We start from the raw sequence: 57,671 nt of genomic DNA on the forward strand, positions 1-57,671 counted from the left end.
TTGTTTTTAACAATACCTAATAATTTAACACTCATCAGTTCACTTTAACCAACAACAAGGACATAACCATGCTTACCCCAAAACGCCCCTACTTCGTTCGTGCCATGCATGAATGGCTAACAGACAACGGCTTTACCCCATATCTCATGACGGACGCCACCCACCCCCAGCTACTCGCTCCCACCGAATACGCCCAAGACGGCAAATTGGTGCTTGCCATATCTTACCAAGCCACGAATAATCTCTTGATTGACAATGACGGCTTATCATTTCAAGGGCGATTTGGCGGTGTCTCAAAAGACATCTGGATACCCATGCAGGCAGTGGTTGGTATTTATGCCAAAGAAGACCCCAGTGAAGGCTTTTTCTTTGATCCTAGCGAATATGACGGCTACACCCCACCCGATGACCCTGATGATATAGACGACACTGACGATGACGGCGATGACGAACCACCCAAAAAAGGCGGACATTTAAAATTTGTATAAATTCATTTAACAAATTAAAGATGACTTAAAAATAAAGGCGATTTGAAAAACAAGGGCGATATAATCACCGCCCTTGTTTTATTCTAAATTAATTTATTTTAATTTATTCGAGCACCCAATCTCTCATATTTTTTGCCCTTTTGATAATCGCATAAAGTATACCCACCAATAATAACACAAAAATTCCCACAATTATCGCCACATTAATATCACCGCTCTTGATATATTCAAAAACAAAAACCAATAAAAATAACGCAATCGGAGAAAATACATACAGCCCAAACCAGCCAATCACACTAATATAATGATAAATACCTGTTAAATCATATTCTTCCAAATCTGCCAATTCTTCATATTCACTCATTTCATAATAATCGTCCACTTCTGCTTTGGCGTGCCTGCTGGGTAATTTTGTTAAATAAGCAAAACCCACCACCAATAATAGATAGATAACCACGCCCACATAAGAATCCATAACAAGCATCACAAAAGCCAATAAAAATGTTACCACCGCCAATAAAATACATAACATCGACCAAGCAATACCACCCCCACCAATGCGTGCCTTGATTTGCTGTTGTTTTAATCTTTGAGCGGATAATTTGTCATGTAATCGCTGTTTATAATCGGCATTCTTTTTATTAAATCTATTATAACCCAAATCGTGTTGCCTTGTGTCATCTGCTGATTTTTCGGTATTATTGGCATTTTTAAATTTAATATTTAAAGGTTTTTTGGTTTTTTCTTTTTTATCATCTTCGATGATTTCAATATCTCGAATAACCCGTTTATTTAAAAAGAAAAACACCAAAGACGGAATACCGAATAATACCAATGACGTGATAAATTCATAGATTTTCTTTTGTCTGTCATGTTGGAATTTGGCAAGTTGTTCATTAAATTCATATATCTTTTTTCCGTCCACTTCCATATCATATAATAGCCCATCAGCATATAATACCGTTGCTGTTTGGTCTTTGTAGGCATACGCTTTTTCACATTCATCATAATTATCATCAGAGCAGTGTAATTTAACATCGCCAATGACAAAATAATGATGCGTGCGAGAGTATTTACCACCACCTATTCGCACATATTCATATTCGGCAGGTACGGTGGCAGTAACGCTGGATAATTGTGATTTGTCTGTAATAAAGTCATCTTGGAATAATATGCCTGAATTAATGACAAAGCCATATGTCAAAGCAAAAATGGGCGTGGTAAAGATAAATTGATTATTTCTAATAGCAAATACCCACAAATCAGCAGTAACGACCACACCACTGCATTTAACCAAAAGAACATGATTGGCGTGATACTATCGATAATATCCAGTAATTCTTGTTTTAGTGAAATAATCTTTTGCATAGGACTGCTCCCAAAATTTGCCCTATTATACCCTATTTTGTCATGGTTTTATCACGGCTTTTACGCTATAATAATCGCCATTTTATCATTTTCAAAACAGGTACATCATGACAGCCAAACGCCAAATTCTTGTTACCAACGCCCTGCCCTACGCCAACGGCTCTATTCACATGGGACACCTTTTGGGCTATATCCAAGCCGATATTTGGGTGCGTGCCATGCGGTCTATGGGGCATGACGTGATTTATGTCTGTGCCGATGACGCTCACGGAACGGCGATTATGCTCCGTGCCGAAGCGAACGGTATCACGCCCGAAGAGCAAATCAAAGGCGTGCAAGTAGAGCATGAACGAGATTTCGCTGGCTTTGGCGTGTCCTTTGAGCATTATGACAGCACGCATAGCGAGACCAACCGCAAGCACAGCGAAGCCATTTACCTTGCCAATCATAAGGCAGGCAACATCGCCGTCAAGCCCGTAACTCAGCTGTTTGACCCCGAAAAAGAGATGTTCCTATCCGACCGCTTTATCAAAGGCACCTGCCCCAAATGCAAAGCGGACGACCAATATGGCGACTCGTGCGAAGTGTGTGGCACAACCTACAACGCCACCGAACTCATCAACCCACGTTCCACCCTAAGCGGTGCAACCCCTGTGGAAAAAACGTCCGACCATTACTTTTTTAAACTGCCAAACTTCACCGAATTTTTGCAAAAATGGACACGGGATGAAGGGCGACTGCCTGTCTCTATCGCCAACAAATTGGACGAATGGTTTGAGGCTGGGCTTGCCGACTGGGACATCAGCCGAGACGCTCCGTATTTTGGCTTTAAAATCCCTGACACGGACGACAAATATTTTTATGTGTGGGTGGACGCACCGATTGGCTATATGGCAAGTTTTGAAAACTACTTGACCGCCCACCGCCCTGATGTGTCATTTGATGATTATTGGAGTCCCGACAGCACCGCCGAAGTGTATCATTTTATTGGCAAAGACATTGTTTATTTCCACGCCTTATTTTGGCCTGCCATGCTCACAGGGGCGAATTATCGCACGCCCACGAGCCTATTTGTCAATGGCTTTTTGACTGTCAATGGCGAAAAAATGAGCAAATCTCGTGGCACATTCATCAAAGCCGAAACGTATTTGAACCACCTAAATCCTGAATATTTGCGTTATTATTTTGCCTCCAAATTGTCTGATAAAGTAGAAGACAGTGATTTAAATCTTGATGATTTTATCGCCAAAGTCAACTCAGACCTTGTCGGTAAAGTCGTAAACATCGCCAGTCGTTGTGCTAAATTTATCAATACCCAATTTGATAATAAACTCTCCGCTACCTGTGCCGAGCCTGAATTGGCAAACAAATTTATCCAAGCTGGCGACAGTATCATCAAGCACTACGAAAGCCGTGAATTTAGCACCGCCATTCGTGAGATTATGGCACTTGCCGACCTTGCCAATCAGTACATTGACGACAAAAAACCGTGGGCGGTTGCCAAAGAAAACCCGAACAGTAAGGACGTCCAAGACATCTGCTCTGTGGGGCTAAACCTATTTCACAAAATCATGGTTTATCTGTCGCCTGTGCTACCGAAACTTGCCGAACAGTCCAAAGAATTTTTGAATGTGGATAGCATGAATTTTGATGAACGCTTTCACGTCCTAACGCATTCTATCAATGAGTTTAAGCCTCTTTTGCAACGCATTGACCCCAAAAAGGTGCAAGCCATGGTTGATGACTCAAAAGAAAACCTGCAACCCACCAACACCAAAAAAGCCCAAAAATCCAAAAAAGAGAGTAAGCCTGTGGAAGCCACCGACCAAACCGCCTTTATCGGCATTGATGATTTTGCCAAAGTTGAAATGAAAGTCGCCAAAGTGCTTAAATGCAATGCCGTTGAAGGGGCGGATAAACTATTGCAATTTACCCTTGATGTAGGCGATACTGATGAACAAGGCGAAAAGCAAACTCGCAAAGTATTTAGCGGTATTGCTAAGTTTTACAAACCAGAAAAGTTACAAGGTAAAACGGTGATTTGCGTTACCAACCTTGCTCCACGCAAGATGAAATTTGGCGTAAGTGAGGGCATGATTTTATCGGCAGAAAAAGACGGACAATTAACCGTTGTGCTATTGCCTGATAGCATGGTGGCAGGGGCGGTTTTGGCGTAATGTCTTGACTTTCACATCCTTGGCTAAGTTTCACTTAGCCTTTTTATCATGAGCTCTATTCGTAAAATCATCCACCTAGACATGGACGCTTTTTTTGCCAGCGTTGAGCAGAGGGATAACCCTGCCTATCGTGGCAAGCCTCTTGTGGTGGGCGGTGACCCCAATGGACGTGGTGTGGTCGCGGCGACAAGTTATGAGATTCGCTCCTTTGGCGTACATTCGGCGATGAGCTGTTATGAAGCCAAAAAACGCTGTCCCCACGCCATTTTTGTCCGTCCCCGTTTTGATGTCTATCGTGGCATCAGTACCCAGATTCGAGACATCATGGGACGACTAACCGACCTTGTCGAGCCATTATCGCTCGATGAAGCCTATCTGGACGTTACAGGTCAGCCCCATTGTGGTGGGTCAGCCACACTCATGGCAAACTGGCTCCGCCAAGCGATTTTTGATGAAACGGGGCTGACAGCCTCGGCAGGGGTGTCTTTTAACAAAATGCTTGCCAAAATCGCAAGCGACGTCAACAAACCCAATGGCATTGCCGTCATCACGCCTGACATGGCGGATGAGTTTTTGTCAGAGTTACCCATTGAGCGGTTTTTTGGTATCGGCAAAGCAAGTACCAAACGCCTGCACGAGATGGGAGTCAGTACAGGGGGGCAAGCTTCGTAAACTCCCCCTTGATGAGCTGGTTCAACTGTTTGGCAACAAGCGGGGGCAGTTTTATCACGACATCGCCCACGGCAAAGATGAGCGAGCGGTCAAACCCGAACGTGTGCGTAAATCCATCGGCACAGAGATTACCTTTTTGCACAATTCTAATGATGATGATTTTATCCTAGCTCAGATTTTCGGAGAAAATGAGAGTGCCTTTGCCGACCTCGGTAAGCGAGAATTGACCGCCCATACTGTTACCTTAAAAATCAAATACAGCGATTTTAGCCAAATTACACGCTCGGTTTCTGTCAAGTCCCCTTTTAAGCACAGCAGCGACAGCGTCAAGCCTTATCTGATTGATTTATTTCACCACATCCCCAGAGAGCTTCCCATTAGCTTGGTCGGGGTTACGTTCTCAAATCTAACTCATCTTGATGACATGGTAGAACAGCTTGATTTGTTTGACGGGTAATTTATCAAGTCAAAATAAAACCCCCAAACTAGGCAGCTCGGAGGTTATCTTATAAATGATGATTAATTATTCATCATCTTCATCAGTTTTGTTTTCACCGTCTTCTGACAAAATGGTAACCAAAATGTCAGCAGTGATGTCATGGTGTAGCTGAATGGTAACTTTGTATTCGCCCACTTGACGTAGCGTACCTTCTGGCAACTTCACCTCTGCACGGTCAACTGGCAAGCCAGAAGCGGTCAGTGCGTCAGCGATGTCACGAGTACCGATAGAACCAAATAGCTTGCCTTCATCGCCTGCTTTGGCACGCATGATGACATTCACGTCTGATAGAGCATCAGCACGTTTTTGGGCTTCTTGTAGTTCTTTGGCTTCTTGTGCTTCTAGCTCGGCACGGCGTGCTTCAAACTTAGCAATATTTGCTTCGTTGGCAGGCAGTGCTTTACCTTGCGGGATTAGGAAGTTACGACCGTAACCTGCTTTTACATCAACAGTCTCGCCAAGTTTACCAAGATTAACGACACGCTGTAATAGAATAACTTGCATGATGATCTCCTAATTACTTGTGGTTGTCGGTATATGGCAATAAAGCCAAATAACGAGCTTGTTTGATGGCAACAGCAAGCTGACGTTGATACTTGGTAGAAGTACCAGTGATACGGCTTGGGGTGATTTTACCATTTTCGCTGATGTATTGTTTTAGAAGTTCTACATCTTTATAATCGATGTGGGTAATGCCTTCTGCAGTGAAACGGCAGAATTTACGACGACGATAGAAACGTGCCATGAGTTATCTCCTTAATTATTCGCTTGCATTGTCTTCGCTCTCAGTCTCCTGAGTGCGGACATCATTACGGCGGTTGGCTTTGCGAGTACGCTTGTCTTCGGCTTCTTTTGCCAAAGGCGATTGCTCGGTAATCGCTTCATCACGGCGAATAACTAGGCTACGCAAAATAGCGTCATTGTAACGGAACAATTCTTCTAGTTGAGCCAAAGTCTCATCGTTACATTCGATGTTTAAAAGAACATAATGAGCTTTGTGGATTTTGTTGATTGGGTATGCCAATTGACGACGACCCCAGTCTTCTAGACGGTGGTTGTTACCGCCATTTTCTTCGACGATAGAACGATATTTAGTTACCATGTCGGCAACTTGGTTGCTTTGGTCTGGGTGTACCAGTAGCACCACTTCATAATGTCTCATAAGGACTCCCTACGGATTAAAACAGCCATTATCACAGATAACAGCAAGGAGATTGAAAATTGATTGATATAAACCAATCATTTAACAAAGTCCGCTATTATACACGAACTTTTTTATAAATAAAAGGGGAATTTAAGACTTTTGGGCGTTTTTCTCAGCTTCTTCAAGCAGTCGCTTTTGTTCTTGAATGCGTGCTTTTTCTTTGGCTTTGGCAATATTCACTTCAATCACACCACGCAAAACCTGCCAAATCGCCCCGACAAAGAGCAGAACAATAAACACCGCCAAAATCGGCAAAAAGGCACTGACCGCCCCCGACATGTCGCCCATCAAGGCACTGTGAGCCACGCCCGCCACCGCAGGAGCAATCTGTCCTGCGCCTGTCAGTGTATCACCAGGGGTCAAAAGTACCGCCACCGCCAATGCCCACAACATACCACCAATGGGGCGTGGAATAACACGCACCACAAAGATAAGCAAAAGTAGCACTAAAATAGACGCACCGACATACGCCAAAAACGGCAAATCATTATCTGGCACGTCCTTGACGAGATGTGACCACCAAATTACAAGCTCGGCAATGTACTCGCTAATGGTATCCAGTGGCAGACTTTTGACAAGATTTTTTAGCCAATCCATAATTTATCAATCACAAAAATAATCGCCCTATTTTAGCATATTTTTTGCCAAACTTCACAAATTTTCACTCAAATGCCGTCATTATCGTCATCAGTCATATTTTTTATCTTGCAAGGCTTTGGCACGGGCTAAGGCTTGCTGTGCTAGCACATCGCTTGGCGGAGCTTGCACATAATAGCCCTGTTCGGCAAGGCGGGCTTTGACTGTCTCAATATCCGCTTGGGCAAGTTTGGTGCGTTCTGCCAAATCCAAGTGCATGACAAATTGCCCCAAACCCAATTTAGCTCGTATGTCGGACGGCAACACCCCAAGCCAATCACGAATCTCATCGGTGTCGTCAGGATAATTCGGGCGGGCGATATAGACATACCAATCAGGGCTTTTTGGGAATTTATAAACATCACAGTGCATTTTTGTGCCTTAACATTACTATTTGATTGAAAAACTCAATTAGACTTCTTGCGATACTAGGTTTTCCGTTCGCCCTGAGCTATGCCTGCGGGTGGCGGAAAACCGTTATGGTTCGACTTAGCTCACCACGAACGGTTTTCTTTAATTCGGGGTTTCGCAAGAAGTCTATTGGGAAAACTCAATTTTACAAATTATTTTATAAAATTTGCAAATTTTGCTTGTAAATTGTAGCATTTTTTTTCATAATAAGAGACGTAAATTTTCAGGAGAGATTTTTTTGCAAGGTTGGTTTTTATTAAAACCGAGCGATGATAATTTAAAATATTAAGCGAAAAAACACCGAAGGCGTAAATTACCCTACAATCGCTCAGGTAAAAGGACTGAAAAATTTAGATAATTCAAAAGGTTGTAGAGTTATCACAAAATCTGGAGAAGGCAGGTCATGCCTACCGAAGGGAAGAAAATGCTTAATTTTCAATAATTTAGCATTGAAAATCTCAGGTAACAGGACAGATGGGGTGCTTAAAAATTGTTAAGTTTTGGTTTAATAGGCGAATTGCAATTCGCCCCTACACTATCGCCAAATTTTAACAAAACGATTTTAATTTATTGTTTTATAAGCACTTTTTAAAGGAAATCCAGATGTCTCTACAACGCACCCCCCTATTTGATGCCCACACAGCCACAGGTGGCAAACTTGTGGATTTTGGTGGCTGGGAATTGCCTGTCAATTACGGCTCACAAATCGCCGAACACGAAGCCGTCCGCACGGACGCAGGTATGTTTGATGTCTCACATATGCTCGTTACCGATGTGGCGGGCGACAACGCCAAAGCCTTTTTACAAAAACTGCTCGCCAACGATGTTGCTAAATTGTCCTTTGTCGGCAAGGCTTTATATTCTGGAATGCTCAATGACAAAGGCGGCGTCATCGATGACCTAATCGTCTATCGCATGAACGAAGACGAGACCGCTTATCGCATCGTCTCAAACGGGGCAACCCGTGAAAAAGACTCTGCTCACTTTGCCAAAATTGGTAATGACTTTGGCGTAACGCTCGCCCCTCGCTATGATGTCGCCATGCTTGCCGTACAAGGGCGAAACGCCATTGCCAAGCTCCTTACCGTCAAGCCTGAATGGGCGGAGAAAGTAAACGCTCTAAAGTCCTTTGTCGGTGTGGACTTGGGCGGTGACTGGTTTGTCGCTCGCACAGGCTACACAGGCGAAGACGGTGTGGAAGTGGTCATGCCAGCAGATGAAGCGGTTGGATTTTTTGATGAGCTTGTCAAAGCAGGTGTCGCCCCATGTGGACTTGGGGCAAGAGACACCCTAAGAATGGAAGCGGGTATGAACCTATACGGCAACGATATGACGGACGATGTCAGCCCACTAGAAGCAGGTATGGGCTGGACGGTGGATTTAAAAGACGAAAACCGTGATTTTATCGGCAAATCGGCTCTGGTGGCATTAAAAACCGCAGGGGTCAAAGCCAAACAAGTCGGACTGCTTTTAGAAGAAAAAGGCGTGATGCGTGCAGGAATGGAAGTCGTTACCGAAAGTGGCAATGGCATTACCACAAGTGGTGTATTTAGCCCAAGTCTAAACCAGTCAATCGCCATTGCCCGTGTGCCAGCTGGCTTTAATGGCGATGCCGCCAAAGTGATTATGCGTGGCAAAGAAGTGGAAGTGCGAGTGCTTAAATTGCCATTTGTCAGAAATGGTAAGAAGCAGTTTGAGTAACAAAAGGGTGTAGATACACCTTATTACGTGAGAGAAAAAATGCGTTATTTATCATTTGTCATCGTATGTGTATTTGCCCTAAGTGGCTGTGATGCCAAAGACCACTGTTTGGACTATGGCGGTTCTTATAACGAGACCACCAAACAATGCGAAAAGTAATTTTAACCCACTCACTAGGAGAGACCCATGAGTAATATCCCAAGCGATTTAAAATACGTTGCCAGCCACGAATGGCTAAAACTAGAAGATGACGGTATCATCACCGTTGGCATTACCGACCACGCCCAAGATTTGCTTGGCGATGTGGTATTTGTGGAATTGCCAGAAGTGGGTGCAGTCGTTGAAGCCGACCAAGAAATCGCCGTGGTTGAATCGGTCAAAGCGGCAAGCGATGTCTATGCTCCAATCGCAGGCGAAATCGTGGAGATTAACGAAGAGCTTGTAGATGCACCAGAGCTTGCCAACGAAGACCCATACGGCAAAGCGTGGTTCTTTAAAGTCAAACCCGCCAATCCTGCCGACTATGACAGCCTAATGAGTGCAGACGAATACGAAGAAAGTCTGTAATTAAATAAAAACAAGCGTAAGTTTTAATAAATTTACGCTTGTTTTGGTTATTCTGACCACATATTCAATTAAACTTGACAAACTTGAACTGTTATTATGTTTGGAGGTAAAATGAACTTTCACGACATTGGAGATAAACTAGAAAGTATTTGCAGACAGGTTTTGTTAAACCGCTGGCAAAATAGTCAAATTATTGAGACAAAGAGAAATTCAATTCACGGAATTGATTTTGCTGTAGAAATAATAGGTAATGGCATAATGATTGTTGAAGTCAAAAGTGCCACTGGCTCGGTCAGAAACGGTCAAATGGATATAGAGTGGATTAGAAAAAATTTAACCCCATCTTTCAAAAAGGCTCTACAAGAAGCATACCAAAAAAGATATTATTTGGGTTGTGCCACTTATAGAGTTGTTCAGGTTTATGGCGATAGAGAATACCACTTTCAAGACAATCAAGGTCAAAAATATCTTGTTAAAAACGCACCTCCAACTAGAAAAATTGACTGGAATGATTTACTAAATGATATTTTTCCCATAAAATCCAACTACGATAAATTGGATAGCGAATTATCTAAAATTGAAAGCGAATATTCTACGAGTTTGGTGGAGGCATTCGTTGGCAAAGAGATTGACTTTAATAAAGTTAGAGAGAGTTTAAAATTACTTCAAGGTGATATTCACAAAACAATTCTAACCAAAGAATTCAAAAAGAAATTGATTGATAGAGTACAAAAATCATTTGAAAAGGTAGGGGATTTACAAAATAAAGAGAAAGAAAAGAAACAACAAGATTGGCAAAAGCAACAAGAGGAAAGAAAGTATAATTATAAATTAAAGCACGATATTTGCTTATCTATTGAAAGTATTTCCACTTCTGATTGGAAAATTGCTGGTAATCGTATTAAAGAATTGCAACAAAAGTGGAAATCTATTGGTTCTGTACCAAAGGATAGAGCTGATGAAATCAATGATCGTTATCGTTCAGCTTGCGATAATTTCTTTCAAAAGCGACAAAGATATTTTGATGAACTAAGTAAAGAAAGAGAGAGAAAGCAAAAAGAGTGGGAGGAAAGACAACGAGAAAGACAAAAAGAAAAAGAAAGAAAACAGAGAGAATATGAGGAGAGACGAAGGGAAAGAGAGAGAAAGCAGAGAGAATATGAGGAAAGACAAAGAGAAAGAGAGAGAAAGCAGAGAGAATATGAGGAAAGACAAAGAGAAAGAGAGAGAAGGCAAAAAGAATATGAGGAGAGACGAAGGGAAAGAGAGAGAAAGCAGAGAGAATATGAGGAAAGACAACGCAATAAAAGGCGTTAAAATCTTTTGTGATATAATGTAGGTTGGGTTTTTGTTTTTCAACCCAACCTACAAAACTTACAAACAATTAAGATTTAATTCAAAATCATATTGTTAAAATATCATTTTCAATTAAATTTAACCCAACCCTAAAAGGATAAATTATGTCATTTAACACCTTTTCCGACCTATTTTATGAAAACGCCTTTGTGCATCGTCATTTGGGCAATAGCACCGATGAAGAACAAGCCCTACTGACTGCGGTAGGGGCAAAAACTTTGGACGAATTTGTGGATTCTGTTGTGCCACAATCGGTGCGTTTAAATAAAGCCCTTGATTTGCCCCCTGCAATGAGCGAGCATAACGCCCTAGCCAAACTTCGCACAATGGCAGACAAAATCACCGTTGCCAAAAGCTATATCGGTCAAGGCTATTCGCCTGCCCGTTTGCCTGCGGTCATTCAAAGAAATGTCCTAGAAAACCCCGGTTGGTACACCGCTTACACCCCTTATCAAGCCGAGATTGCCCAAGGGCGTTTGGAAGCCTTGTTAAACTTCCAACAAGTGTGCATTGACTTGACAGGAATGGACTTAGCAAGTGCGTCATTACTTGACGAAGCCACCGCCGCCGCTGAAAGTATGGCAATGGCACAAAGATGTAGCAAATCCAAATCCAACGCCTTTTTTGTGGACAGTCGTACCTACCCACAGACCCTAGATGTGATTCGTACCCGTGCCAAATATTTTGGCTTTGATGTGGTGGTGGGCGATTTTGAAACCGCCAAAAATGGCGACTTCTTTGGGGCGTTTTTCCAATATGTTGGCAAGGACGGCGATGTGGCGGACTTAACCGACATCATCAAAACCGTCAAGGACAACGGAGCGTATGCCATTGTCGCAAGCGACATTATGAGCCTTGTCCTACTTAAATCCCCTGCCCAAATGGGGGCGGACATTGCCCTAGGTAGCACCCAACGCTTTGGTATCCCAATGGGCTTTGGGGGTCCGCACGCAGCTTATTTTTCCTTTAAAGACAAAGACAAACGAAGTGCCCCCGGTCGTATCATCGGCGTATCCAAAGACGCACAAGGTGGCACGGCTCTAAGAATGGCACTGCAGACCCGTGAACAGCACATTCGCCGTGAAAAAGCAAACTCCAACATTTGCACAAGCCAAGTCCTGCTTGCCAACCTTGCAGGTATGTATGCCGTCTATCACGGGGCGACAGGGCTAAAACGTATTGCCAGCCGTATTCACGCTTTGGCGGTGGCGTTTTATAATGCCGTTAAAGGGGAATTTACGCCTGTTAGCGATGTGTTCTTTGACACGGTAACCGTCAAAACCGACAAGGCAAGCGAACTTGTTAAATCCGCCAAAGCCAAAGGGTATAACCTGTTCCACAAAGGCGATTTGGTGGGTGTATCCTTTCACGAATTGACCGATGAGAAAGAATTTAATGAGCTGTGCGAAATTTTTGGCGTCAGTGGCAATTTGGATAAGGTAGAAAATATCTTGGGCGACTTAAATCGCACCGATGAGATTTTGACCCACCCCACTTTTAACAGCTATCATACCGAACATCAAATGCTCCGTTATCTAAAATCGCTAGAAGACAAAGATTTGGCGATGAACCGCTCAATGATTTCGCTCGGTTCTTGCACAATGAAACTAAACGCCACAAGCGAGATGTTGCCGATTACTTGGGAAGAGTTTGCGGGTGTACATCCCTTTGCCCCTGCCGATGATACGGTGGGCTATATTGAGATGATTGAAAGTTTGCAAACGCAGTTAAAAGCAATCACAGGCTTTGATGAAATTTCAATGCAACCAAACTCAGGGGCGAGCGGTGAGTACGCAGGGCTTTTGGCGATTCGCCGTTATCACGAAAGCCGTGGCGATGACAACCGCACGGTCTGCCTAACCCCCCGCTCGGCTCACGGCACCAACCCTGCGACCGCCCAAATGATGGGAATGCAAGTTGTGGTGGTTGCCACAGATGAAAACGGCAATGTGGACTTTAATGATTTGACCGCCAAATGTGAAGAGCATTCTGCCAATCTTGGGGCGTTGATGATTACTTATCCGTCCACGCACGGGGTGTTTGAAGAAGGTATCCGTGACATTTGCGACCTTATCCACAAACACGGTGGACAAGTGTATATGGACGGGGCGAATATGAACGCCCAAGTCGCCATTATGCAACCTGCCGAAGTCGGTGCCGATGTCCTGCATATGAACCTGCACAAGACATTTTGTATCCCACACGGTGGTGGTGGACCGGGTATGGGTCCGATTGGTCTAAAATCGCACCTTGCTCCCTTTATCCCAAGCCATAGCGTAAACCCTGTATTTAACGCCCAAAACGGTCAAACGGCTGTTTCGGCTGCCCCGTATGGCTCGGCAAGCATTTTGCCAATTTCGTGGATGTACATCACAATGATGGGACGAGATGGCTTGTTGTCAGCGACCAAACAGGCACTTTTGAACGCCAACTATGTCGCCACAATGCTAAAAGACGACTACCCTGTACTCTATACAGGCAAAAACGGACGGGTGGCTCACGAGTGCATCATTGACATTCGCCCCTTAAAGGCGGAAACAGGCATTACTGAAACCGACATCGCCAAACGCTTGATGGACTATGGATTCCACGCTCCAACAATGAGTTTCCCTGTGGCGGGTACGCTGATGATTGAACCAACTGAGTCTGAGAGCAAAGACGAGCTTGACCGCTTTATTTCGGCACTCAAACAAATCAAGCAAGAAGCCCTAAAAGTACAAGCTGGGGCGGACGGCTGGACAGCGGACAACAACCCACTTGTGAACGCACCACACACCCAAGCGGTCATCGTGGGCGAGTGGGACAGACCGTATAGCCGTGAAGTGGGGGCATTCCCATTGCCCTATATCAAGGCACATAAATTCTGGCCGACTGTGGGTCGTGTGGACGATGTCTATGGCGATAAGAATTTGATTTGTAGCTGTCCGAGTATTGAGAATTATGAATAATCTTTTGGGTTGTTTGTAGTTTGAGATAATTGCAAAAGAAAAAAATGCCGTCAACTTGGGAAAGTTGGCGGTGTTTTTTAAATATAAGTGCGTTAATAAATAAGGATAATTTTTAATGGCAACCAAAAAAGAAATCAATCAAACCGCCAAACTTTGGCTGGAATATTACCCTACTTTAATACAATGGGGACAATTTTTAATAAAACGATATGATTGTTTGATTGTAGGTATTTGCATAGATAAAACAACGGATAAAACAGAATATTACCCAACATTTTTTATTTTTAATCTTTTCACAAATATGCCTTGTTTGGCATTTGCCTATTGCTCTTACTTCATTAAAAAATTTGTACCAGATAGCTTCAAATACGGAGTGGATATTAGCAGTGCCAATCAATATTTGGTAGAAAACACGCCTATTTTACAACACATCAATGAACGATTTACTTTTGGTGATTATATGGAGCATATCATTCATACTTTTAATAGTGAAAATTTGTATTATCATAAAAATGGCATTGCAGAAACTTACTTTGACATTTTAACCGTCAGCAATTATTTGGGTTGTGGCGACTATTATTTTTCCCATATTGAAAAAATGAAAGCCAATATGCGTTTGGATAAGTTTTCAATAGATATTGACAATTGGGAAAAAGAGATTTTTAATACAATCAATGGAAATATGGAAGAAATTATTCAAAAAAGAATGATTAAAATTGGCTTGCCACCTGAATTAGAAAATCATAAACTTATCTATCAAAATGATAAAATTGAGTTTATTGATAAAATCAAAAGTTTGACGGCTTTGTATTGAGTTTTGGGGTAATTGAGTTTATAATTTTTAAGGTTTTTTAATTAAGGAGCATTTATGAAAACCAACACCCTACTTGCCATTATCATTGCGCTTTTAACGATTTTAATTGGTTTATTATTTTATATGTTTAGCGGTCAAGCCGAAAAACGAGCCATTAACCACATCGAACAAGAGCTGAGTATTAAAAACGATGAAAAAATGGCACAGCTTAAACAAATCGCCTTTGACCACGAAAGCATACAGCTTGCCCAGTCCGTCATCAGCCATCTAAAAATGGAAATGCAAGTTATCTAATAGACAGGGGGCAACTACCCACATCGCTTGCCGAGCTTAATTTGCCATCCAACTGGACACCCAGCAGTAAAATCAAGTCGGTTACATTGGATAATCACTCAGTCGTTACCATTAAAATTGACAATGCCACCAGTAAAGGCACGCTGATTTATACGCCCACCATTCATCAAGACAGCTACATTGATTGGCAATGCACCACGCCTGATATTAAAGACATTGAGCGACATTTGCCAACATGTTCTTATACAGGCACGCCCTAAACTTGCCACATGAAAAATACGCCTATCTTTATCATCATTTGGCATAGTTAAATTGTGGCAAAATTCTATAAGATATGGCTACTTTTATCAACGTAGCCAACAGGAACTTAGCCATGACCGACCTATCCAAAACGAGCAAGCGTTTGGCACAGACGACATTTATAGCGACCTTGTGCCACCGCACGGCAGTCCCACCCTTAAACCCCTTGTATTAACAGGCGATGAGCTTGCCAACGCCCTACAAACTGCCGAAAATTTACCCAAAATCACGCTATCTAGCCGTGAGCGTGGCGACCTTATCATGCCGGGTATTGGCGGATTTACGCCCCTTGACGGCTTTATGGGGCAAGCCGATTATGAAGGCGTGATAGCGAGCATGACGCTCGCCCAAGGCGGTGTGGACGGCACTTATCGGGACGTATTTTTTCCCATTCCCATTACCTTATCAACCGACACCACCACCGCAAACACCCTAAGCCTAGGCGACAGCGTGGCTCTCGTGGACAACACAGACGCACTCATGGGCGTGCTGATCATTAGCGACATTTACACCCCCAACAAACCTGCCGAATGCCAAGCCACCTTTGGCACGACCGACCCCAACCATGTGGGCGTGGCACAGGTGCTGGGCAGTGGCGATGTGTATTTGGGCGGAAAAGTACAAGTGTTTAGTCAAAGCGAATTTCCCACCGACTACCCCGAGATTTACAAAACCCCTGCCCAGACTCGGGCAATGTTTAAGCAAAAAGGCTGGAAAATTGTCTCTGCCTTTCAAACTCGTAACCCCATGCACCGCTCGCATGAATACCTTGCCAAAATCGCCATAGAAATCTGCGACGGCGTACTCGTGCATTCGCTCTTAGGCAAGCTAAAAGCAGGCGACATTCCTGCCGATGTCCGCCAAGAAGCCATTGGCGTGCTGATTGACAACTATTTTAAAAAAGACACCGTCATTCAGGCAGGCTACCCCCTAGATATGCGATATGCAGGCCCCAAAGAAGCCCTGCTTCATGCCCTATTCCGCCAAAATTATGGGTGCAGTCATCTCATCATAGGGCGAGACCATGCAGGCGTGGGCGATTATTATGGAGCGTTTGATGCTCAAAAGATTTTTGATACCATTGACAAGGACGCACTTATTACCAAGCCCTTAAAAATTGACTGGACGTTTTATTGTCATGGCTGTGGCGGTATGGCAAGCACCAAAACCTGTCCGCACGACCCGTCCCACCACGTCAAAATCTCAGGTACAGCGTTAAGAGCTGCCTTATCAAATGGCGATGATGTCCCCGAAACATTTAGCCGACCTAAGGTGCTAGCGGTGTTAAAACGGTATTATCAGGGGGTGTGATTGGTTCAAATAAAAACGCAAGTCTAGACTTGCGTTTTTAGATATTATCAATATCTATTCTTGTTTTTTATCATAGGTGTTGGTGCTTCCACGCCGAACCACTGCGAATGTAGTTTTTGATATGTACCATTTTGATGCACATCTTGAATGCCTGCATTTATTTTTGCTATTAGCTCATCATTACCTTTTTTGGCAACTACCACCATATTATAATAATCAAAACCCTCGCCCGTACCATTGAAATTAAATTTCAAATTTGGTTGTCCCTTGGCATAATGACGTAAGATATTTTCATGAGCATAAACCGCCTCAACTTTATCATTCACCAAATCACTAAATGCCAAAAAACTGGTTGAAGAAAGTTTTAATGTTGGATTACCCTCCCCCTTTTTAGCTATTAATTCATCAGCAAAGATCGTATTAGATTGAACACCAATATTGTGAACAACCATATCTTCAAATGTATTAATATTGGTAACACCCTCTTTGGTTAAAATCGAATCCCTGCCATGTAAATAGGCATTAGATAAAGCAAAATCAGCATCCCCACCTGCCTGCTGACGAGAAATACCTGAAATCACCAAATCAGCCTCTCCGGTGTTTAATCTACCAAGCATGTCTTCCCAAGGCGAATTAATAATCTCCACTTTAAAGTTCTGAGACTGTGCAATCGCCTGAATCATATCCACATCAAAGCCGATGATACCGCCTTTTTCATCCAAGTACTCATAAGGTGCGTAATGCGGATAGGTTAAAACCTTATACACCTTTTGATCCAAATCATCTTTTAACTCTTCCTGGATTGATTCTGATGCATTGTTTTTGTCGCCACAACCCATCAACGTAAAAACACAGAGAAGCATTACCGTAAATAAAGATTTCATCAATAACTCCTTAACCAATAATATTGATCAATGAAACAGCAATACATTTGTTGCTTAATTACAATACAGTCTAATATATTAATTCTAACATATTCATACAATAAAACAATATAAATTTTTAGCTCCAATTCAAACGCACGCTATCAAGACAGTCATTCGTGGTGAGCTATGCCTGCCCACAACGGTTTTCCTGCTCGCAAGCAGGCTCAGGGCGAACAGAAAATCTAGTTTGGCATATTAGACCTCCTACAAAACCCCTCCCATGCTAAAATACCCCAATGAACTACGAAGCATCCACACACTTATCTGATGAAAAGTTTAAACGCTTAATTGGTGTTAAGCGAGAAGTCTTTAACAACATGCTTGCTTGTTTAGAGCAAGCACAAGCTAGCATACATCAAAGAGGTGGTAGAAAACTCAAAATTGGTATGCCCAATTTGTTAATGGCAACCTTGCAGTATTTTAAAGAATATCGCACCTATGAGCAGATAGCCGCTGACTTTGGCATCCATGAAAGCACCCTTATCCGTAAAAGCCATTGGATTGAAGACACACTAAGCAAGCAAGGCTTTGCCATTGCCACCCAAACACCCACCAAAGATGACATTGCGATTGTGGATGTGAGCGAAGTGCGTGTTAATCGTTCTAAAAAAACCAAGCATTGATGTATTCTGGCAAGAAAAAGCGTCATACCGCAAAGGTGCAATGTATCATCAATCACCACAAGGTCATCTTACAAGTAGACACCAGCATCATTTAAATGCATGACTTTAAGCTCTTTAAGCGAACAAACCCAAATTTAACAAAGGCTAAGTTTATCCTAGCAGACAGTGGTTATCAAGGCATAAAACACATACATGCTAATGCCTTTACGCCACTAAAAGCAACCAAGAAATACCCATTAGTACAAGAAGCCAAAGATTATAACGCATTATTGTCTAAAACACGGGTGAGAGTAGAACATATCTTTGCCAAGTTTTAAGCCTTTAAAATGTTCTTAACCACCTATCGTAAATCATTGGCAAGATTTGAACTTAGGGTAAAGCTCGTGTTTGGGTGGATTGGGTAGTTTTGCAGGGGGTCTATTATATAAAACGATAATAAAAATAATTATTATTATTGACATTTTTTTTATTATTTAGTAATATTCCCTATCTTAATTATAGCTAAGGCAGTTTTATGTTTGTTAGGGCGTGTTTTTTGATATTTTGTGCGTTGTATGAGGCAGGCTTTGGCTTGACAAACGCTCATGCCATGCATGATTTGATAAATCTCTCATCAAAAACATCAACGGTTTTGACAACAGGTCAAATCTTTGATAAAGCCAACCGCCCCATCCCTTATGCTACTTTTGTCCAGCGACTGGCAGGAGCTGACTATGTTATCTTGGGTGAATACCATGACAGTGTGCCTCAGCACCACTTGGCAGACCAACTACTTCAAGATTTGCATAGACAAAGACCACAAGGCAGTTTGCTCTTGGAGATGCTGACCGTCGATCAGCAAGCTGCCATTGATAAAGCCCGTCAAAATCCACCTTCCTTTAAAAAATTGCCCAAAGCACTTGGTTGGCAAAAATCATGGGATTGGGCGTTGTACGGACAAATTGTGGCACAGCCGTTTGAGTTTGGCTATCCTTTGATTGCCACTAATTTGACAAAATCTGAAGTTAAAACTCTAATGCAAGGGGCAGAACCGTTAAAAGGCTATCTTTCCACCAATGATGATATTAAAGCAATATTAAAAACCCGTATTTTAAAAGCACATGGCTTTGACAAAGCAGGGCTTGATAAAGCAGACGAAAAAATCGTGGACAATATGGTTGCCATTCAGCAATTTAGAGATCGCCGAATGGCAGAAAAAATCTTATCATCGCCAAAACCCACTTTGCTTTTGACAGGGAATTATCATGCCGAGCAAGGCGTGGGTATACCAATGCACTTGATTGATTTGCAACATGGCAAAACACCCTTGACAGGCATCGTGGTATTGATGAGTAAATCTATGGGTGAATTTGATGGTCAAGACGCTGATTATATTTGGGTGATTCAAGAGTAAAAATGACATTACAAAGTAATAAAAACAAGTGGTATTTTGCAATTTGGATGATGCTTGGCTTGGCAATTAACTCATTTGCTTTAGCAGGCGGACTGTCTGATGAGATGAAAAACTCCACAAACCAACATAGCATGTCTGACCATCGTGATAGCCCTATTTCTCCCCCTGATGTTGCCAAATATCCCACGCTTTATCAAGTACACGGTGAGCTTGTGGTTGATGATTATGCGTGGCTTTATGCTGATAGCGGTGAAAGAAACCGACTTATTGAACAAGAAAACGCCCACACCGCCCATCATCTTGACCGCTCACTCATAAACACCCTAAGTCAAGAAATCAAGAAGAGAAGTAAAGTAGGTGTATCAGATGAAATTTGGTTAGATGGTGGCATATTTTTTAAAAAAGATAATACATCTTTCCCCAAAGTGTTTATCAAAAGTCAAAATAAAAACAACCAAAATGTTTGGACGCTGCTTTTGGATACCAATGCCGAAAAACAAATGCTTGGTGTGGACACTTATCAGCTTGGCACGATAAAACCTGCACCCAATGCCGCTCACATTGCCATCAGCTATGATATCATCGGTAATGAAGTGTACGCTATTGATATTACGGATAAGACAGGTCGTGTCATTGATCGCTTGACAAAAACAGCTGGACAGGTGGTGTGGCTTAACCATGAGTATTTGGTGTATGTGAATGATTACCACAATCAGGTGTTACGCCACAAGCTCGGCACTTCCCAAAGCCAAGATGTGCCGATTTACCATAAACAAAATCAGCGGCTTGGTCTGTCTTTGGATAGTGCCAGCTCTGATGAGTTTGTTCTTTTGACGCTTGGTAACATGACTACTGCCCAAACTTTGTTTGCCAAACCAGAAGATTTGATACAGCAAGGTGAATTTACACCCTTTGGAGTGATAGAACAAGATCGTGAGTATTACTTAGAGCATTATCAAGGTAGATTTTATCTCAAACTCAGTGATCAAAATGGGGCGGCGCTATACGTTTTGACCCAAGATGATATGACAAAATGGCGACAAAATCAGCATCTGCCAAATCCGATTTTTATGCCAAATAAGAGAGCAACGTTGGAGAGTTTTGCTTTTGTCGGAGATTATCTGATTGTTAAGGTGCGGCAAGGGGGTGTGCACCAGATTTTTTATGCCAATGTCAATGATTTACGTTTTGACAAGCTCTATCATGTCATTGATAAAAAAGATAAAAATGAGCAACAGTTTGACAGCTCAATCTATGCTGGTGATCAGGTATGGCGATCGGTAAAATTTGACGACGAAGCTTATATGGTTTGGATAAAATCCAGTGGCTTTGATATCCAAGCAAACACCAATCCCCATCTGTTAAGATTGGGCTACACTTCACCGAGTACACCAAAAACTGTGCGATATTACGATCTGCTACATCACCAATTTGTGAATGTCGCTCAAACTCAAAAGGACTATCAAACCAAACGCTTATGGATTGCCAGCAAAGATGGTACAAAACTCCCCATTACTTTGGTGTACAAAACAGGTTTAACGCCTACAAAAGATACTCCTTTGTTGATTTATGGCTATGGAGCGTATGGATTTAGTCTTGATCCTGTTTATGGCAGTAGCTATATTTCTTTGTTGGACAGAGGATTTGTTTATGTGTTTGCTCACATTCGGGGTGGAGGCGAGCTTGGACAGGCGTGGCACAACGACGGTAAGCTTACTAAAAAACAAAACAGTTTTGATGATTTTGTTACCGTTACTAAAAGCTTACATCAACAAGGCTACGGTTCGCCTGCCAATACCTTTGCAATGGGAGAAAGTGCAGGAGGTCTTGTTGTTGCTAACGTCTGTACTACCCACCCTGAGCTTTATAAGGCATGTGTTATGCAAGTGCCGTTTTTGGATGTTTTGTCCAACTACCATCAAGGCAAAACAGACGATGAAGACCAGTATTCAGAGTGGGGCGACCCAAGTATGGTAAGTGATTATCGCACCATTGCCCATTATAATCCTTATACCAATTTGACAGTGAAGCATTATCCTAACATGCTAATCATCGCTCATCGCCAAGATGCAAGAGTAAATTTCGTGGACAGTTTGAAGTTTATTGCCAAGATTAGGGCGTATCAAATTGATAACAACCATAGCTTACACTTAATTGCCATCAAAGACGGCGGACATAGTGGTACAGGACAAAATAGTCGTGTCGCTAATAATGCCATGGCATATGCATTTATCTTGCAGCAATGCAGTTCTTGCCAGACCTTAGAATAAAAAATCACTTACCTTAAACCTGTCAAGCCAATTTTTTGCTATCCAAAGCACGGTTTAAGGTAAATCAAAAATCAATAAACCTAACCTAAATTTAGGAGTTTAAAATGTCAACATCTCCCATTGTTTTTCAAAAAACGAAGCTTGCTTTATGTCTATCAGTAGTTTTTTGTGTAACTGCGTACGCTGACAATGAATTGGTATTAGAAGAAGTTACCATCAGTGCCAAGCAAACCATCAATAAAAAACCCTTTACTACCTCCCAAGCGATTACGAGTATTGACAAAGAGACGATTGACCGTTCGGTAACAGGGCTTGACAGCGTAGTGCGATCTACTGCAGGGGCGTTTACCAGCATGGATACCCCACAAGGCACGCTCAATGTCAATGTGCGGGGCATGACAGGCTTTGGACGAGTAAATACGATGATAGACGGCGTACCACAAACCTTGTTTGGAGTAACAGCGACGAGTGAAGGTGAAGGTGGGTTTCACACTTCACCGCCATCCAGTAGCACTTTTGGAGCGGTCATTGACAGCAATTTTTTGGTAGGAGCAGACATCAGTCGTGGCGGACAGGGTGGCTCGCACGGCACCAATGCTTTGATGGGTAGTGTCAATTTTAGAACAATAGGTGTTGATGATATTATCCAAGATGATAAAAACTGGGGAGTATTGAACAAATATACCTACGGCACAAACAAACTTGGACACAATGCAATGTTGGCAGGAGCGGTAAAAGGCGAATTATCTGCAGGAGGATCGCTTGGCATAATGCTGGCGACCAGTGGTGCAAACAAATCCACAGATTATAAACGAGGCGATGGTAAACTTGCTAGCCATAACGATTATGTCATTTCAAAAGTGCAAAAACCACGATCTTATCTGGCAAAATTGGAATATCAACCAAGCGACATGCACAGTTTTATCTTGTCAGGACGAGATTATCGCACCAACATCGGTGGGCGACAGCTGAATAATAACGCTTATGGCGTAGACTACTACTTTACACCCGACAATCGTCTTGTGGATTTAGCGTTTAAGGCTAATACCACAGCAACAACTCAATCTATGAACCGTACTGCCAAGTATCAAACACTTGAAAATGCTGTCGCTAAAAACCGCTCTAACTATTTTGATCTAAGTAACATCAGTCGCTTTGACGGAAATTTTGGTAAGTTGACGAGTCGTTATGGTGTGTCCTTTTTGACCAATGATTATAGTCGCACAGCAGTTGCTGACAATGAAGATAGTTACAATTACACCCCTTTCTCACCGACAGGCAAACAAACCATCAAAAGCGTATACATGGACAACACCTTTGAAAAAGGCAGGTTTGGAATGGACTTATCATTGACCTATGCTGATTCCGAATTTGAAGGCTTTAAGCCTGCTTGTGGCACGGAGGGAGGTGTGCAGGTGCCTTGTTTTCCAATCGGTGAAGCAGTCGTTTCCAATCGCTCCAAAGACGTCAATGGTAAAATCGCCCTGTCCTATCAGGTTACTGATTGGTTTATGCCTTTTGTGAGCTATGCTCGCACCAGTCGCATGCCTAACATTCAAGAAGTGTTTTTTAACAATCAGGGTGGCGGATCCATGAATCCATTCTTAAAGCCTGAAAAAGCCGATATCAAAGAAGTAGGTTTTAACATTTTTAAGCACGGAATACTCGCGGACAGCGATACTTTTGGGTTAAAGGCAACCTATTTCCATAGCAAAATTAAAGATTATATTCATGCCCAAACATTCTACCTTAGAACCGATGGCAAGCTAACAAATGACATTAATGATGATATCGTCGGATTTAATGCGCCCATTTCTGTTAACTCTCTAGAACCTGTTACATCAAAAGGCGTGGAATTGATGGCAAATTATGATACAGGCAGGTATTTTGCAAACTTATCCTACACTCACGCTAAGTCTGACCAACCTGTCAATATAAATTCAGGACATCATGACTTTGGTTTTACAGGGGGCGGTACAGATCGTTTGCCAACCGATTATTGGACGGCAGAAGTCGGAACTCGTGCGTTCAATAACAAGTTATCATTGTCAGCACAGGTTAATTACTATGGTAAAAATGCTCGCTTAAACCCTGACTATATAAGCTTAACAGGCGAAGAGCAGCTACAAAAAATGCCCAAAAATCCAATCATTACCAATTTGTTTGCTCATTATCAAGTTAATCAAGATTTAACTTTGAGAGCAGGAATAGAAAACGTCTTTGATAAACTTTATATTCACCCTTTAAATAGTCAAAACAGCAATTACAGCCAACTTGACGACAATGGCGAACCAACCTTATTTACCAACTACGCAAGGGGTAGAACAGCGACAATTGGCTTAGAGTATCGGTTTTGATGATAGAGAAAGGATTGACCAACTCCCAAAAAGGGGTAGTGTGGTGCTTAGTCGTTGCAGGGCATAGTTTAGCGGTGTGGGGTCTTTTATGGACAAAAGTGCCACAGTTGCCAAGTGCTGTGGTTACTCCTTTACAGGTAGAATGGATTGAACTTGCCAATCTAGCCACGCCTGCAACACCGACAAATCAAACCAGATTGGATAATGCCAATCCACCCAAATCTGACCCAAAACCTGAACAGACATCAGTTTTGATAAAGAAACCGATAAAAAAATCGGTTGAACAACCAATCAAACAATCGGTTCAAAAAACCAAGCCAGCACCCAAAACAAAAATAGAGACAACCCCAATCACAGGCAATCAAACACCAGACCAGGCAAAAAATACGTGGACGATACAAGCTCATGATTCTTTTTCAGAAGAACAGCCAACCAACCAACCAGAACAAAAAACGACAAACGCCGAACAGGACAATGCCAAAGATGACAATAAACAGAGTGATAATGCCAAGCAAGGTGTTGGTAATCAAAGCAGTGAAAAGGATAATAAAGCAGATAGCTCCAAAATATCAAGTAGTCATGTTGGAAGTGGCAAAAACAATCACAGTAACACAGGATCATCAAGTGATAATACCAATCAGGCCAAGTCAAATGCTCTAGAACAAAGTTGGGCTGCCAAAGTGCGAGTCAAAATTGAAAAAAATCTTGATTATCCAGAAGAGGCACTTTCTAAAAAATGGAGTGGAAAACCCACGCTCAAAATTACCATTGACAAGACAGGGCGTGTGTTATCGGCAAGTGTTGCCAAAAGCAGTGGAAAAAGCATTCTGGATAAGGAGGCAATAGCCACTGCACAAAGAGCTTCCCCTTTGCCTGCACCGCCTGATGAAATTATGAGAGGAGAGTCTAGCAGGAGTTTTATAATTCCTGTGCGATTTGATTTAAAAAGCCATCGCTAAGTAAAGAGAGGATCAATGTCAAGATATTAATAGAGATTTACCTTTAAGCAAGTCATGAGAGTGAGTTATCATTCATTCTTAAAAGTTAAACCTTGGATTTATCCAACGCTAGGAGAACCTGATGAAAACCGACAAATTTTTATTAAACAGCACCGCCCCAAAAGTGGCAAGCATCACTTTGGAGCCTTTTCAAAAAAATACCACGCTTTGGCAAACTTATCAAGCCAAAAAAGCTGACACGCCCATGCTTTTCCCTACTGAAGGGGCAAAACTGCTAGGTGTGAGTGAGTTTGAATTGCTGTTGTCATCACCAAACAGCGTTTATCTTGGGAGCGATTGCCGTCCCATGCTGTTGCGATTACATGAATTGGGTCAAGTGGAAAATATTGTCCGCAATGAATTTGCTGTTCATGAAAAAACAGGACAGTTTTTAGGTTTGGAACTTGGACAAACGATGGGAATGGCGTTGAATCAAGGCGGTTTAGATTTGCGAGTGTTTTTAAATCATTTTAAGTTTATGCTTGCTATTGTGGCTACGGACGATAAACCCAGCTATCAAATTGCGTTTTTTGATGAATTTGGGCAAGCGGTAGATAAGGTGTTTTTAAATCCCATCACTGATGAAAAAATCACCCTTTGGCAAACCCTGACCGCCGATTTTGCTAAAACGGTTCAAAAGACATCAATAGAGGTTTTATACCCTGAAATACAAGGTAATTGGCAGGTCAAACATCTTGATGAGAATCAAAAAGCAGACTTTCACCATGATTGGTTGGCGATGACTGACATTCATCAATTTTATAAAATTTTATCCACGTATCAATTAGATCGCCAAAGTAGCTATGTAAACGCTCCTTCAAACTACACCAAACGCCTAAATCCAAAAGTTTTAGAGTCTTTGTTGAGTCGTGCGAGCGAACAGGCGTTACCGTTGATGATTTTTGTGGGCAATACTGGTATGGTGCAAATTTATGCAGGTACGATCAAGAATATCAAAAAAATAGGGCATTGGCTGAATATCATGGATAAAAAATACAGTCAATTTACATTGCATCTCAATGATAAGATGGTTGAAAGTGTATGGTGGATCAGACGCCCACATTCGGACGGTTATACGATTGCCTTAGAGGGTTTTGATAAGCATGGTAATAGCATCATTACCATTTTTGGCGAACGTACCGAAGGACAAAAACAAGATCCTAATTGGCAAGTTTTTGCCGAAGCACTGGCAGCAGAATTTGCATATTAATACTTAACTTATCATTTAAGCTAAATGACCAGTTTATTATGATGGATTGTTCTTTGCTTTAATCAAGGATTGTACAAAAACTAAGCTTGGTACAAACAGAATATTCTATTTTGAGGAGAAATGCTATGAAATTATTTGTAAAGAGTTTGTTGGTTGGGGTAGTTTTTACTACTACCCTTGCCAATGCTTATGAGCGTATCGTGGTATTAAGTGGTGATGTGGGCGATATTGTTACTGCATTGGGTGATGCCAAAAAAGTGGTGGGACGAGACAATACGAACAGAAATCCTGCCTTAGCTCATGCCAAATCTATCGGAACACATAGAAATCTGACACCTGAACCGATTGTTGCCTTAAAACCTGATCTGGTTCTTGGTAGTTATATGGTGCAACCACCTACTTTATATAAACGCTTAAACAGTTTAAAGATCAAGGCGGTTAATGTTGCCCCTACCGAGAGTGCGACGGATTATATCAAAGCGATCACCACAATCGGTCAATATTTAGGTAAAGAGCAACAAGCAAAAAAATTATCAAGCAGATGGCAACAGGGTATGGCTACCAAAAAATCAACAAAGGTTCGCTATTTGTTGAGTTACGACGGACGTATTGTAGCAGGTAAAGGCACGGTGGGCGATGAACTGATTAAACGAGCAGGTGGTGTGAATGCAGTAAACATTCAAGGATTAAAGCCACTTTCTCGTGAAGGTTGGCTCGCCGCCAAAGCCGATGTCATCATTATCGCTAAGCACAACCAAGCCACGCTTGGAACGATCAGTGAATTTATCAAACGCCCAGAGATTTCGGCAAACCCTGCCGCCAAAAAAGGTAAAGTATATTATTGGCCTGCTAATGACTTTTTAAGATATGGACTTGATAGTCCAGAAATCGTGAGCAAACTGCATGCTTTGGCAAAATGATCGCCTTGATAAGCTAATAACGATGGCAAAGTTTTTTAACAAATCACCCCTAATCTCTTTGGTGCATGTCAGTATTGGTGTTTTACTGATTGGACTGGTGATATTTTTGGCATTAGGGGTGGGGTTTGGCACTTGGGAGAATCCCTTGCGAATGGATGAGATTGCTTGGCAGATTCGCTACCCACGTATTTTGACCGCCTTATTGGTGGGCTTGTGCTTATCGGTGGGTGGTTCGGCATTACAAGCTTTATTCCAAAATCCCTTAGCCGACCCTAGCTTGATTGGCACTTCTGGTGGTGCAGCGTTGGGTGTGGTATTTGTCTTGTCGTTGGATCTTGGTGAGATGTCTTTTCTGGGTCTTGATTTGGCAGGTATTGGTGTATCGCTTTTTGCCTTTTTGGGAGCGATGAGTGTTTGTGGGCTGATTTTATTATTTTATCGTCTGTTTGGTGGTGGTCAGGTAGGGTTGCTCATTTTGGGATTTGTGATGAGTGCATTTTGTGGAGCATTGGTCAGTTTGGTTTTGTTCATGTCGGATGATTTGACTTTGCGGTCGGCGACTAATTGGCTGTCTGGATCTATGGCGGAGGCGGGCTTTGTGCCATTTTCCTATGTGCTTGTTGCAATCGGTTTTGGACTTGTGATTTTATTGCCAATGGGACGCAAGCTAGATATTTTAATGCTCGGTGAAAAAACCGCCATTTCTATGGGGCAAGATGTTGGTAAGATTCGCCTTTTGACGGTCATTGGTGCAGCACTTTTAACTGCTTCGGCGGTGGCATTAGCGGGTGTGATTGGATTTATTGGCATGATGATTCCAAATTTGCTGGCCTATGCATGGGGCGGATCTCGCACACGACTCATGATAGGCTCTGGAGTACTAGGGGCAGTAGCAATGCTTATTATTGATACGGTTGCACGTTTCTTGACTTATCCTGTTGATGTACCTGTCGGTATTGTGTTAGCACTCATTGGCTCACCGTTCTTTATATGGATTTTCATCAAAACCAATCAAAGAGGCAATCGTGGCTGAACTTTTTACCCTGCAAAATTTGACAATCAAAACCGCTCAAAAAACTTTACTTAACATTCCAAATCTTGTGGTTCCACAAGGTAAATTGGTCAGTCTAATTGGAGCAAATGGGGCGGGAAAATCTACGCTGTTAAGTGCTTTATTGGGACAGACGGACAGTGCTACATTAAGTGGAAAAATTTTGTGTCAAAACCGTCCGATTGACAGCGTGATTAAAGAAGGTCAAATTGCTTTGGTAGGGCAGCATGAATATTTTGAGTTACCTTTGACGACATTGGAATATGCCTTGCTTGGTGTTGCACCCCAACTAGCATGGTATCAGCAACCAAACCAAAATGATACTAAAAAAGCATTGGCACTCCTAAGTAGTTTTGAACTTGACACTTTTGCCCATAAACGCATCACGAGCTTGTCTGGGGGAGAACGTCAACGTCTTGCGATTGTACGAGCGTTGATGCAAGACACACAAATTTTACTTCTTGACGAACCTACTAATCATTTAGATATCAAGCATGAGCGGGCATTGTTTGTATATTTAAGAAACCTAGTAAAACAAAAACAAAAAAGTCTCGTGGTGGTTTTACATAATTTAACCTATGCTTACCGATACAGTGATGAGATTATTGCCTTAAAAGCAGGCGAGCTTGTCGCTCAGGGCGTGCCAGACATGGTAATGAATGAGACAGTACTCGCCACACTTTATGACACGCCCATCAGACGTTATCATACCGACGATGGGGTGATGATTGGATAGTTGGGTTGGTTTTAAAATAAGTGCACTCATAACTGTACGATAACGAAATAATGTATTTATAAAAAAGCGTCATTATTTTCATGTTTTAAGTAGACCTCCTGCAAAACCCTTCCTATGCTAAAATACCCCAATGAACTACGAAGCATTCACACACTTATCTGATGAAAAGTTTAAACGCTTAATTGGTGTTAAGCGAGAAGTCTTTAACAACATGCTTGCTTGTTTAGAGCAAGCACAAGCTAGCATACATCAAAGAGGTGGTAGAAAACTCAAAATTGGCATGCCCAATTTGTTAACGGCAACCTTGCAGTATTTTAAAGAATATCGCACCTATGAGCAGATAGCCGCTGACTTTGGCATCCATGAAAGCACCCTTATCCGTAAAAGCCATTGGATTGAAGACACACTAAGCAAGCAAGGCTTTGCTATTGTCGCCCAAACACCCACCAAAGATGACATTGCAATTGTGGATGTGAGCGAAGTGCGTGTTAATCGTCTCAAAAAACCAAGCATTGATGTATTCTGGCAAGAAAAAGTATCATACCGCAAAGGTGCAATGTATCATCGATCACCACAAGGTCATCTTACAAGTAGACACCAGCATCATTTAAATGCATGACTTTAAGCTCTTTAAGCGAACAAACCCAAATTTAACAAAGGCTAAGTTTATCCTAGCAGACAGTGGTTATCAAGGCATAAAACACATACATGCTAATGCCTTTACGCCACTAAAAGCAACCAAAAAATACCCATTAGTACAAGAAGCCAAAGATTATAACGCATTATTGTCTAAAACACGGGTGAAAGTAGAACATATCTTTGCCAAGTTTTAAGCCTTTAAAATGTTCTTAACCACCTATCGTAAATCATTGGCAAGATTTGAACTTAGGGTAAAGCTCGTGTTTGGGTGGATTGGGTAGTTTTGCAGGGGGTCTATTAATTCTAACATATTCATACAATAAAACAATATAAATTTTTAGCTCCAGTTCAAAAGCACGCTATCAAGAAAGTCATTCGTGGTGAGCTATGCCTGCCCACGATGGTTTTCCTGCTCGCAAGCAGTCTCAGAGCGAACAGAAAATCTAGTTTGGCATATTTTTTAGACTGCTACCATATTTTCAATCCCATTTCCCCGCCATAAATTCCCAAACTGAATAACGATTTCCCATTTTTATGTTAATCATTTTAAGCATTATATTTTACAATAACTCATCTTTTTAACTTGTTTTGATTTGGACTATCTCATGAAAACCGCCCTTTTACCCCTAAGCCTTACCTTATCTGCCCTTGTCCTAACTGCCTGTGGGGGCGATAACCAAACTGCCGACAACAAAGCCACAACAGGCAACACAAGCGGTCAAGTGGAGCTGTTAAACGTGTCCTATGACGTGGCACGGGATTTTTATAAGGATTATAATCCCATTTTTATCAAGCATTATCAAAGCGTAAATCCTGACATCAAGGTCAATATCAAACAGTCGCATGGCGGGTCAAGCAAGCAAGCCCTATCGGTCAAAAATGGACTAGAAGCGGACGTGGTTACGATGAATCAAGGCTCGGACGTGGAACTACTTGCCGAGGGTCAGCTTGTGGACGGCAAATGGCGACAGAACCTGCCTAATAATGCCATTCCTTTTACCAGTACGATTGTCTTTATCGTGCGAGACGGCAACCCTAAGGGCATAAAAGACTGGGCGGATTTGGCGACAGACGGCAAAGAGATTATCATCGCCAACCCAAAAACGTCAGGCAACGGTCGCTATGCGTTCTTGGGGGCGTACGGCTACGGGCTACACGCCTTTAATAAGGACGAAGCCAAAACGCATGAGTTTGTCAAGGGCTTACTGGGTAACGTTAAAGTCTTTGAAAATGGCGGACGAGCGGCAACCACGACATTTGCCCAACGTCAGATAGGAGACGCACTAATTACCTTTGAAAATGAAGCCAACGTCATCAAAGAAAAATTTGGCAATATCCAAATCATCTACCCAAGCTATACCATCAATGCCGAAAACCCTGTGGCGGTGGTGGACGCAGTTAGTGCCAAAAAAGGTACGACAGACGTGGCAAAAGCCTACCTAGAATACCTATACAGCGATGAAGGACAGGAACTTGCGCTCAAGTATTTCTTACGTCCAAGCAATCCCGACATTCTTGCCAAGCACGCTGATAAATTCCCCCAAATGCAGACCTTTTTCCCCAATGATGTATTTGGCGATTGGCAGTCTATCATGACGACTTATTTTAAAGAAGGTGGCGTATACGACACATTGGCAGTGGGGGCGACAGGGCAAGTGGCACAATAACCCAAACAGCATTTATGACTTAAGCCCGTCCATGTACGGGCTTTTTTATGCCAGTTTTGCATAAATCCCAAAACCGAAAATTCATATTCCTTTTTGTCAGTATCATAATTTTGCCAATCTTTTAAAATAAGCCTACCATTTTTACACACAAGATACCATGACACACACCACACCAACCACACCGACTGCCCCCGTCCGCAACAAGCAAAGACGTATCATGCCGTTTTTTGGGCTAAGTCTGGGTGTGAGCGTGCTTGCGTTGTCGCTACTGGTTGTTTTGCCGTTTGTCATGATGATTTTGACCACGCTTGGCATGGGTTTTGGCGAGATTGTCAGCACCATAAAAGAGCCACAGGTTTTTTATGCCATTAAATTATCCCTATCCATGGCGATTTTGGCGACCTTGACCAACCTAGTCTTTGGCACGCTCATCGCTTGGGTGCTGGTGCGGTATGACTTTTGGGGCAAGTCGTTCATCAACGCCCTTGTGGATTTGCCTTTTGCCCTGCCGACTGCGGTTACAGGCATTTCACTTGCCACGCTCTACGCCCCCACAGGGTTGTTCGGACAAGTGTTTGCCAAACTTGGTATGGCTACCACAGGCGAGCCGATACGCATTGCCTTTACGCCCATTGGCATTTGGCTGGCTTTGGTGGTGGTGTCGTTTCCTTTTATCGTGCGAGCGGTGCAACCTGTGCTTGCCGAGCTTTCGGTAGAGTTTGAAGAAGCATCTGCCGTCATGGGGGCGAGCCGTTTGACGACTTTTGTCAAGGTCATCCTGCCCGAGATTGCCCCTGCCATGCTCATCGGTTCGGGTATGATGTTTGCCCGTGCCACAGGCGAGTATGGGTCGGTGATTTTTATCGCAGGCAACATTCCTATGCAATCAGAAATCCTACCGCTTATCATCGTCTCAAAATTGGAGCAATTTGACGTGGCGGGTGCGTCCTGCGTGGCACTATTTATGCTCCTTGTGTCGCTTGTGGTGCTATTTGCAATTAACTTTGCCCAATGGAAATTATCATCACGGCTTGGGGCAAAAACGAATTAAAATGAATTTATTGTTAAAGATAAATTTAATATAAAACACATGGTAATTTAATTATTTTTTTTAAAAATGGTTAATTAAATTTTGGAGAAATTTATTATCTTGGGCGAATAAATTGCCCCTACACGTCCAATTTAAAATATGTATTTATTTAATCATAATTTAAAATTGCAAATTGCAAAAAGTAAATTATCATTTTGCATTTACCCAATTTTTAAAACCCATTTAAACCCAAACCCAACACGGAAATAACATGGCAACCCAATCCACCTACGACTACCAAAACCACCCCGCCACCAAAGACCCTACATGGGTCAAATACACACTCATCGCTTTGGCGGTGTCGTTTATGGCGGTCATGCTCGTTGTGCCACTGATTGCCGTGTTTTATGAAGCCCTAAAAGACGGCGTAAGTACCTATCTGTCCGCCCTTACCGACCCTGACGCACTGCACGCCATTAAGCTCACCTTAATCACCACCGCCATTGTCCTGCCTATCAATACCGTGATTGGCGTAGCGTTAGCATACCTGATTACTCGGCACAAATTTCGGGGCAAATTTATCATCACCACCTTGCTGGATTTACCCTTTGCGGTGTCGCCTGTCGTGGCGGGCTTGATGTTTGTGCTACTGTTTGGGGCAAATACACTCATCGGCTCGTTTTTTGAGAGCCTAGGCATAAAAATCATCTTTGCCACCACAGGCATTGTGCTTGCCACGCTGTTTGTAACCTTTCCCTTTATTGCCCGAGAGATTATTCCGCTCATGCAGTCCATTGGCGATAGCGAAGAAGAAGCAAGTCTCACACTTGGGGCGAACGGCTGGCAGATGTTTTGGCATGTTACCCTGCCCAATATCAAATGGGCGTTGCTCTACGGCATTATCCTAACCAACGCTCGGGCAATGGGCGAGTTTGGGGCGGTGTCGGTCGTGTCGGGGCATATTCGAGGCGAGACGAACACCATGCCACTGCTCATTGAGATTGCCTATAACGAATATGCCTTTACCACCGCTTTTGCCCTGTCAAGCCTGCTTGCCTTGCTTGCTCTTGTTACCCTTGGGGTGCAAAATATAATGAGTCGTAAAAAGGTTGGGCGAAGTTAAGTTTTTTAATTTGTTTAAATTGGATTTTTAATTAAAATTTAGGTAAACCAATTACCATTTATCAAATATTTTTAACTTGTAAAATCAATTCATCATCAACACGGATACCACCATGAGCATTGATATTAAAAACATTCATAAACGCTTTGGCGAATTTACCGCCTTAAATGACGTAAGTTTTTCGGTCAATTCTGGCGAACTTGCCACGCTACTTGGACCATCAGGCTGTGGTAAAACCACCTTACTGCGGATTATTGCAGGGCTGGAGACGTCGGACACAGGGCGGATTTATTTTGACGGCACGGACGTAACCGACACGCCCGTGCAACAGCGTGGGATAGGCTTTGTTTTTCAAAACTACGCCCTATTTCGCCACAAAACAGTCGCCCAAAACATCGCTTTTGGCTTAGAGCTACTGCCCAAACACCAACGTCCCACAGGGGGCGAGATTGATAAGCGAGTGGCACAGCTTCTTGATTTGATTCAACTTCCCCGCACCAAAGACCGCTATCCGCATGAGCTGTCGGGCGGTCAGCGTCAGCGTGTGGCATTGGCTCGGGCGATTGCCACAAACCCCAAGCTACTTCTTCTTGATGAGCCGTTTGGGGCGCTGGACGCCAAAGTGCGTAAAGAGCTACGCACGTCCCTACGCCAAATCCAAAAGGACATTGGCATCACGTCCATCATGGTAACGCACGACCAAGAAGAAGCGGTTGCCGTGTCGGACACCATTGTCATTATGAATCATGGTGTGGTGGAGCAACTGGGCAAGCCTGATGAGCTATTTGCCCGTCCTAATAGCGAATTTGTGGTGGATTTTTTGGGGCTTTAAAACATCATTCTATTTAGCTGATTAAATGGTGCGTATTACGCCCTACCGCCAATGGGTGTGTTTTGACTTTAAATGATAATATAAAAACCACCTTGTAAATATTTTAAGATTATGTTAAATAAACTAAACATAAAAAATACGCCCCATTGGACGTGCTTTTAGGGCGTGCCTGCCTTTGGTATTTGCAATGAAAAATGCCTGTTAAAAAAGCAGGGAAATCGCCCGTTTTTCAAAGAAAAACTTGAGACTGATAGTTATTCCATCAAGCAAGTTTTCGCCTTCGAGCCACAATCCGACCACTTAATTTTAAAAATTAAGTAAAAAATCTTAAAATTTACACAGTTAAGTGGTCGGATAGCCATTTTTCATGCAAAAATCGATAAAAACGTTAAATTTTCATCTTATTTTATAAAATGTTATCAATGGCAGGCACGCCCTACTAGTTAATGAAATCAACCTTTTAACACCGCAAAAATCTGCTCTTTGACCGTATCAATGGCTTGGGTGCCGTCAAACTGATGATAAGACGGAGCATGCTCGCCCGACTGAGCCACCGCTTGATAATGACCCACGAGCGTGACAGTTTGGGTGTGATAGACTGACAGGCGGTCTCTGACGACTTCTTCTTTGTCGTCATCACGCTGTACCAACTCTTCGCCCGTTACGTCATCTTTTCCGTCCACTTTTGGCGGATTGTGAATGATGTGATAAGTACGACCTGATGGCAAATGGGCTCTGCGACCTGACATACGGCTGACAATCTCATCATCAGGCACGCTAATCTCAATAACATAATCAATGTCCACGCCTGCATTTGCCAGTGCTTCGGCTTGGGCAATGGTGCGTGGAAAACCGTCAAAAATACAGCCATTAGCACAATCAGGCTCGGCTAGGCGGTCTTTGACCAGATTAATGATAAGCTCATCAGAGACCAACTGACCTCTATCCATCACGCTTTTGGCAAGCTTGCCAAGTTTCGTGCCGTTTTTAATGGCAGAGCGAAGCATGTCGCCTGTGGAAATTTGGGGAATGTTAAATTCCTTTGAAATGAACTGAGCTTGTGTGCCTTTGCCTGCCCCTGGGGGACCTAATAAAATAATACGCATGAGTACGCTCCAATGAATCTGAGATAAAATAACACTATAAACCACATTGCCCTATTGTTCAAGTGGTATTTGCATTTTACGGCACGATTTGTGAGATTTCCAAATTGACCGTATTTTGCCCTTTTTGTAATATCACAGGGTTCGCCATCAAGTCGCCCGATTCGCTGACCGCCCCACCACTGTGGCTGATACGGGCATTGACTGCAAGGCTAACCCCTGCTTCACGCCCTGCCGTCAAGGTACGCTCGGGCATCATCGCATCCAAATCACTAAGCGACACCGTTACTCCCTGCACTAACTCACGCACCGATAAGCGTTTGACCGCATAAGGAGCACCGCCTGCCACGTCCGAGATAGAGACGAACAGCACGGCATTCTCATCGATTTGGGGGAGCAGACTGCTTGCCACACTCACATGGACATTGACCCCTGCCATCGCTTTGGCTTCTTGGGCGTGAATGGTCGCCATCAGCTCATCTAGGCTTGCCAATGCCGACTGCCTGTCCGCACCGCCCTTACTGGTGATACTCTCACGCAGTTTGGCAACCCATGCCTTTGCCATCGTAAAGTTATTGGCACGTGTCTCGCTCATCGCCATCATCATCATCGCCCCTTCATGGTCTGGGGTGTTTGAGAGTATGCCATGCAGGACATCACGAGCGGTCGCATCTAGCACGCCATTATTGGCAAAAAAGCTGGTCTGAGCATAAGTAATGGCAATCTCATCATTGCTCTGGTCAAGACGATAAGCACGAGCTAAGGCTTCTAAGGCTTGGGGCGTGGCTTCTAGTGCCATGAACAGCTCGGACAGTCGCATCCAGCGGTTGGGGTCATGGGCGTGATGATGAACGTTGGTCTGCATGGCACTAATGAGTGCGGTGCTATCGGCGGTCGCCCACTCGGGGGGCGTGTCTATCTTGCCTGTTAGCAAATCGTCTGCCACTTGTCCCACGCTGTCTTGGGCTTGCCATAGCTTAAACACAGACGTGCGGTCAGCGGTTGTCAGATAAGCAAGCCCTGCCAGCACAGGTATCCACACCATGACAATGGCACGGCTTTTGATACCCACAGGAGCATAGGTCTCGGCATGGGTTTGGGCGTCTAGCAGTTGGCGTTTGAGTTCAATCTCGCCTGCCTGAAAAGTCGCATCATCAATCCGCCCTGCTTCTTTGTCCGCTTGTAGCTCGGCAATCCGCTCGCCAAACACCGCCACATTGACCGCCATGAGCTGATTATCCACCGCCTTTTGTCCTTTAAGCCACGGATAAATCACCACCAATGCCAATACCACGCACAGCAGTACGGCTAAACTAAAAAACAAGAACAGCGTGGGGGTCATGGCGTATCCTTATCGGTTTGGGTGTGGGAATTTTGGGAATTTTGAGCATTAGAATGTTGGGCTTGCTCTGATTTGGGGCTTTGATGTTTGGCTAAAATCTGAGCAACTCGCTCTTCTTCGGCTTTGGATAAGGCATTGACTTCATCGACCGCCACCGTCCGCCCTTTTTTGGCTTTATAAACCCAGCCTAAGATAAACACCACCAACAAAATGGGCGGAAAAAACCACAAAATCCACGTGGACGGACGTACAGGCGGTTTATAACTGATAAAATCGCCATAGCTATCAAACATAAACTGACGAATCTCGGCATCACTCCTGCCATCCTGTATCATCTGATAGGTTTGGTTTTTTAAATCCACCGCAATCGGAGCGTCCGACCCTGCTAAGTTTTGGTTTTGGCATTTGGGGCAACGTAACTCTTCGATGAGTGCCTTATAACGGGCTTCGTCTTCGGCACTTTTAAATTCATAAATCTCAATCGCCCCAAAACTTGCCGTACTTATCATCAAAGTCCCGACCACTGCCAGTATGGATAAGGTGTGTTTTAAATAAAATTTCATCATTGGCACGCCTGTGTTCTTTGGGTTTCATCCGCTTGGGGATTGGCTAGGGCGTCCATGCATGGTTTGATACTTGCCGTCCAGTTGCCTTCGTGTATCTCGCCTGTGATGTGCTTATAGACCACGCCGTTGCCGTCCACCACGAACGTCTCGGGTGCTCCTGTCAGTCCTAGACTTAGCCCATATCTACCGTCCAAATCCTGCACCGAGTACAAAAACGGGTCTTTGTATTGGTTCAAATACCCCAACGCATCGGCAAGCTCATCTTTGTAATTCATGCCCACCATTGGCACGCCTTGGGCGTGTAGCTCCATTAAAAAGGGGTGTTCCACCTTACAAGTCGGACACCATGACCCCCACACGTTCATTAAAAATGGCGTTTTTGGCAAATTGTCATTGGTCATTATCCGATTGGGGTCAGATAATAAGGGCAGGCTAAACGCTGGCAAGGGCTTATTCATGCTTGTAGTAACCACGATGTCTGTTGGCTTACCCAAACGGTTAAAAAACATCACCATGAGCAAGGCAAAGATGATAAAGGGAATCAAAAAAATCATCATGCGTTTTTGAGTGCGGTTCATGGTGTCATCTCCCCTGCATTGTCATTAGCTTTTGTGGTTTGGCTGTCTTTGTTGTTATCTTTGCTAATGCTTTCATCATCTTTGACAACTTTTTCACCATTTTTGATAACCTTGCCATTATCTTTGCTGTTATTTTTGCCATTGTCTTGATTAACCGTTGTTGGGCTTGGCTTGCTCTTTGCCAAATCCGCCTTGACTTTTTTCATGCGATAGCGTTTATCAAGCATGGCAATAAACCCACCCAACGCCATGATGATAGAGCCAAGCCATAGCCAACGCACCATGGGCTTGACGTGTACACGTACCGCCCAAGTGTTATTATCCACCTTACCGTCTTTGACAATCGGCTCGCCTAGGGCGACATACAGCTCATTAAACAGGCTCGCTCGCAGTCCCACTTCGGTCATCGGCATCATCGAGACGACATAGTTTCGCTTTTCAGGATAGAGCGTGGTAATGAGCCTGCCATCTGCTTTGACTTGTATGGTCGCCCGTGTGGCATCGTAGTTGGAGCCTTGCACTAGGTCAAAATCTTGTAGATAAAAATCATAACCCTGCACATGCATGCTATCACCCACCGTCATCGCCACGTCTTTTTCCATGCTTAACGCACTCACGCCTGCCACGCCCAGTGCGGTGACCAGCACACCGATATGGGCGATTTGCATGCCATAATAGCTTGGGCTAAGTTTACGCAGTCCATTGGTAAACCCCTTGGCATGGCGAGTCTTATCCTTAATATCAAGCCCGATAAACAGTAGCACCCACGCCGACAGACTTGCCGTGATATAAATGGTATGGTCAAAGGGCGTATTCTCACCCAGTAGGTTTATCATATACCAACCCACCACACCCAGTAGCAAGCTACACACTACCGTCATCATAAGTACTTTTAGCATGGGACGGCTGTCGTATTTATACCGCATGGTCGCCCCCACCCCCATAAAGGCAAGTAACACCCATGATAATGGCACAAACAACGCATTAAAATACGGCGAGCCCACCGAGACTTGACCGAGTTTAAAGGCATCAGCGATAATCGGATACAGCGTGCCTAACAGCACCACCAGTGTCGCCACTAGCAGAATGATGTTATTAATAACCAGTATGGTCTCACGGGATTTTAACTGATAAAAACTCTCCACGGTCAAACGCCAACCACGCAGAGCAAACATCAATAAGCCCCCGCCAATGACCACCCCTAAAATCGCTAAAATCGCCATCCCACGAGTCGGGTCAGCGGCGAACGAATGCACAGAGGTGATCACACCCGAACGCACCAAAAACGTCCCCAAGAGCGACAGAGCAAAGCCAAAAATGGCAAGCATAATCGTCCACGCCTTGAATACGCCACGTTTTTCGGTAACGGCAAGCGAGTGCATGAGAGCAGTACTGGCAAGCCACGGCATCAAGGACGCATTCTCCACAGGGTCCCAAAACCACCAACCACCCCAACCGAGCTCATAATACGCCCACCACGACCCAATGGCAATCCCTAAGGTCAAAAACACCCACGCCGCCACCGTCCACGGACGAGACCACCGTGTCCACACCGCATCAAGCCGACCCGCCCACAGGCTTGCCATACAAAAGGCAAATGGCACGGCAAGCCCCACATAACCCATGTACAGCATGGGCGGATGAAAAATAAGTCCGGGGTCTTGGAGCAGTGGGTTCAAATCCGCCCCGTCCACAGGCAGATTTGGCAGTGTCCGCACAAAGGGATTTGAAGTAAAGGTCAGCATGGCAAGCATCATCACTTGCACCCCACCAAGCACCGACAGCACTCTGGCTCGCATGTCCAGCGGTAGCCCACGGCTACACACCGCCACAAGCATACACCACGTCGCCAGTATCGTCAGCCACAGCAGTAGCGAGCCTTCATGTCCGCCCCATGTCGCTGATAGCTTATAGTACCACGGGAGCAGGCTGTTAGAATGCCCTGCCACATACACCAAACTAAAATCGTTGTACAAAAACCCTGCCATGAGTGCCACAAAGGACACCAGCATCGCCAAAAACCCTGCCACGGCAAGGCTTGGGGCAAGGCGTTGCCAAGCGGTCTGATGTTTTATCACGCCCAGTGCAGGCAGGACGGTTTGTAGTATCGCAAGCACCAACGCAAGCAGTAAGGCGAAATACCCCAGTTCGGTGATTAGCATAAAGACATTCTCATCAAGTTAGCGACGGCTATTTGGGTTTTGTTTTTATTAATTTTTAAAAATAAAATTGATAAAAATTTGTTTAAAAATGAATTTTAAAATAAATCATCATATTAATGATATTTAAAATTTATAAGATAATTTTTTAAAAAATAAATTTAGCCATTTGAATTTTATAAATAGATACAGCCAACAAAATTGAATTTTACTACGGAAACCGTTCGCCCTGAGCTTGTCGAAGGGTTGGTTTCCGTCATGGTTCGACAGGCTCACCACGAACGGAAACCGTGGTACTTTTTCATTTTGTAGAATGTAAATGGCAGAGTGCATGCCATGCACCATTTAATGCCATAACAATCAAGCTTGGCAGTAATTTATTTTGGTAGTAGTCTAAAAAGTATGCTGAACTAGTTTTCCGTTCGCCCTGAGCCTGCCTGCGGGTAGGAAAACCGTTAGGTTTCCCAAGCTCGCCACGAACGGTTTTCTTTGTAACATACTTTTTGAACCAGAGCCTTTATTTTAAATTTAAAATAAATATTCAAGCCACTCAAAAAAACACCGCAATCAAATGTAACCACCCTGCCAACAGCCCCGTTATCGCCCCCAAAATCACCAATGTCATCTCATCTTCTTTAAAGGCAGGTCTTAGCAGGTTTTGAAATTCATGAGGCGAGAGTTCTCGAATACGAGATTCAAACAGCCCAAAGATTTTGCTTGCCCGAGATGTGTTAAGTTTGGGGTCTCTAATGGGTATCATCGTCGCATCAATGGATTTGTCAATAATGGTGTCTTTAAAGGCACTTAGCTCTTTGTTATCCATACCCACTTTTAAAATGGATTTAACCACAGGCGACTCTAACAGCTCATATAAGTGCGATTTCATGAGTTCACGGGTTTTTGCCGAGCGAGTGCCATACATCATCTCGCTCATGATGTTCTCTAAAGTAACCAGCTCATTTACGACAATCTCAGCAAACACGCTGGAAACTTCATCTTGGCGTTTCATAAAACCGCCCTGCCAGTCATAAACATGAAAATGGGGCAACATGGGCTTGACCCGACCATTGTCATAGCGGAACAGGCGGATAAAGGGGACTTTTTTGGGCTCGACAGGGTTAAACACCATCCAAATGGCAATCCAGTTGGTTAATGCCCCCCAAATCGCCGCAAAAAACGGCACCGTCCAATGCTGTGGCACAAAATAAAAAATCCCCATCTGAATAATCCCAAAACCAAAGCCAATCACGGCACTGATTTTCCAGATGAAGTTAATCTCTTTTTTACCCACTCGCAAAAACATGTCTACCATGAGTTTGCGGTCGCTCTCCATGCGTTTGACAATCATCGCCCGCATGTCCACCAGCTCCTCGACATTGGCGGTCAGGTCAATGACTAAGGACTTCATCACCGCTGGCATCTCACTGTGTGCATGAGCATAAATCCGCCGTCTGATGGCGTACGGGGTATGCGTCCACAGAGCATAGTAGCGTTCGAGCATAATCTCATCAATGAGACTCTCTAAATTCTTATCCACCGTCTCGGTGATGAACTGTGCCATCTCCTCAGGCTCCATCGCCTGCAAAAACTCATCGATGTTACCAAGTTTGGATAAGGTCTGATCAACGATGACCCCAGAGATTTTGCCTGCTTTGGCAGGGACAATGCCTTGCCAGCCTAAGCCCTGCAAGCCCCACGGCATACCACGCACACGAATACCCCAAAACTTAATGGGGTGAAATAACATCTCTAACGCCATCCACACATGAGCCCACGTTACAAAAGCCGTAACGGGCGGAATGGTGAGCATGGCGATAAATTCGGGGTGTTCAGCTAGGGCTTGCCAGATGGAATTAAACATAAATCATCACTTGTTGGGGTTTGGCAATGGGCTAGGCGATTGGCTAATTGACAAAATCAAAATTTAACAAAATAAATGGTAAACAATAGGGTAAAAATAAAACGGCTAATTCTACCACAGTTTTGTCTATTTTGCCAAAATCAATCCTTTAAATATTCGCCCAACGCCTGCCTTGGATAAATATTTAAAAACGGTAAATATCATGTTTGCCGTTCTTATTTTATCCACAGGGCGGTCATCATGTCATGAGCGTGAAACATGATTGTCATATTGGGACATTTGCCAAAAATTTATGACATAACTTATTGATTTTAAATAGAAAAAATTTGACAAAAAACTGTATAAATTTTATACAATCAACTGCCATTGCCGATTAATCATGGCATAACGCCCCAAATTTTAAAGTTATCCACAGGCTTATCCACAGATTTTGGGGAAAAGATGGAGAGATGGTAGAGAATTTTTAAAAATATAATAAAAATCAGAAGGTTGTGATGATGTTTTTGGATGTAAAACATTGTTTTGATTTTAAATGAGATTTGTTCTTGGCGATGTTTCACGGCTTTACGATGGGTTAAAATGATGATGGGTGAAAAGTGGCGAACAAATCACAACAAAACAACAGCGACCAAACAACAGGAGTGTGCTACAATAATTTAATAAACATTATTTATTAAAGTGTTAAAGGAAAAATTATGTCTTACGTCAAACCTGCCAAATCCTTACTTTTTAGTGTCATCGCCTTGTCCGCCCTGAGTGCCTGTACTGCCACGCCCACAAACGGCACAGCACCGACAACCGTCAGCCAAATTCGCCTTGATGACTATCTGGGTAGATGGTATGAAATCGGACGCTTGCCCATGTCATTTCAAGACAAATGCACCCATAACGTCACCGCCACATACAGCCTAAAAGACAACGGCAAAATCAACGTCCTAAACGCCTGTGCCACCAAAGATGGCATGACATCGGTCAATGGCGAAGCGTACGCCACCGATGAGACCAATACCAAACTGCGAGTGAGCTTTTTGCCCAGTTTTCTAAAAAAATTACCCATCGGCAAAGCCAATTATTGGGTGCTGGCAAGCGACCAAGACACAAGCGGACGCTACACATCCGCCCTAGTCGGCACGCCCAACCATAAATATCTGTGGGTGCTGTCTCGCACGCCCACGCTGGACGATGCCACTTATGAGCGGTATCTGGGTATTGCCAAGCAAAACGGCTATGAGCTTAGTAAGTTTACCAAAACGCCACAGAAATAAGATGATTAAAAAAGAAGGTTTTGTTGGTTTTGAATACACCTAAGAAACTTTAAAATTGCTACAAATGCAATGATGTTTGGGTGTAGGGGCGTGCTGTACACGCCTATAAAACTGATAGCATTAAAGGACGTGCAGAGCCAGTCTCTACAAACCTGTGGTAAGTATCAAGTTTGTTAGATGTATTCTTTGAGCGTCTTTTTAAACATCTTTATCAAGCACCATTAAGGAACCCCATGCACCACGTTTTTGGACATACATCCCCCGACACGGACGCTTTTGTCTCGGCATTTGCGTTTGCCCATTGGCTAAATGCCCAAGGCATATCAGCACAGGCATACCGTCTGGGCGAGCCGAACCTTGAAACGGCATTTGTGCTTGCCCGTTGGTTTGAGCGTTACCCTAATGATGAGTTGCCCACCAAGCTCCTGCCGTATCTAGACGCCAGTCGCCCGACCGACATTGCGGGACAGGGCGATAAAGTGGCATTGACCGACCATAACGAACCTGCCCAGTCCATCAAGGGTTTGGCGGAGTTTGATATCCGCTACGTCATCGACCATCATAAGCTCGGACTGACCACGCCCACCCCTGCTTATGTGCGTATCCATCCTGTGGGCTGTACTTGCACCATTTTGTATGAGATGTTTACCCAAAAGGGCGTGGACATCACCGCAAGCATGGTGTGGCTCATGCTCTGTGCCATCATCTCGGATACGCTAAATCTTAGCAGTCCCACGACGACCGATGATGACCGTATCGTGGTGCAAAAGCTTTGTGAGCTGTGTCAGATGAACGTGGCGGATAAGGATAAACTGGCAGATGAGATGTTTTCTGCCAAAAGTGATGTCAGTCATCTGTCCGCCCGTGATATTTTGCTGATGGATTATAAAAGCTATGAGCTTGGAGCGACGAGGTGGGGCATTGCAGGGATTGAGACGATCGCCCCCAGTCAGATATTTGCCAGAATCGATGAGCTAACAGCCACTGCCAAACTCATTCAGGCAGAAAAAGGCGTGGATTATCTTATGATTGCGGTGGTGGACATCAAGGAGCAAATGGGCTATGCACTCGCCCATGACCCTGCCCAAAATGCGATTATCTCCAAGGCATTCGGGGCGAACTGTGATGATAAGGTCTTTGCCTTGGCAGGCGTGGTCAGCCGTAAAAAGCAAATCGTCCCTGCCTTGGAGCGGTATTATCAGTTTTAGGTTTAAGCGTGTTTGTTCTTGTCTGTCATGGATTGATGTCTGATTTATATGCCTGATAAATAGCCATAAAAAAGACCTGATGGTGATTCAGGTCTTTTGTTTTAAACACCTTAACGGTTTTAGCTTGCTTTGGTGCATTCAACAATGACGGTATCATCTAGCGTGGTGATTTTGGCTTTATCGCCATCAATGGTTAATGCCATGCCCTTGTCGTCGCCAGCAATGCTATCATCAGAAGTAAAGCGTCCTTTGGTTTGCACGTCTTGGGCTAGGTCATAAGTGATGTCATCGGTGGTTAGGTGAGCTTCGATTTCACCTTCGTGGTTGTGGACGGCGATGTGGACGGTTTTGTCGCCACATTGGTATTCGTCGCCATCGGCATGGTGGTGATGTCCATTATCATGAGCATGGTCGTGGCTGTGGTCGTGAGCGTGTTCACCATGTTTGTGGTCATCGTGGTCATGACTATGTTCGCCATCTTTGTGTTCGTGGTCATGCTCGCCATGAGCGTGGTCATGCGTGGCGGTTTGTTCGGCAGGGGCGGTGGTCTCTGCTTTTGGTTCGGCAGGGGTTTCTTCGGCTTTTTGGCAAGCGGTCAGAGTAAGCGTGGCAATAAGACTGACAACAAGTAATTTTTTAGCCATCATGCATCTCCCAATAAAATTGGTGTATTATAACCAATTTATCAAAAATTGCAATGGCTTATCTAACATCATCCAGAGCAATCGCACTAAAAAAATTTTACATAAATTGATTAAAAATCAAGCAAATTTAGTATTTATAGTTAATTTTATCTAAATATATTTTTAATAAATTATTCAAATTTTAATTGTCTTGGTGAGCTTTTAATTGGTGAGCTTTTAAATAATTTTGCATCTAAAAATTACCAATTTGTTTAAACCATCATTTTAGTTGCCAAAAATTAAATATAGTGCGATTACCCTGATGATAAATCATAAAATTGAATATACCTTTGAAAATATGCTATAATTAGGGGTTTTTTGCTGTTCTTTTGTGCCAATCATGACCTCATCACGTCCTAACGATTCTGACATCAGCACTCGCGTCTTTGTACGCCGAGTGATCGTGGCGTCGTTATTTGTGCTTATTGGCATGATTGGGCTGTTTGCTCGTTATGGTTTTTTACAGGTTCATCAATACAATAAATACCAAACTAACGCTGATAACAACCGCATCAAACTCATCTCCGACCCGCCATCACGGGGTTATATTTATGACCGTAATGGTGTGTTACTTGCCGATAACGTACCGGTTTTTTCTGCGGTCATCAGTCCCGATGAGATTGAAGACCCAGCTTACACCCTAAAACTACTTACCCCCATCTTTGGTCTGACCGATGAAGAGATTACGGACATCTTGGCAAGGATAGACAAATCCAAAAACAACCCCATTACCATCAAGATAGATTTGACCGAAGAGCAGATTGCTCAGTTTAGCGAGCGAAAGCCCTTTTTCCGGGGGGTGAGCATTCAGACCAAACTCACCCGTGTCTATCCCCATGACGAGCTATTCGCCCATGTCATCGGTTATGTCGGGCGTATCAACGACAAAGAAGCCAAAAAAATCGCCGAAGACGATCACAAAAAAGCCCTGTACGCTGGCACCGACTTGATTGGCAAAATCGGCATCGAGGCCCAGTACGAAGAAGTCCTGCTTGGCAAACCAGGCTCTCAGTCGGTAGAGACCAATGCTCACGGCGAGATTCTACGACAGCTAGACACCAAACCCCCTGTGGCGGGCAACGATTTGTATCTAAGTCTAGATTACGGACTACAAATGGCCGCCCAAAAACAACTGGCAGGACGACGTGGAGCGATTGTGGCACTTGACCCCAAAAATGGCGACGTCCTTGCCTTTGTCTCAAACCCCAGCTATGACCCCAACCCCTTTGTCTCTGGCATATCCAGCAAAGAGTATGGTATGCTTCGAGATGACATTGACCAGCCTTTATATAACCGTGCCTTGCAAGGACTCTACCCACCTGCTTCTACCATCAAACCCTTTGAGAGTATGGGCTTTTTGCATTATGGCATCATGGGTTGGAATGACACCATTTTTGACCCTGGTTATTTTAGCTTACCGGGGGACAGTCACCGTTTTCGTGACTGGAAAAAAGGTGGACACGGCACGGTCAATATGAGCAAATCCATCATCATGAGTGTGGATACCTATTATTATAAAAACGCTCACCGCATGGGCATTGACAAGCTTCATGATTGGATGAGTAGTTTTGGTTTTGGTAAAAAAACAGGCATTGACCTACCCAACGAAAAAGGGGGCATCATGCCATCGCCTAAATGGAAAATGGACACCTACGGCAAAGAATGGCTACCAGGCGAGACCATCTCTGTCTCTATCGGACAAGGAGCATTTTTGGCAAGCCCCCTGCAAGTCGCCAACGCCACCGCCATGACCGCCATCAAGGGCAAACACCTCACACCCCACCTGCTCAAACGCTCCGAAGGGCAGGCTCCCGTGACTATCATTGACAAACCTGACGGAGTCATCCCCTTTAATGGCACCGAAGCCGACTGGGACAGAATGCATATCGCCATGGAAGACACTGTCAAACGTGGTACAGCAAAGAGCATCTACACCACCCGTTATCGTATGGCGGGCAAAACAGGTACAGCGCAGGTCAAATCCATCGCCCAAGGCAAAAGCTATAACAAAGCCGCCATCAGCTCCCGTCACTGGGACCATGCATGGTTCTCAGGTTTTGCTCCCGTGGATGACCCCCAAATCGCCATCGCAGTCATCGTCGAGAACGGTGGTGGCGGTGGTAAAGTGGCAGCCCCCATCGGGCGAGCCTTGTTTGATTACTGGATTCTCCAACGTGAGACCAATCCCATCACACCGCCCAGTGATGAAGAACTGGTAAAAATCCGTGCCGCCAAGCGTGAAGCCATCAAAGCCAAAATCGCCAAGGCAGAAGCCGAAGAAGAACACAAAAAGACAGAAGAAAACAGACAAGCTCATCAGCCATGAAAAAACCAACCAAGTCTCATTACAAAACCACCAATCAAGTTCGTATCATCGGCGGACAGTTTAAACGCCGTAGTATCAGCTTTGTGGACGCTGATGGATTAAGACCTACCCCTGACCGTTTGCGTGAAACACTCTTTAACTGGCTCATGGCAGACATTCATGACGCCAGAGTGCTAGACGTCTGTGCAGGCTCGGGCGTGCTAGGCTTTGAAGCATTATCACGGGGGGCATCCCATGTCGTCATGATAGAACCAAACCCGACCCAAGCACGCACCATCAAACACAATGCCGACATCCTAAGACTCACCCACAGCCAGCTGTCCATCATCAATGGCACCGCCCAAACCGCCCTGCCCACGCTCAGCACGCCTTTTGATATCATCTTTATTGACCCGCCTTATGCCCTTGATATTTGGCATGACATCATCAGTGGTATTATACAGCATGGACTTTACCACGCTGACACGCTGTGCTACATTGAGAGTGATACCGCCCTAGATGACATCCTTATCCCTTTTTCTACCAATCTATACAAATCCGTCAAAGTTGGGCGGGTTTATGCAGGGGTGTTTACCTTGCCCATTCATTAGAAAATAGCAAGGCATACCCCCATTGAGAGATTAAATAAATTAACCTTTACCAAAACAATTATTACCAAAAAACACTTGATAAAAACATTTACTTTTGGATGAATTTTATTTAAAATGACCCAAATTGTTTATATTAAATAGCATCGTTGCTTTTTTAGGGCGTGTTTAACTTTGGTATTTGCAATGAAAAATGAGAAAAATCGCACGTTTTTCAAGGAAAAAACGCAGACTGATAGTTATTCTATCAGACAAATTTTTAACTTCGAGCCACAAGATTTAGCCATTTTTTATGCAAAAATTGATAAAAGTGCTAAATTTTCATTTTATTTTATAAAAATGTTATCAATGGTAGGCACGCCCTAGTCCTTTGTTCGAATTTTACTCCAATCATTTAAACATCATAAATTTGCCCACCTATTTAATATAAAATCTTTGCTCATCTTATTTTGCCATCACACCCTGTGTGATTTTTATTTGGTAGGTTCTCATGAAACGCATTGTTCTTAGCACATCTTCTTCTAGCTTAAACTACATCAACACGCCTCATACCGTGCGTTTAGTGCCTTTTCACGTCATTATTGATGGCACAGACCATCTTGATATCAGAGACATTGATACCGCACGCCTAAGTCAAATGCTCTACGACAAACCCAATCTGTCCGTCAAAACCAGTCCACCCACCGCCGATGAGATTAATGCCTTATTTGACGAATTGTACGCTGAAAGCTATGAAGAGGTATTGGTTTGCACCATCTCATCGGCCATTAGTAAAAGCCATGAAATTTTTAATACACTAAAAACTAAATTTGTTGGCAAAATGAACATCTATGTGTACGACACCAAAACCCTAAATATTGACGAGGGGGCATTGGCATTTGAGGCGGACTTGATGATGCAAGAAGGCAAATCCATGCTAGAAATCATCAACCGTCTTGATGAGCTACGAAAAAACAGTCTGTTCATGTTTACCTTATCTGACCTAAACTTTATCGTCCGCAACAAAAAACTCTCTGCCCCTGCCAGTATGATTGCCAACTTATTTAGCATCAAGCCTGTACTATGGATGAATGATGATGGCTATATCGTCGTCAAAGACAAAGTGCGTAAGTTCGGGCGTGTCATGTATCACATGGCGGACATCATCACGCATCAGATGGGAGGGCAGGACGCCTTTGTGTATATCATTGATACGTCCATCGGGCTACACACTAATGAGTTTAAAAACATTCTCGCCCATGACTATGGACTGCGTAACGTACCTGTGATTCCTGTTTCCACCGTCTCCCTTGCCAACCACGGCCCGACAGGCATGGGATTGGGTGTATATTATGGCGAAGTGCCAAGAATATTTAATCATTTCAAATAACATACAAAAAATCAATCGCCATTCATGATAATCCAATAAATCACAGGTGGCGATTTTTGCCAAAACTAGACGCACAACTAACAAATCACAATCAACACCGAACGCTGATTATTTAACGCATTTTGATAAAATTGTTTGAGATTTTCAAAATACTCTTTTAATTCTTCGCTAAATTATAAGAATTATGCCAAAAATGGTGCATGGTACTTACCTTACTAACTATTGTTGGCTTTGTGATGACAAGGTTCTTGGGCGGTGCTATGAACAGCGTTTGGGTTAAAAATTTGTGGCCGGCTCGTTGGAATTTGTAAAACTTGATATTATAGCATAAAAGTTAGTTAATAAGTAACCGCTCAATTTCACGATATTTGGGAAGAACCGTATCCAAACTTACCACAGGCATTTGATAAACAATGCTCGTTGCAACAATAAAACGGTCAGCAGGGTCTTTGTGATGAAAGTCCAAGCGTTCAGATAATAAAGCGATTTCTTTATTAATTGGTAAAATTTTCACATTCGCTGTTGCAAGTTCAATCCAATATTCCAATTTTATCGGCAAGCCAACCTTACCCTTTCGGATTAACTGGGCAACTTCCCAACAAGAAATGATACTGACTGCCAACCCATCAGCATTTTGAATTTCATTGATGATATTTCGGGGTAATTTTTGTTGATTTTGCCAATAAATCCAAATATGTGTATCCAAAAGCAACATCAATCAAGCTCCCAATCCTCAATATCTGTTGTTGGACTCATAATATCACCATAAAAAGTCATCAACCCCTTTAGTGCAGGGTTAGGTTGATTTTTGAGTTTGGTTGGTTCAGTTGGTGTTGTAATTTTGGTAAAACTGACTTCAAAATCGCCCATTTGAAATTCAGCAGGTACAAGAATTTGCACCACAGGACTGCGATAGGTTTCTTTGTAGGTTTCAACTTTCATTATTTTCTCCAAAATAAAAATGGCACCATTCTTGATAGTACCATTTTTATTTTTAAAAACAAGCAATGCTTACATCATTTCTTTAACCGCATTCACCACATTTTCCACCGTAATGCCAAAATGATTAAACAAATCTTTGGCAGGAGCGGACTCACCAAAGGTTGTCATGCCGATGACTTTGCCGTCAAGCCCGACAAATTTATACCAATAATCGGTAATGCCTGCTTCCACCGCCACACGAGCACGCACATCGCTAGGCAATACGCTTTCGATATAATCACGGTCTTGCTTTACAAAAATCTCAGCACATGGCATGGACACCACACGCACGCCCACGCCCTGCTCACTCAAAGCCTTATGAGCTTGCATTGCCAAGTCCACTTCTGAACCTGTGGCGATGATGATGGCTTGCAAGTCGCCTTGTTCTTTGGCAAGCACATACGCCCCTTTTTCAATCAAAGCAACCTGTTCGTCCGTGCGGTTTTGATGAGCAAGGTTTTGGCGAGATAGGATAAGGGACGTTGGGGCATTGGCGGTTTGTAGAGCAACTTTCCATGCCACCGCCGTCTCCACCGTGTCGCACGGTCTCCAAGTGAAATGGTTTGGCGTTTGGCGTAGGCTTGCAATCTGCTCTACAGGTTGATGGGTCGGGCCGTCCTCACCAAGCCCAATGCTGTCATGGGTATAGACGTTGATGACACGCTGCTTCATAAGTGCCGACATACGCACCGCATTACGAGCGTACTCCATAAACATCAAAAACGTGGCAGTATAAGGGATAAATCCACCATGCAACGCCACCCCATTAGCAATGGCGGTCATACCAAACTCACGCACACCATAATGCACATAGTTGCCGTCAGCGTGGTCTTGCACACCCTTGGCACCGCTCCACAAGGTCAAGTTTGACCCTGCCAAGTCTGCCGAACCGCCCAAAACCTCGGGCAATAATGGGGCAAACGCACCAATGGTATTTTGACTTGCCTTACGAGTGGCGATGGTGTCACCTTTGGCTTGGCAGGCTTTGATAAACTCGTCCGCTTTGGCGTTAAAATCGCTTGGCAACTCGCCTGACAGTCTGCGTTGTAGTTCGTCCGCCTCACTTGGGTATTTGGCTTGATAGTCAGCAAATTGGGCGTTCCAGTCGCCTTCCAACTTCTCGCCTTTATCGCACGCATTCCACGCTTGATAAATCTCATCGGCAATTTCAAATGGGTTATTGTTTGCCCAACCCAGCTCGGTACGAGTCAAGGCGATTTCATCGTTGCCCAAGGGAGCTCCGTGGCTATCTTCTTTACCTTGTTTGTTGGGACTGCCAAGACCAATGACGGTTTTGCAGATGATAAGCGTGGGCTTGTTGGTTTCAGCTTTGGCTTTTAAGGTCGCTTTACGGATGGCATCGGCATCATGTCCGTCCACACGCAGTACCTGCCAGTTATAGCTTTCAAAGCGTTTGGCAGTGTCGTCTGAGAACCAGCCTGTAACGATGCCGTCAATAGAAATGCCGTTGTCATCATAATAAGCGATGAGCTTGCCAAGTCCTAACGTGCCAGCGAGCGAACAGGCTTCGTGAGACACGCCTTCCATAAGACAGCCGTCCCCCAAAAAGCAGTAGGTATAATGGTCAATGATGGCGTTGTCGGACTTGTTAAATTGTCCTGCCAAAGTCTTTTCAGCCAAGGCAAAACCCACCGCATTGGCAATGCCCTGCCCCAAAGGTCCTGTGGTCGTCTCAATGCCGTCCGCATAGCCGTGTTCGGGGTGCCCTGCGGTTTTGGCGTGGAGTTGGCGGAAATTTTTGATGTCGTCAATGGTCAAATCATAGCCCGACAAATGTAGCAAGGCGTACAATAGCATAGAGCCATGTCCGTTTGACAATACAAAGCGGTCTCGGTTTGCCCATTTGGCGTTTTTGGGGTTGTGATTTAAAAATTCACGCCACACGACTTCGGCAATGTCCGCCATACCCATGGGAGCCCCAGGGTGTCCTGAGTTGGCTTTTTGGACAGCGTCCATGGCAAGGATACGAATGGCGTTGGCGTTGTGTCGCTCATTTAGGGGGGGATTAAAGGTGGGGAGAGAAGTCATAATAAAGTCTCAAAGCGTTGGAATGTGGGGGTATTTTAACATATTTTGGCAAATTATGGATAAAAATTGTTTGTTTATAAATAAAGATAGGATTTACAAAAAACAATGGCAATCAATGATAAGTTTACTGATAAATTATTATAATGTAATAATTCGTACTAAAATTTTATCGGCGCAAAATAATGCTTTTTATCTTATAAAAAATTTGCTAAAATCAAACAATGCTCTTGATTTGGAGCAAATAATGAACATCATTCGTCTATTACCGATTGCCCTTTTGGGCTTGGCATTGACTGCGTGTCAATCTTTCAAAGATGACCCATTTAATACCACGCACACCGCTCCCACCGTTCAAGTCCCAACACCAACCCCAGACAAAAATTTGGAATTTTTAAAAGAAATGTTTGAAAAAGACCAAATTAGAAATGGTATGCAAAGAGAACGACTGATTTGCCCTGCGGTTTACAAGCCTGTTTGTGTTACTTATACCCACAATGGCAAAAATTATCACGGAAGTTTTAATAACAAATGTTATGCCAGTGGGTTAAATATTGTGAATATTGGCGATGGGTTTTGTGAATAACAGTTTTTAAATAAAATTAAACACGCCATTAAATACACGATTGGGTAAAATTATGAAATTAAAAACGCTTTTATTAATAAGCATTGTGGGCATTGGATTAAATGCTTGTCATAGCAATCAAAATATTGTTAAAGACGACCGCTTAAACCCTAACACACCAATCCCAACCAGCCAAATTCCAGAAAGAACGCCTGTGCAATTTAATGACATTCTTTATAATGAAAAATATGCCGACATTCAATGCGGTTCGGTATATAAGCCTGTATGCGTTACCATTCACCAAAATGGACAAACTTTTAAAAAGACTTTCGGCAATCAATGCCAAAGCATTGGCGTATTAAATGTGGTTGATAAAACAGACGGGAAGTGTGAGTAATTGTTTAAAATAACCATTTTGACAGCAAAAACAAAAAACACACCCTTATTTAAGTGCGTGTTTTTTGTTTAAACAATAATCCCCTCATAAACCGTCAAATATGACACAGGCACGGATTTAATTAGCCAAACACCATTTTCAGCTTGATAAAATTCATAACTGTCTTGGTGCATTTTTTGCTGTCAATTTGTAAAATTTGCACCCTGCCGTGTCTTTTACCAACAGCTTTGGCGGTTTTAGTATCGCCTGACAAATGTACATATTGGCGAGACTTAGGTAATAAACCGTCTTTTAAAATGGACGGTATAAATTGATGAGCCGTGCCGTGATATAAAACATCGGGCGGTAAAACAGGCTCAAAATCTCGTTCTACCACCCGCGTTGAATGCCCTTGCACCGCTCGGATTTGGGTATTGTCTTCGGATATTTCAAAGCGTTTTTTGTCATTGGTGGCAACGACTTCATAAAGCTGTTCATAAGTTAATTTAAAACCCAAACTTGTTTTTTGATTGGTGTTTTTGATTAACTCATCAATATAAGCAAAGCCTTGTTTGTCCAAAGTTAAGTTAATGGTTTCTGGGCGGTGGCGTAAAATAAGACTTAAAAATTTACTGAATTTTTTTGGCTTTTTGTTCGTTTAATTTCATTTAACTCATTGCTTTTTTATAAATGGTTAATCCAATTCCCAATCATCAATATCCGTTGCTCTGGCAATTAAATCATCATTAAAAGTTATTAAGCCTTTTAATAAAGGATTGGGCATATGTTTTGCTTTTTTGGTGTATCGTCCGCAGGAATTTCTTTAAAAAATACTTCAAAATTCCCCATTCTAAATTGCTCTGGTACAGCAATTTGACTAACAGGCGTAAGATAGATGGCTTGATAAGCTTGAATTATATTCTTTATCACTTAAAGAATCATTAAACATAAAACCCTACCTTACAATCACCCCATTAAGTCGTGGCGAACAGCACCCGAATCATTGTATTTAATCGCATTCTGTCTTGTGGTGAATTGTGTAATTTTAGCGTTTCTTGTACATCGCTATCAAACAAACTCATTAAATCATCTTAGGGTGGTGCAATTCCCAGATTATCTTGTAATCGTTTAATTTTGGGGTTTTGGCGTGCGGGACGAGCCTTACTCATATCCAAACTTTTGTAGCGTTCAAAATCAAAATCTTGCATTATGATAACCCTTTATTTGTTCGTTACTTGGGAAATAGGCGGTAATAATCCTAAAAGTATCGCCCCTTTCGGTATACACCACCGCCAAAAATCTTGCTTGGTTGCTCATAGCAATGATGATTGTTCTTTGTTCATTGTAATCACCAATATCTTCAAATTCAATGGCACAATAAAATCAGCAAATACACTCACGACTTCTTCAAAAGTGATTTTGTGTTTATTTAGCACAAGCTCATATTTTGGGTCGTACCATTCAAAAATCATTCCACCAAATTCAAGAATTGGCATATCTCACCCAATCACTTCCAAGCCACCCATATAATTTACCAATACCTTAGGGACAGTAATTGTCCCATCGGCATTTTGGTAATTTTCCATAATGGCAAGCAAAGTTCGCCCCACCGCCAAGCCAGAGCCGTTTAGGGTATGAACAAGCTCGGTTTTTTTGTCCACTTTGGTGCGAGCAAGCATACGCCGTGCCTGAAAGTCGCCACAATTTGAACAGCTAGAAATCTCACGATACGTATTTTGACTGGGTAGCCAGACTTCAATGTCATAAGTTTTGGTGGCACTAAATCCCATATCTTTGGTACATAGCGTTAGCACACGGTAGGGAAGTTCCAACGCCTGCAAAATACTCTCCGCCTGTACGGTCATCTCTTCCAATGCCTGCATAGAAGTTTCAGCTTTGACAATTTGCACCATTTCTACTTTTTCAAATTGGTGCTGGCGAATAAGCCCCCGTGTATCACGCCCTGCACTCCCCGCCTCACTTCTAAAACACGGGGTATGGGCGGTAAGTTTAATCGGCAACTCGCTTGGCTCAACAATCACACCACGCACGGTGTTGGTTAGCGGAACTTCTGATGTTGGAATGAGATAATAATTATCAGCGTGGAATAAATCTTCTTCAAATTTAGGGAGCTGTCCCGTGCCTTTTAGGCTCTCGGCATTTACCATATAAGGCACATACATTTCGGTGTAGCCACGGGCTGTGTGGGTATCCAGCATAAACTGCACTAAGGCGCGGTTTAATTTGGCAAGTTGTCCTTTTAACACACTAAACCGTGAACCTGTGAGTTTACTCGCCATTTCAAAGTCAAGTAGCCCCAAACCTTCGCCCAAGTCCGAATGGTCTTTAGTCTCAAAATCAAACGCTCGTGGCACGCCCCATCTACGCACTTCTACATTGTCGTTTTCGTCTTCGCCCACAGGGACGCTGTCGTCTGGTAGATTGGGGATTTTTAGGCTCTCGGCCTCAATGGTTGCAAGAAGTTCACGCAAATCATCTTCACAGCGTTTCATTTCATCGCTAACTTTTGCCATTTGAGCCATCAAGTCATCGGTATTTTGTCCGTTTTTCTTTAACAGGCCGATTTCTTTTGCCCCTCCGTTTTTTTGGGCTTGTAAGTTTTCGGTTTCTACTTGTAAAGATTTTCTTTTGTTTTCAAGGTCTTGCCAAAAAGCAATGTCAAGTTCATAACCCCGAGTGGCAAGTTTTGCTTTCAAATTTTCAAGGTCAGAGCGGAGCAGTTTTGGGTCTAGCATTGTGCATTCCTATATTAATGAACCCAAAATATGATACGGTTTTGTAAGGACGAATTGCAATTCGTCCTTACGGGGCAATGGTTTATTTGTATCATTTTTTAAGTTCTTTTGGTATAAAATTTGTTAAATGTCGTCAATTATAACAAATTTTTTGGCAAATTCCCATTAGGATTTTTAATGAAAATTTGCCATAATAGTGCTACAATACCCTATTTTATTTTAAGGAAACACAATGAGCAAGCAAAAAGCCCTTTACCCTTATACCATACAGCCTGTCGCCCTAAATATGACCGAGAGCGAATTTAAATCCGCCCAGCTCGCCCTATTTAACAAATCCAGTCAATCCTTTGGGCTAAAATCCGTCCGCACCAAAGAATGGCTGGTGCTTGGCGTGCTGGCGGTGGCGAGCATTTTGGGCATTATTTTTGTGTCGGGCTATTCTACGATTTTGTTTTGGCTAACTTTGGGACTGTGCATTGGCTATTTAATTGCCCGTACAAAAGGATTGCAATGGTATGCCAAACGAGAATTTGACAAACAGCTCAATGAGATTAAATTACCGCCTGAGCTTAACCAAATGAAATTGGGCGTACAACCACAAGGCTTGGTGATGAGTATGCCGATGGCGGGCGAGCAATTGGAACAAATCCAGTCTGTGAGCAAAAAACGTGGACACACCACCCAAGGCTTCACGATGAAATCTAGCCCAATGCAACAGGCGATTATCCCTTGGACGGCGGTCACTTCGTGGGACGAGACCGATGAGTTTATTTTTGCCATGTTTGAATATCAAGGACAAAAAGGCTCACAAATTATCCCAAAACGCCTAAAAAACAATCACTTACCGATTGATACCATTATTAAGCATTTGGGCAAGGTTACGCCAAAAGGATTAAAGATGGAAAATGTGGCTTAGGACGTGCCCGCCTTTGGTATTTGAACTAAAAATGACACGTTTTTTAAGGAAAAACTTAAGGTTGATTGTCATTCCATCAAAAGACCCCTTCAAAACCCTTTGATACACTAAAATATCCCAATAAACCATAAAGTATTACTAACCCTGACTACATTAAACTTGATTGGGGTTAAGAATAACAAACTTTCTGTTAAACACCGTAAAATAAGAGTGTGCAGAATAAGTCTTATCTTGATTGGTTGTTGTTTGGTCAGGGGGTGTAGTGCGATTGCTCTGAACCACCGCTTATTTTATAAAATTCATTCACTTCCACTTTTTGACCGTTTGGTAATTCGCAAATATTGACTTGTTTGCCGTTCACGGTGGTGGGATTGATAAATCCTTTTTGCTGTAAACAAAATTCGGTGGCAGGGGTAGAAATACCGACCACTTTGACATCGGTGGGAATGACGCTGATAGAGCA

The 57,671-nt window shown here is 43.3% G+C and carries 52 protein-coding genes, 5 pseudogenes and 2 riboswitches (1 of these 59 running past the window's edge); of the genes and pseudogenes, 34 read left to right on the forward strand and 23 right to left on the reverse strand.

Translation table 11 applies throughout. The features are described 5' to 3' along the window. Positions 1-68 precede the first annotated feature (68 nt). On the forward strand, positions 69-488 hold the full coding sequence (locus tag B0182_RS03055) for a ClpXP protease specificity-enhancing factor SspB (RefSeq protein WP_078273541.1): 420 nt from the start codon (positions 69-71) through the stop codon (positions 486-488). 103 nt (positions 489-591) lie between these two features. Here the strand turns inward: B0182_RS03055 and B0182_RS03060 are convergent, their stop codons facing one another. Next, positions 592-1,785, reverse strand: coding sequence for a hypothetical protein (locus B0182_RS03060; RefSeq protein WP_078273542.1), 1,194 nt, complete (start codon positions 1,783-1,785; stop codon positions 592-594). Between the two features lie 178 nt (positions 1,786-1,963). Between B0182_RS03060 and metG the strand changes: the two genes are divergently transcribed. From metG to B0182_RS14765, 3 genes are read left to right on the forward strand one after another with little or no spacing between them, the layout of a single operon-like run. Then, positions 1,964-4,033, forward strand: a complete 2,070-nt coding sequence (metG, locus tag B0182_RS03065; protein WP_078273543.1) for a methionine--tRNA ligase — start codon at positions 1,964-1,966, stop codon at positions 4,031-4,033. A gap of 48 nt (positions 4,034-4,081) precedes the next feature. Continuing rightward, positions 4,082-4,705, forward strand: a complete 624-nt coding sequence (dinB, locus tag B0182_RS14760) for a DNA polymerase IV (RefSeq protein ID WP_228157698.1) — start codon at positions 4,082-4,084, stop codon at positions 4,703-4,705. Further along, positions 4,623-5,162 carry a DinB/UmuC family translesion DNA polymerase gene (locus B0182_RS14765; protein WP_228157699.1) on the forward strand — a complete coding sequence of 180 codons (540 nt, stop codon included), beginning with the start codon at positions 4,623-4,625 and terminating at the stop codon, positions 5,160-5,162. The genes dinB and B0182_RS14765 overlap by 83 nt, the downstream gene beginning before the upstream one ends. A 66-nt stretch (positions 5,163-5,228) precedes the next feature. Here B0182_RS14765 and rplI read toward each other — a convergent pair whose 3' ends face one another. From rplI to B0182_RS03095, 5 genes are all read right to left on the reverse strand, one after another. Next, a complete protein-coding gene (gene rplI / locus B0182_RS03075) occupies positions 5,229-5,708 on the reverse strand; it encodes a 50S ribosomal protein L9 (protein ID WP_062498874.1) in 480 nt (159 codons plus the stop codon). Between the two features lie 13 nt (positions 5,709-5,721). Further along, positions 5,722-5,949 carry a 30S ribosomal protein S18 gene (rpsR, locus tag B0182_RS03080; RefSeq protein WP_003657491.1) on the reverse strand — a complete coding sequence of 76 codons (228 nt, stop codon included), beginning with the start codon at positions 5,947-5,949 and terminating at the stop codon, positions 5,722-5,724. A gap of 15 nt (positions 5,950-5,964) precedes the next feature. Continuing rightward, positions 5,965-6,366 carry a 30S ribosomal protein S6 gene (rpsF, locus tag B0182_RS03085; RefSeq protein ID WP_029102499.1) on the reverse strand — a complete coding sequence of 134 codons (402 nt, stop codon included), beginning with the start codon at positions 6,364-6,366 and terminating at the stop codon, positions 5,965-5,967. Between the two features lie 132 nt (positions 6,367-6,498). After that, complete coding sequence (locus B0182_RS03090; RefSeq protein WP_078273544.1) at positions 6,499-7,005, reverse strand: hypothetical protein; 507 nt, start codon at positions 7,003-7,005, stop codon at positions 6,499-6,501. Between the two features lie 90 nt (positions 7,006-7,095). Continuing rightward, positions 7,096-7,416 (reverse strand): YcgL domain-containing protein, encoded by a 321-nt coding sequence (locus B0182_RS03095; RefSeq protein ID WP_029102497.1) that lies wholly within the window; start codon positions 7,414-7,416, stop codon positions 7,096-7,098. A gap of 253 nt (positions 7,417-7,669) precedes the next feature. Next, positions 7,670-7,809, forward strand: a riboswitch (glycine riboswitch). Positions 7,810-7,832: 23 nt separating this feature from the next. Then, positions 7,833-7,939, forward strand: a riboswitch (glycine riboswitch). Between the two features lie 119 nt (positions 7,940-8,058). Between B0182_RS03095 and gcvT the strand changes: the two genes are divergently transcribed. The 8 genes from gcvT (at position 8,059) to sat (ending at position 16,746) form a co-directional block, all read left to right on the forward strand. Further along, a complete protein-coding gene (gcvT, locus tag B0182_RS03100) occupies positions 8,059-9,156 on the forward strand; it encodes a glycine cleavage system aminomethyltransferase GcvT (RefSeq protein WP_078273545.1) in 1,098 nt (365 codons plus the stop codon). Between the two features lie 186 nt (positions 9,157-9,342). Then, positions 9,343-9,723: a glycine cleavage system protein GcvH gene (gcvH, locus tag B0182_RS03105; RefSeq protein ID WP_078273546.1), complete on the forward strand. Its 381-nt coding sequence runs from the start codon at positions 9,343-9,345 to the stop codon at positions 9,721-9,723. Positions 9,724-9,834: 111 nt separating this feature from the next. Beyond that, a complete protein-coding gene (locus B0182_RS03110; RefSeq protein ID WP_158079610.1) occupies positions 9,835-11,040 on the forward strand; it encodes a DUF349 domain-containing protein in 1,206 nt (401 codons plus the stop codon). A 143-nt stretch (positions 11,041-11,183) separates the two neighbouring features. Then, complete coding sequence (gcvP, locus tag B0182_RS03115) at positions 11,184-14,027, forward strand: aminomethyl-transferring glycine dehydrogenase (RefSeq protein WP_078273548.1); 2,844 nt, start codon at positions 11,184-11,186, stop codon at positions 14,025-14,027. A 115-nt stretch (positions 14,028-14,142) separates the two neighbouring features. Beyond that, complete coding sequence (locus B0182_RS03120) at positions 14,143-14,841, forward strand: hypothetical protein (protein ID WP_078273549.1); 699 nt, start codon at positions 14,143-14,145, stop codon at positions 14,839-14,841. 54 nt (positions 14,842-14,895) lie between these two features. Continuing rightward, positions 14,896-15,135, forward strand: coding sequence for a hypothetical protein (locus B0182_RS03125; RefSeq protein ID WP_078273550.1), 240 nt, complete (start codon positions 14,896-14,898; stop codon positions 15,133-15,135). A gap of 41 nt (positions 15,136-15,176) precedes the next feature. After that, entirely contained in the window at positions 15,177-15,395 is a 219-nt protein-coding gene (locus B0182_RS13815; RefSeq protein WP_323533754.1) for a pilin, read from the forward strand. Between the two features lie 157 nt (positions 15,396-15,552). Continuing rightward, positions 15,553-16,746, forward strand: a complete 1,194-nt coding sequence (sat, locus tag B0182_RS03130) for a sulfate adenylyltransferase (protein ID WP_078273614.1) — start codon at positions 15,553-15,555, stop codon at positions 16,744-16,746. Between the two features lie 47 nt (positions 16,747-16,793). Here the strand turns inward: sat and B0182_RS03135 are convergent, their stop codons facing one another. Next, positions 16,794-17,630, reverse strand: coding sequence for a transporter substrate-binding domain-containing protein (locus tag B0182_RS03135; RefSeq protein WP_078273551.1), 837 nt, complete (start codon positions 17,628-17,630; stop codon positions 16,794-16,796). A gap of 278 nt (positions 17,631-17,908) precedes the next feature. Between B0182_RS03135 and B0182_RS03140 the strand changes: the two are divergent. From B0182_RS03140 to B0182_RS03205, 14 genes and pseudogenes are all read left to right on the forward strand, one after another. Beyond that, positions 17,909-18,699 (forward strand): annotated as a pseudogene (locus B0182_RS03140) (transposase family protein). Between the two features lie 110 nt (positions 18,700-18,809). Next, positions 18,810-19,688, forward strand: a complete 879-nt coding sequence (locus tag B0182_RS03145; RefSeq protein ID WP_078273552.1) for a ChaN family lipoprotein — start codon at positions 18,810-18,812, stop codon at positions 19,686-19,688. A 2-nt stretch (positions 19,689-19,690) separates the two neighbouring features. Next, positions 19,691-21,958, forward strand: coding sequence for a prolyl oligopeptidase family serine peptidase (locus tag B0182_RS03150; protein ID WP_078273553.1), 2,268 nt, complete (start codon positions 19,691-19,693; stop codon positions 21,956-21,958). Positions 21,959-22,062: 104 nt separating this feature from the next. Beyond that, positions 22,063-24,315 (forward strand): TonB-dependent receptor domain-containing protein, encoded by a 2,253-nt coding sequence (locus tag B0182_RS03155; protein ID WP_078273554.1) that lies wholly within the window; start codon positions 22,063-22,065, stop codon positions 24,313-24,315. Next, the gene (locus B0182_RS03160) at positions 24,315-25,274 is read left to right on the forward strand and encodes an energy transducer TonB (RefSeq protein ID WP_078273555.1); all 960 of its coding nucleotides are present in this window, start codon (positions 24,315-24,317) and stop codon (positions 25,272-25,274) included. The genes B0182_RS03155 and B0182_RS03160 overlap by 1 nt, the downstream gene beginning before the upstream one ends. A 121-nt stretch (positions 25,275-25,395) precedes the next feature. Next, on the forward strand, positions 25,396-26,523 hold the full coding sequence (locus B0182_RS03165; RefSeq protein WP_078273556.1) for a ChuX/HutX family heme-like substrate-binding protein: 1,128 nt from the start codon (positions 25,396-25,398) through the stop codon (positions 26,521-26,523). A 125-nt stretch (positions 26,524-26,648) separates the two neighbouring features. Then, positions 26,649-27,443: a heme/hemin ABC transporter substrate-binding protein gene (locus B0182_RS03170; protein WP_078273557.1), complete on the forward strand. Its 795-nt coding sequence runs from the start codon at positions 26,649-26,651 to the stop codon at positions 27,441-27,443. A gap of 22 nt (positions 27,444-27,465) precedes the next feature. After that, the gene (locus tag B0182_RS03175) at positions 27,466-28,476 is read left to right on the forward strand and encodes a FecCD family ABC transporter permease (RefSeq protein ID WP_078273615.1); all 1,011 of its coding nucleotides are present in this window, start codon (positions 27,466-27,468) and stop codon (positions 28,474-28,476) included. Further along, complete coding sequence (locus B0182_RS03180) at positions 28,469-29,230, forward strand: ABC transporter ATP-binding protein (protein WP_078273558.1); 762 nt, start codon at positions 28,469-28,471, stop codon at positions 29,228-29,230. Before B0182_RS03175 ends, B0182_RS03180 begins: the two co-directional genes overlap by 8 nt. Positions 29,231-29,360: 130 nt before the next feature. Next, positions 29,361-30,150 (forward strand): annotated as a pseudogene (locus tag B0182_RS03185) (transposase family protein). Between the two features lie 324 nt (positions 30,151-30,474). Then, a complete protein-coding gene (locus B0182_RS03190; RefSeq protein ID WP_078273559.1) occupies positions 30,475-31,536 on the forward strand; it encodes a sulfate ABC transporter substrate-binding protein in 1,062 nt (353 codons plus the stop codon). Positions 31,537-31,693: 157 nt separating this feature from the next. Continuing rightward, a complete protein-coding gene (gene cysT, locus B0182_RS03195) occupies positions 31,694-32,587 on the forward strand; it encodes a sulfate ABC transporter permease subunit CysT (protein WP_078273560.1) in 894 nt (297 codons plus the stop codon). Between the two features lie 250 nt (positions 32,588-32,837). Beyond that, a complete protein-coding gene (gene cysW / locus B0182_RS03200; RefSeq protein WP_078273561.1) occupies positions 32,838-33,689 on the forward strand; it encodes a sulfate ABC transporter permease subunit CysW in 852 nt (283 codons plus the stop codon). A gap of 112 nt (positions 33,690-33,801) precedes the next feature. Next, positions 33,802-34,515, forward strand: a pseudogene (locus B0182_RS03205) (sulfate/molybdate ABC transporter ATP-binding protein); the annotation flags it as partial. Positions 34,516-34,973: 458 nt separating this feature from the next. On the opposite strand, the gene adk reads toward B0182_RS03205, so the two are convergent. The 6 genes and pseudogenes from adk to B0182_RS03240 all read right to left on the reverse strand — a co-directional run bounded on the left by adk (position 34,974) and on the right by B0182_RS03240 (position 42,130). Beyond that, positions 34,974-35,627, reverse strand: a complete 654-nt coding sequence (adk, locus tag B0182_RS03210; protein WP_078273563.1) for an adenylate kinase — start codon at positions 35,625-35,627, stop codon at positions 34,974-34,976. 76 nt (positions 35,628-35,703) lie between these two features. Beyond that, a complete protein-coding gene (gene ccmI / locus B0182_RS03215; RefSeq protein ID WP_078273564.1) occupies positions 35,704-36,966 on the reverse strand; it encodes a c-type cytochrome biogenesis protein CcmI in 1,263 nt (420 codons plus the stop codon). Beyond that, complete coding sequence (locus B0182_RS03220; protein ID WP_078273565.1) at positions 36,963-37,532, reverse strand: cytochrome c-type biogenesis protein; 570 nt, start codon at positions 37,530-37,532, stop codon at positions 36,963-36,965. The genes ccmI and B0182_RS03220 overlap by 4 nt, the downstream gene beginning before the upstream one ends. After that, positions 37,529-38,110, reverse strand: a complete 582-nt coding sequence (locus B0182_RS03225) for a DsbE family thiol:disulfide interchange protein (protein WP_078273566.1) — start codon at positions 38,108-38,110, stop codon at positions 37,529-37,531. The genes B0182_RS03220 and B0182_RS03225 overlap by 4 nt, the downstream gene beginning before the upstream one ends. Positions 38,111-38,256: 146 nt before the next feature. Beyond that, positions 38,257-40,272, reverse strand: a pseudogene (locus B0182_RS03230) (heme lyase CcmF/NrfE family subunit); the annotation flags it as partial. Positions 40,273-40,819: 547 nt separating this feature from the next. Continuing rightward, the gene (locus B0182_RS03240; RefSeq protein WP_078273569.1) at positions 40,820-42,130 is read right to left on the reverse strand and encodes a DUF445 domain-containing protein; all 1,311 of its coding nucleotides are present in this window, start codon (positions 42,128-42,130) and stop codon (positions 40,820-40,822) included. 695 nt (positions 42,131-42,825) lie between these two features. Here B0182_RS03240 and B0182_RS03245 point away from each other — a divergent pair. After that, positions 42,826-43,395: a lipocalin family protein gene (locus B0182_RS03245; RefSeq protein ID WP_078273570.1), complete on the forward strand. Its 570-nt coding sequence runs from the start codon at positions 42,826-42,828 to the stop codon at positions 43,393-43,395. A 233-nt stretch (positions 43,396-43,628) separates the two neighbouring features. Continuing rightward, positions 43,629-44,603: a manganese-dependent inorganic pyrophosphatase gene (locus B0182_RS03250; protein WP_078273571.1), complete on the forward strand. Its 975-nt coding sequence runs from the start codon at positions 43,629-43,631 to the stop codon at positions 44,601-44,603. 119 nt (positions 44,604-44,722) lie between these two features. Here the strand turns inward: B0182_RS03250 and B0182_RS03255 are convergent, their stop codons facing one another. Continuing rightward, a complete protein-coding gene (locus B0182_RS03255; RefSeq protein ID WP_078273616.1) occupies positions 44,723-45,247 on the reverse strand; it encodes a hypothetical protein in 525 nt (174 codons plus the stop codon). Between the two features lie 379 nt (positions 45,248-45,626). On the opposite strand from B0182_RS03255, the gene mrdA reads away from it, so the two are divergent. The 3 genes from mrdA (at position 45,627) to B0182_RS03275 (ending at position 49,568) form a co-directional block, all read left to right on the forward strand. Then, the gene (gene mrdA / locus B0182_RS03260) at positions 45,627-47,612 is read left to right on the forward strand and encodes a penicillin-binding protein 2 (protein ID WP_078273572.1); all 1,986 of its coding nucleotides are present in this window, start codon (positions 45,627-45,629) and stop codon (positions 47,610-47,612) included. Next, positions 47,609-48,202 carry a 16S rRNA (guanine(966)-N(2))-methyltransferase RsmD gene (rsmD, locus tag B0182_RS03265; RefSeq protein WP_078273573.1) on the forward strand — a complete coding sequence of 198 codons (594 nt, stop codon included), beginning with the start codon at positions 47,609-47,611 and terminating at the stop codon, positions 48,200-48,202. The genes mrdA and rsmD overlap by 4 nt, the downstream gene beginning before the upstream one ends. 487 nt (positions 48,203-48,689) lie before the next feature. Then, positions 48,690-49,568 (forward strand): DegV family protein, encoded by an 879-nt coding sequence (locus B0182_RS03275; protein ID WP_078273575.1) that lies wholly within the window; start codon positions 48,690-48,692, stop codon positions 49,566-49,568. A gap of 77 nt (positions 49,569-49,645) precedes the next feature. Here the strand turns inward: B0182_RS03275 and B0182_RS15310 are convergent. The 4 genes and pseudogenes from B0182_RS15310 to tkt all read right to left on the reverse strand — a co-directional run. Next, positions 49,646-49,723: pseudogene (locus B0182_RS15310) on the reverse strand (hypothetical protein); the annotation flags it as partial. Between the two features lie 179 nt (positions 49,724-49,902). Continuing rightward, positions 49,903-50,283, reverse strand: a complete 381-nt coding sequence (locus B0182_RS03280) for a type II toxin-antitoxin system VapC family toxin (RefSeq protein ID WP_078273576.1) — start codon at positions 50,281-50,283, stop codon at positions 49,903-49,905. Continuing rightward, positions 50,283-50,510, reverse strand: coding sequence for a hypothetical protein (locus B0182_RS03285; protein ID WP_078273577.1), 228 nt, complete (start codon positions 50,508-50,510; stop codon positions 50,283-50,285). Before B0182_RS03285 ends, B0182_RS03280 begins: the two co-directional genes overlap by 1 nt. Positions 50,511-50,579: 69 nt before the next feature. Next, positions 50,580-52,598, reverse strand: a complete 2,019-nt coding sequence (gene tkt, locus B0182_RS03290; protein WP_078273578.1) for a transketolase — start codon at positions 52,596-52,598, stop codon at positions 50,580-50,582. Between tkt and B0182_RS03295 the strand changes: the two genes are divergently transcribed. Both B0182_RS03295 and B0182_RS03300 read left to right on the forward strand, forming a co-directional pair. After that, on the forward strand, positions 52,582-53,181 hold the full coding sequence (locus B0182_RS03295) for a hypothetical protein (protein WP_143821652.1): 600 nt from the start codon (positions 52,582-52,584) through the stop codon (positions 53,179-53,181). The genes tkt and B0182_RS03295 overlap by 17 nt on opposite strands. A gap of 52 nt (positions 53,182-53,233) precedes the next feature. Next, positions 53,234-53,557: a hypothetical protein gene (locus B0182_RS03300; RefSeq protein WP_078273580.1), complete on the forward strand. Its 324-nt coding sequence runs from the start codon at positions 53,234-53,236 to the stop codon at positions 53,555-53,557. A gap of 121 nt (positions 53,558-53,678) precedes the next feature. On the opposite strand, the gene B0182_RS03305 is transcribed toward B0182_RS03300, so the two are convergent. The 4 genes from B0182_RS03305 to serS form a co-directional block, all read right to left on the reverse strand. Beyond that, positions 53,679-54,152, reverse strand: a complete 474-nt coding sequence (locus B0182_RS03305; protein WP_322873934.1) for an RNA 2'-phosphotransferase — start codon at positions 54,150-54,152, stop codon at positions 53,679-53,681. A 578-nt stretch (positions 54,153-54,730) separates the two neighbouring features. Then, entirely contained in the window at positions 54,731-54,853 is a 123-nt protein-coding gene (locus B0182_RS14770) for a BrnT family toxin (protein ID WP_244893637.1), read from the reverse strand. Next, positions 54,850-55,032, reverse strand: a complete 183-nt coding sequence (locus tag B0182_RS14775) for a BrnT family toxin (RefSeq protein ID WP_244893638.1) — start codon at positions 55,030-55,032, stop codon at positions 54,850-54,852. Before B0182_RS14775 ends, B0182_RS14770 begins: the two co-directional genes overlap by 4 nt. Positions 55,033-55,035: 3 nt before the next feature. After that, a complete protein-coding gene (gene serS, locus B0182_RS03315; RefSeq protein WP_078273581.1) occupies positions 55,036-56,292 on the reverse strand; it encodes a serine--tRNA ligase in 1,257 nt (418 codons plus the stop codon). A gap of 232 nt (positions 56,293-56,524) precedes the next feature. On the opposite strand from serS, the gene B0182_RS03320 reads away from it, so the two are divergent. After that, the gene (locus B0182_RS03320) at positions 56,525-57,208 is read left to right on the forward strand and encodes a YcxB family protein (RefSeq protein ID WP_078273582.1); all 684 of its coding nucleotides are present in this window, start codon (positions 56,525-56,527) and stop codon (positions 57,206-57,208) included. Between the two features lie 250 nt (positions 57,209-57,458). Here the strand turns inward: B0182_RS03320 and B0182_RS03325 are convergent, their stop codons facing one another. After that, a protein-coding gene (locus B0182_RS03325; protein WP_078273583.1) for a DUF333 domain-containing protein crosses the window boundary here: on the reverse strand, positions 57,459-57,671 show its 3' portion. 45 nt of this gene lie beyond the right edge of the window; only the last 213 of its 258 coding nucleotides appear in the window; its start codon lies beyond the right edge, outside the window — the gene reads right to left on this strand; its stop codon occupies positions 57,459-57,461.

Origin of the sequence: Moraxella bovis (assembly GCF_002014975.1) — a bacterium.
Lineage (GTDB): Bacteria > Pseudomonadota > Gammaproteobacteria > Pseudomonadales > Moraxellaceae > Moraxella > Moraxella bovis.

What these genes read in the sequence shown, in the direction of transcription:
- B0182_RS03110 (WP_158079610.1), top strand. Translation starts at nt 9,835, where the DNA reads ATGAACTTTCACGACATTGGAGATAAACTAGAAAGTATTTGCAGACAG.
- B0182_RS03220 (WP_078273565.1), bottom strand. Translation starts at nt 37,532, where the DNA reads ATGATGAAATTTTATTTAAAACACACCTTATCCATACTGGCAGTGGTC.
- B0182_RS03125 (WP_078273550.1), top strand. Translation starts at nt 14,896, where the DNA reads ATGAAAACCAACACCCTACTTGCCATTATCATTGCGCTTTTAACGATT.
- B0182_RS03225 (WP_078273566.1), bottom strand. Translation starts at nt 38,110, where the DNA reads ATGAACCGCACTCAAAAACGCATGATGATTTTTTTGATTCCCTTTATC.
- rpsF (WP_029102499.1), bottom strand. Translation starts at nt 6,366, where the DNA reads ATGAGACATTATGAAGTGGTGCTACTGGTACACCCAGACCAAAGCAAC.
- B0182_RS03245 (WP_078273570.1), top strand. Translation starts at nt 42,826, where the DNA reads ATGTCTTACGTCAAACCTGCCAAATCCTTACTTTTTAGTGTCATCGCC.
- B0182_RS03165 (WP_078273556.1), top strand. Translation starts at nt 25,396, where the DNA reads ATGAAAACCGACAAATTTTTATTAAACAGCACCGCCCCAAAAGTGGCA.
- B0182_RS03150 (WP_078273553.1), top strand. Translation starts at nt 19,691, where the DNA reads ATGACATTACAAAGTAATAAAAACAAGTGGTATTTTGCAATTTGGATG.
- ccmI (WP_078273564.1), bottom strand. Translation starts at nt 36,966, where the DNA reads ATGACCCCCACGCTGTTCTTGTTTTTTAGTTTAGCCGTACTGCTGTGC.
- gcvH (WP_078273546.1), top strand. Translation starts at nt 9,343, where the DNA reads ATGAGTAATATCCCAAGCGATTTAAAATACGTTGCCAGCCACGAATGG.
- B0182_RS14770 (WP_244893637.1), bottom strand. Translation starts at nt 54,853, where the DNA reads ATGAGCAACCAAGCAAGATTTTTGGCGGTGGTGTATACCGAAAGGGGC.
- gcvT (WP_078273545.1), top strand. Translation starts at nt 8,059, where the DNA reads ATGTCTCTACAACGCACCCCCCTATTTGATGCCCACACAGCCACAGGT.
- B0182_RS03190 (WP_078273559.1), top strand. Translation starts at nt 30,475, where the DNA reads ATGAAAACCGCCCTTTTACCCCTAAGCCTTACCTTATCTGCCCTTGTC.
- tkt (WP_078273578.1), bottom strand. Translation starts at nt 52,598, where the DNA reads ATGACTTCTCTCCCCACCTTTAATCCCCCCCTAAATGAGCGACACAAC.
- B0182_RS03145 (WP_078273552.1), top strand. Translation starts at nt 18,810, where the DNA reads ATGTTTGTTAGGGCGTGTTTTTTGATATTTTGTGCGTTGTATGAGGCA.
- B0182_RS03120 (WP_078273549.1), top strand. Translation starts at nt 14,143, where the DNA reads ATGGCAACCAAAAAAGAAATCAATCAAACCGCCAAACTTTGGCTGGAA.
- B0182_RS03095 (WP_029102497.1), bottom strand. Translation starts at nt 7,416, where the DNA reads ATGCACTGTGATGTTTATAAATTCCCAAAAAGCCCTGATTGGTATGTC.
- gcvP (WP_078273548.1), top strand. Translation starts at nt 11,184, where the DNA reads ATGTCATTTAACACCTTTTCCGACCTATTTTATGAAAACGCCTTTGTG.
- adk (WP_078273563.1), bottom strand. Translation starts at nt 35,627, where the DNA reads ATGCGTATTATTTTATTAGGTCCCCCAGGGGCAGGCAAAGGCACACAA.
- rsmD (WP_078273573.1), top strand. Translation starts at nt 47,609, where the DNA reads ATGAAAAAACCAACCAAGTCTCATTACAAAACCACCAATCAAGTTCGT.
- cysW (WP_078273561.1), top strand. Translation starts at nt 32,838, where the DNA reads ATGGCAACCCAATCCACCTACGACTACCAAAACCACCCCGCCACCAAA.
- B0182_RS03285 (WP_078273577.1), bottom strand. Translation starts at nt 50,510, where the DNA reads ATGAAAGTTGAAACCTACAAAGAAACCTATCGCAGTCCTGTGGTGCAA.
- B0182_RS03280 (WP_078273576.1), bottom strand. Translation starts at nt 50,283, where the DNA reads ATGTTGCTTTTGGATACACATATTTGGATTTATTGGCAAAATCAACAA.
- B0182_RS14775 (WP_244893638.1), bottom strand. Translation starts at nt 55,032, where the DNA reads ATGCCAATTCTTGAATTTGGTGGAATGATTTTTGAATGGTACGACCCA.
- B0182_RS03055 (WP_078273541.1), top strand. Translation starts at nt 69, where the DNA reads ATGCTTACCCCAAAACGCCCCTACTTCGTTCGTGCCATGCATGAATGG.
- B0182_RS03175 (WP_078273615.1), top strand. Translation starts at nt 27,466, where the DNA reads ATGGCAAAGTTTTTTAACAAATCACCCCTAATCTCTTTGGTGCATGTC.
- rplI (WP_062498874.1), bottom strand. Translation starts at nt 5,708, where the DNA reads ATGCAAGTTATTCTATTACAGCGTGTCGTTAATCTTGGTAAACTTGGC.
- B0182_RS03135 (WP_078273551.1), bottom strand. Translation starts at nt 17,630, where the DNA reads ATGAAATCTTTATTTACGGTAATGCTTCTCTGTGTTTTTACGTTGATG.
- metG (WP_078273543.1), top strand. Translation starts at nt 1,964, where the DNA reads ATGACAGCCAAACGCCAAATTCTTGTTACCAACGCCCTGCCCTACGCC.
- B0182_RS03255 (WP_078273616.1), bottom strand. Translation starts at nt 45,247, where the DNA reads ATGGCTAAAAAATTACTTGTTGTCAGTCTTATTGCCACGCTTACTCTG.
- B0182_RS03240 (WP_078273569.1), bottom strand. Translation starts at nt 42,130, where the DNA reads ATGTTTAATTCCATCTGGCAAGCCCTAGCTGAACACCCCGAATTTATC.
- cysT (WP_078273560.1), top strand. Translation starts at nt 31,694, where the DNA reads ATGACACACACCACACCAACCACACCGACTGCCCCCGTCCGCAACAAG.
- dinB (WP_228157698.1), top strand. Translation starts at nt 4,082, where the DNA reads ATGAGCTCTATTCGTAAAATCATCCACCTAGACATGGACGCTTTTTTT.
- mrdA (WP_078273572.1), top strand. Translation starts at nt 45,627, where the DNA reads ATGACCTCATCACGTCCTAACGATTCTGACATCAGCACTCGCGTCTTT.
- B0182_RS03320 (WP_078273582.1), top strand. Translation starts at nt 56,525, where the DNA reads ATGAGCAAGCAAAAAGCCCTTTACCCTTATACCATACAGCCTGTCGCC.
- B0182_RS03170 (WP_078273557.1), top strand. Translation starts at nt 26,649, where the DNA reads ATGAAATTATTTGTAAAGAGTTTGTTGGTTGGGGTAGTTTTTACTACT.
- serS (WP_078273581.1), bottom strand. Translation starts at nt 56,292, where the DNA reads ATGCTAGACCCAAAACTGCTCCGCTCTGACCTTGAAAATTTGAAAGCA.
- B0182_RS03300 (WP_078273580.1), top strand. Translation starts at nt 53,234, where the DNA reads ATGAAATTAAAAACGCTTTTATTAATAAGCATTGTGGGCATTGGATTA.
- B0182_RS03160 (WP_078273555.1), top strand. Translation starts at nt 24,315, where the DNA reads ATGATAGAGAAAGGATTGACCAACTCCCAAAAAGGGGTAGTGTGGTGC.
- B0182_RS03155 (WP_078273554.1), top strand. Translation starts at nt 22,063, where the DNA reads ATGTCAACATCTCCCATTGTTTTTCAAAAAACGAAGCTTGCTTTATGT.
- B0182_RS03090 (WP_078273544.1), bottom strand. Translation starts at nt 7,005, where the DNA reads ATGGATTGGCTAAAAAATCTTGTCAAAAGTCTGCCACTGGATACCATT.
- rpsR (WP_003657491.1), bottom strand. Translation starts at nt 5,949, where the DNA reads ATGGCACGTTTCTATCGTCGTCGTAAATTCTGCCGTTTCACTGCAGAA.
- B0182_RS03275 (WP_078273575.1), top strand. Translation starts at nt 48,690, where the DNA reads ATGAAACGCATTGTTCTTAGCACATCTTCTTCTAGCTTAAACTACATC.
- B0182_RS03250 (WP_078273571.1), top strand. Translation starts at nt 43,629, where the DNA reads ATGCACCACGTTTTTGGACATACATCCCCCGACACGGACGCTTTTGTC.